The organism is Sphingomonas larreae, assembly GCF_051400595.1.
Taxonomy (GTDB): Bacteria; Pseudomonadota; Alphaproteobacteria; order Sphingomonadales; family Sphingomonadaceae; genus Sphingomonas.
In genome coordinates this window covers 562,649-619,698 of sequence record NZ_JBLFFI010000003.1, presented here as the reverse complement: position 1 = coordinate 619,698, position 57,050 = coordinate 562,649, and the positions used below count along the sequence as shown (strand labels likewise).

Annotated in this window: 52 protein-coding genes (2 of these 52 running past the window's edge); 41 read left to right on the top strand and 11 right to left on the bottom strand. The window is 68.6% G+C overall.

From position 1 onward, the window contains the following. The 30 genes from ACMGDM_RS14480 to ACMGDM_RS14335 all read left to right on the top strand — a co-directional run. Positions 1–100: the final stretch of a hypothetical protein gene (locus ACMGDM_RS14480; RefSeq protein ID WP_436804808.1), read on the top strand. 305 nt of this gene lie to the left of the window's left edge; only the last 100 of its 405 coding nucleotides appear in the window; its start codon lies off the left edge, out of view; its stop codon occupies positions 98–100. Between the two features lie 385 nt (positions 101–485). After that, a complete protein-coding gene (locus tag ACMGDM_RS14475) occupies positions 486–728 on the top strand; it encodes a ribbon-helix-helix protein, CopG family (protein WP_311732365.1) in 243 nt (80 codons plus the stop codon). Continuing rightward, entirely contained in the window at positions 719–1,096 is a 378-nt protein-coding gene (locus ACMGDM_RS14470) for a type II toxin-antitoxin system PemK/MazF family toxin (RefSeq protein WP_436804807.1), read from the top strand. Before ACMGDM_RS14475 ends, ACMGDM_RS14470 begins: the two co-directional genes overlap by 10 nt. Before the next feature lie 23 nt (positions 1,097–1,119). Beyond that, a complete protein-coding gene (locus ACMGDM_RS14465; protein ID WP_436804806.1) occupies positions 1,120–2,028 on the top strand; it encodes a class I fructose-bisphosphate aldolase in 909 nt (302 codons plus the stop codon). 6 nt (positions 2,029–2,034) lie between these two features. Continuing rightward, positions 2,035–2,502, top strand: coding sequence for a hypothetical protein (locus ACMGDM_RS14460; protein ID WP_436804805.1), 468 nt, complete (start codon positions 2,035–2,037; stop codon positions 2,500–2,502). 21 nt (positions 2,503–2,523) lie between these two features. Next, on the top strand, positions 2,524–3,213 hold the full coding sequence (gene thiE, locus ACMGDM_RS14455; RefSeq protein ID WP_436804804.1) for a thiamine phosphate synthase: 690 nt from the start codon (positions 2,524–2,526) through the stop codon (positions 3,211–3,213). A 39-nt stretch (positions 3,214–3,252) separates the two neighbouring features. Beyond that, positions 3,253–4,251 (top strand): L,D-transpeptidase family protein, encoded by a 999-nt coding sequence (locus tag ACMGDM_RS14450; RefSeq protein WP_436804803.1) that lies wholly within the window; start codon positions 3,253–3,255, stop codon positions 4,249–4,251. 7 nt (positions 4,252–4,258) lie between these two features. Beyond that, positions 4,259–4,870, top strand: a complete 612-nt coding sequence (locus ACMGDM_RS14445) for a M23 family metallopeptidase (protein WP_436804802.1) — start codon at positions 4,259–4,261, stop codon at positions 4,868–4,870. Between the two features lie 68 nt (positions 4,871–4,938). Beyond that, complete coding sequence (efp, locus tag ACMGDM_RS14440; protein WP_183943118.1) at positions 4,939–5,502, top strand: elongation factor P; 564 nt, start codon at positions 4,939–4,941, stop codon at positions 5,500–5,502. Positions 5,503–5,767: 265 nt separating this feature from the next. Next, the gene (locus ACMGDM_RS14435) at positions 5,768–6,580 is read left to right on the top strand and encodes an inositol monophosphatase family protein (RefSeq protein WP_436804801.1); all 813 of its coding nucleotides are present in this window, start codon (positions 5,768–5,770) and stop codon (positions 6,578–6,580) included. Between the two features lie 145 nt (positions 6,581–6,725). After that, entirely contained in the window at positions 6,726–7,100 is a 375-nt protein-coding gene (gene ndhC / locus ACMGDM_RS14430) for an NADH-quinone oxidoreductase subunit A (RefSeq protein ID WP_183919549.1), read from the top strand. Further along, positions 7,070–7,660: a NuoB/complex I 20 kDa subunit family protein gene (locus tag ACMGDM_RS14425; RefSeq protein WP_436804800.1), complete on the top strand. Its 591-nt coding sequence runs from the start codon at positions 7,070–7,072 to the stop codon at positions 7,658–7,660. The genes ndhC and ACMGDM_RS14425 overlap by 31 nt, the downstream gene beginning before the upstream one ends. Continuing rightward, the gene (locus ACMGDM_RS14420; protein ID WP_436804799.1) at positions 7,657–8,505 is read left to right on the top strand and encodes an NADH-quinone oxidoreductase subunit C; all 849 of its coding nucleotides are present in this window, start codon (positions 7,657–7,659) and stop codon (positions 8,503–8,505) included. The genes ACMGDM_RS14425 and ACMGDM_RS14420 overlap by 4 nt, the downstream gene beginning before the upstream one ends. After that, positions 8,502–9,782, top strand: a complete 1,281-nt coding sequence (locus ACMGDM_RS14415; RefSeq protein ID WP_436804798.1) for an NADH-quinone oxidoreductase subunit D — start codon at positions 8,502–8,504, stop codon at positions 9,780–9,782. Before ACMGDM_RS14420 ends, ACMGDM_RS14415 begins: the two co-directional genes overlap by 4 nt. Beyond that, on the top strand, positions 9,779–10,009 hold the full coding sequence (locus tag ACMGDM_RS14410) for a hypothetical protein (protein ID WP_436804797.1): 231 nt from the start codon (positions 9,779–9,781) through the stop codon (positions 10,007–10,009). The genes ACMGDM_RS14415 and ACMGDM_RS14410 overlap by 4 nt, the downstream gene beginning before the upstream one ends. Beyond that, on the top strand, positions 10,009–10,680 hold the full coding sequence (locus ACMGDM_RS14405; RefSeq protein ID WP_436804796.1) for a complex I 24 kDa subunit family protein: 672 nt from the start codon (positions 10,009–10,011) through the stop codon (positions 10,678–10,680). Before ACMGDM_RS14410 ends, ACMGDM_RS14405 begins: the two co-directional genes overlap by 1 nt. Further along, on the top strand, positions 10,680–10,913 hold the full coding sequence (locus ACMGDM_RS14400) for a hypothetical protein (RefSeq protein ID WP_436804795.1): 234 nt from the start codon (positions 10,680–10,682) through the stop codon (positions 10,911–10,913). Before ACMGDM_RS14405 ends, ACMGDM_RS14400 begins: the two co-directional genes overlap by 1 nt. Continuing rightward, positions 10,913–12,223: an NADH-quinone oxidoreductase subunit NuoF gene (gene nuoF / locus ACMGDM_RS14395; protein WP_436804794.1), complete on the top strand. Its 1,311-nt coding sequence runs from the start codon at positions 10,913–10,915 to the stop codon at positions 12,221–12,223. Before ACMGDM_RS14400 ends, nuoF begins: the two co-directional genes overlap by 1 nt. Next, complete coding sequence (gene nuoG, locus ACMGDM_RS14390) at positions 12,223–14,217, top strand: NADH-quinone oxidoreductase subunit NuoG (protein ID WP_436804793.1); 1,995 nt, start codon at positions 12,223–12,225, stop codon at positions 14,215–14,217. The genes nuoF and nuoG overlap by 1 nt, the downstream gene beginning before the upstream one ends. Next, the gene (nuoH, locus tag ACMGDM_RS14385) at positions 14,214–15,260 is read left to right on the top strand and encodes an NADH-quinone oxidoreductase subunit NuoH (RefSeq protein WP_436804792.1); all 1,047 of its coding nucleotides are present in this window, start codon (positions 14,214–14,216) and stop codon (positions 15,258–15,260) included. The genes nuoG and nuoH overlap by 4 nt, the downstream gene beginning before the upstream one ends. A gap of 1 nt (position 15,261) precedes the next feature. Next, positions 15,262–15,747: an NADH-quinone oxidoreductase subunit NuoI gene (gene nuoI / locus ACMGDM_RS14380; RefSeq protein ID WP_436804791.1), complete on the top strand. Its 486-nt coding sequence runs from the start codon at positions 15,262–15,264 to the stop codon at positions 15,745–15,747. Positions 15,748–15,858: 111 nt separating this feature from the next. Beyond that, positions 15,859–16,470, top strand: a complete 612-nt coding sequence (locus tag ACMGDM_RS14375; protein WP_436804790.1) for an NADH-quinone oxidoreductase subunit J — start codon at positions 15,859–15,861, stop codon at positions 16,468–16,470. Positions 16,471–16,478: 8 nt separating this feature from the next. Then, the gene (nuoK, locus tag ACMGDM_RS14370) at positions 16,479–16,793 is read left to right on the top strand and encodes an NADH-quinone oxidoreductase subunit NuoK (protein ID WP_436804847.1); all 315 of its coding nucleotides are present in this window, start codon (positions 16,479–16,481) and stop codon (positions 16,791–16,793) included. A gap of 7 nt (positions 16,794–16,800) precedes the next feature. Beyond that, a complete protein-coding gene (nuoL, locus tag ACMGDM_RS14365; RefSeq protein WP_436804789.1) occupies positions 16,801–18,972 on the top strand; it encodes an NADH-quinone oxidoreductase subunit L in 2,172 nt (723 codons plus the stop codon). A gap of 13 nt (positions 18,973–18,985) precedes the next feature. Further along, the gene (locus ACMGDM_RS14360; protein WP_436804788.1) at positions 18,986–20,524 is read left to right on the top strand and encodes an NADH-quinone oxidoreductase subunit M; all 1,539 of its coding nucleotides are present in this window, start codon (positions 18,986–18,988) and stop codon (positions 20,522–20,524) included. Further along, positions 20,524–21,984: an NADH-quinone oxidoreductase subunit NuoN gene (gene nuoN / locus ACMGDM_RS14355; protein ID WP_436804787.1), complete on the top strand. Its 1,461-nt coding sequence runs from the start codon at positions 20,524–20,526 to the stop codon at positions 21,982–21,984. Before ACMGDM_RS14360 ends, nuoN begins: the two co-directional genes overlap by 1 nt. Next, positions 21,951–22,694, top strand: coding sequence for a biotin--[acetyl-CoA-carboxylase] ligase (locus ACMGDM_RS14350; RefSeq protein ID WP_436804846.1), 744 nt, complete (start codon positions 21,951–21,953; stop codon positions 22,692–22,694). Before nuoN ends, ACMGDM_RS14350 begins: the two co-directional genes overlap by 34 nt. A gap of 11 nt (positions 22,695–22,705) precedes the next feature. Further along, positions 22,706–23,494 carry a type III pantothenate kinase gene (locus tag ACMGDM_RS14345; protein ID WP_436804786.1) on the top strand — a complete coding sequence of 263 codons (789 nt, stop codon included), beginning with the start codon at positions 22,706–22,708 and terminating at the stop codon, positions 23,492–23,494. An 86-nt stretch (positions 23,495–23,580) separates the two neighbouring features. After that, complete coding sequence (locus tag ACMGDM_RS14340) at positions 23,581–25,221, top strand: ribonuclease J (protein WP_436804785.1); 1,641 nt, start codon at positions 23,581–23,583, stop codon at positions 25,219–25,221. 10 nt (positions 25,222–25,231) lie between these two features. Next, positions 25,232–25,507, top strand: coding sequence for a DUF1467 family protein (locus ACMGDM_RS14335; RefSeq protein ID WP_436804784.1), 276 nt, complete (start codon positions 25,232–25,234; stop codon positions 25,505–25,507). A 350-nt stretch (positions 25,508–25,857) separates the two neighbouring features. Here the strand turns inward: ACMGDM_RS14335 and ACMGDM_RS14330 are convergent, their stop codons facing one another. Further along, complete coding sequence (locus tag ACMGDM_RS14330) at positions 25,858–26,943, bottom strand: spore coat protein U domain-containing protein (protein WP_436804783.1); 1,086 nt, start codon at positions 26,941–26,943, stop codon at positions 25,858–25,860. Positions 26,944–27,150: 207 nt separating this feature from the next. Then, positions 27,151–29,478 carry a coiled-coil domain-containing protein gene (locus tag ACMGDM_RS14325; RefSeq protein WP_436804782.1) on the bottom strand — a complete coding sequence of 776 codons (2,328 nt, stop codon included), beginning with the start codon at positions 29,476–29,478 and terminating at the stop codon, positions 27,151–27,153. A 130-nt stretch (positions 29,479–29,608) separates the two neighbouring features. Between ACMGDM_RS14325 and ACMGDM_RS14320 the strand changes: the two genes are divergently transcribed. From ACMGDM_RS14320 to ACMGDM_RS14310, 3 genes are read left to right on the top strand one after another with little or no spacing between them, the layout of a single operon-like run. Further along, complete coding sequence (locus ACMGDM_RS14320) at positions 29,609–30,790, top strand: hypothetical protein (RefSeq protein ID WP_436804781.1); 1,182 nt, start codon at positions 29,609–29,611, stop codon at positions 30,788–30,790. Positions 30,791–30,826: 36 nt separating this feature from the next. Beyond that, entirely contained in the window at positions 30,827–31,915 is a 1,089-nt protein-coding gene (locus tag ACMGDM_RS14315; protein WP_436804780.1) for a DUF2336 domain-containing protein, read from the top strand. Continuing rightward, positions 31,912–33,240: a sensor histidine kinase gene (locus ACMGDM_RS14310; RefSeq protein ID WP_436804779.1), complete on the top strand. Its 1,329-nt coding sequence runs from the start codon at positions 31,912–31,914 to the stop codon at positions 33,238–33,240. The genes ACMGDM_RS14315 and ACMGDM_RS14310 overlap by 4 nt, the downstream gene beginning before the upstream one ends. Positions 33,241–33,253: 13 nt before the next feature. Here the strand turns inward: ACMGDM_RS14310 and ACMGDM_RS14305 are convergent, their stop codons facing one another. Both ACMGDM_RS14305 and ACMGDM_RS14300 read right to left on the bottom strand, forming a co-directional pair. Continuing rightward, positions 33,254–33,793, bottom strand: a complete 540-nt coding sequence (locus ACMGDM_RS14305; protein ID WP_436804778.1) for a (2Fe-2S)-binding protein — start codon at positions 33,791–33,793, stop codon at positions 33,254–33,256. After that, positions 33,790–34,134, bottom strand: coding sequence for a PilZ domain-containing protein (locus ACMGDM_RS14300; protein ID WP_436804777.1), 345 nt, complete (start codon positions 34,132–34,134; stop codon positions 33,790–33,792). Before ACMGDM_RS14300 ends, ACMGDM_RS14305 begins: the two co-directional genes overlap by 4 nt. A gap of 161 nt (positions 34,135–34,295) precedes the next feature. On the opposite strand from ACMGDM_RS14300, the gene ACMGDM_RS14295 reads away from it, so the two are divergent. After that, positions 34,296–36,440, top strand: coding sequence for a histidine kinase dimerization/phosphoacceptor domain -containing protein (locus tag ACMGDM_RS14295; protein WP_436804776.1), 2,145 nt, complete (start codon positions 34,296–34,298; stop codon positions 36,438–36,440). 48 nt (positions 36,441–36,488) lie between these two features. Here ACMGDM_RS14295 and ACMGDM_RS14290 read toward each other — a convergent pair whose 3' ends face one another. Genes ACMGDM_RS14290 through ACMGDM_RS14275 form a run of 4 tightly spaced genes read right to left on the bottom strand, consistent with a single transcriptional unit; the run spans position 36,489 to position 39,411 of the window. Further along, positions 36,489–36,938, bottom strand: coding sequence for a YiiD C-terminal domain-containing protein (locus ACMGDM_RS14290; protein WP_436804775.1), 450 nt, complete (start codon positions 36,936–36,938; stop codon positions 36,489–36,491). A 20-nt stretch (positions 36,939–36,958) separates the two neighbouring features. After that, entirely contained in the window at positions 36,959–38,194 is a 1,236-nt protein-coding gene (locus ACMGDM_RS14285; protein ID WP_436804774.1) for a M20 metallopeptidase family protein, read from the bottom strand. Positions 38,195–38,236: 42 nt separating this feature from the next. Then, positions 38,237–38,863 carry a peptidylprolyl isomerase gene (locus ACMGDM_RS14280; RefSeq protein ID WP_436804773.1) on the bottom strand — a complete coding sequence of 209 codons (627 nt, stop codon included), beginning with the start codon at positions 38,861–38,863 and terminating at the stop codon, positions 38,237–38,239. After that, complete coding sequence (locus tag ACMGDM_RS14275; RefSeq protein ID WP_436804772.1) at positions 38,860–39,411, bottom strand: hypothetical protein; 552 nt, start codon at positions 39,409–39,411, stop codon at positions 38,860–38,862. Before ACMGDM_RS14275 ends, ACMGDM_RS14280 begins: the two co-directional genes overlap by 4 nt. A gap of 136 nt (positions 39,412–39,547) precedes the next feature. Here ACMGDM_RS14275 and ACMGDM_RS14270 point away from each other — a divergent pair, with 136 nt between their 5' ends. Beyond that, positions 39,548–39,967, top strand: a complete 420-nt coding sequence (locus ACMGDM_RS14270; protein WP_436804771.1) for a phasin family protein — start codon at positions 39,548–39,550, stop codon at positions 39,965–39,967. Between the two features lie 153 nt (positions 39,968–40,120). Here the strand turns inward: ACMGDM_RS14270 and ACMGDM_RS14265 are convergent, their stop codons facing one another. From ACMGDM_RS14265 to ACMGDM_RS14255, 3 genes are read right to left on the bottom strand one after another with little or no spacing between them, the layout of a single operon-like run. Next, positions 40,121–41,752 (bottom strand): efflux transporter outer membrane subunit, encoded by a 1,632-nt coding sequence (locus ACMGDM_RS14265; RefSeq protein WP_436804770.1) that lies wholly within the window; start codon positions 41,750–41,752, stop codon positions 40,121–40,123. Further along, the gene (locus ACMGDM_RS14260) at positions 41,749–45,078 is read right to left on the bottom strand and encodes an efflux RND transporter permease subunit (protein WP_436804769.1); all 3,330 of its coding nucleotides are present in this window, start codon (positions 45,076–45,078) and stop codon (positions 41,749–41,751) included. The genes ACMGDM_RS14265 and ACMGDM_RS14260 overlap by 4 nt, the downstream gene beginning before the upstream one ends. 6 nt (positions 45,079–45,084) lie before the next feature. Further along, entirely contained in the window at positions 45,085–46,323 is a 1,239-nt protein-coding gene (locus ACMGDM_RS14255; protein ID WP_436804768.1) for an efflux RND transporter periplasmic adaptor subunit, read from the bottom strand. 255 nt (positions 46,324–46,578) lie between these two features. Between ACMGDM_RS14255 and ACMGDM_RS14250 the strand changes: the two genes are divergently transcribed. From ACMGDM_RS14250 to ACMGDM_RS14225, 6 genes are all read left to right on the top strand, one after another. Next, positions 46,579–48,762: an autotransporter assembly complex protein TamA gene (locus ACMGDM_RS14250; protein ID WP_436804767.1), complete on the top strand. Its 2,184-nt coding sequence runs from the start codon at positions 46,579–46,581 to the stop codon at positions 48,760–48,762. Further along, positions 48,762–53,015: a translocation/assembly module TamB domain-containing protein gene (locus tag ACMGDM_RS14245; RefSeq protein WP_436804766.1), complete on the top strand. Its 4,254-nt coding sequence runs from the start codon at positions 48,762–48,764 to the stop codon at positions 53,013–53,015. Before ACMGDM_RS14250 ends, ACMGDM_RS14245 begins: the two co-directional genes overlap by 1 nt. Before the next feature lie 92 nt (positions 53,016–53,107). Further along, entirely contained in the window at positions 53,108–54,622 is a 1,515-nt protein-coding gene (locus ACMGDM_RS14240) for a flavin-containing monooxygenase (RefSeq protein WP_436804765.1), read from the top strand. 119 nt (positions 54,623–54,741) lie between these two features. Beyond that, positions 54,742–55,011, top strand: coding sequence for a hypothetical protein (locus ACMGDM_RS14235; protein WP_436804764.1), 270 nt, complete (start codon positions 54,742–54,744; stop codon positions 55,009–55,011). Between the two features lie 100 nt (positions 55,012–55,111). Next, complete coding sequence (locus ACMGDM_RS14230; protein WP_436804763.1) at positions 55,112–56,413, top strand: EAL domain-containing protein; 1,302 nt, start codon at positions 55,112–55,114, stop codon at positions 56,411–56,413. Beyond that, a protein-coding gene (locus ACMGDM_RS14225) for a sensor histidine kinase (RefSeq protein WP_436804762.1) crosses the window boundary here: on the top strand, positions 56,398–57,050 show its 5' portion. Its footprint extends 1,747 nt past the window's final position; the window shows 653 of its 2,400 coding nt (coding positions 1–653); its start codon is at positions 56,398–56,400; its stop codon lies beyond the right edge, outside the window. Before ACMGDM_RS14230 ends, ACMGDM_RS14225 begins: the two co-directional genes overlap by 16 nt.

The window sequence follows — 57,050 nt, the reverse complement described above, 5'->3', positions numbered from 1 at the left end:
CCTGTCGGCGGCGACCGAGCGGGAGGCGCTGCTCGTGGCGGACCTGCCGGATGTCGCGGCGCTGGTGCGGTATCTCGGAGGAAGGATGGCGGCGCGCTGAAACCCTTCCCGCGAGCGAGGCGGGGAACCGCGCGCCGCAGCCGGGTCGGGGGAGGGGGCTCTCCCCGCAGCGCCGCGCCTGCGGAAGACTCCCTTCGACCAGCCATCGGCTGGCCCCCTCCCGTGCGGGGGAGGATTTCGGCACCAATGGACCGCCAGCGGCAACCCGTTGCGCCCTTACGCATTCTTCCGGGCGCCGATCGCATGTTGAGAAAGTTGAGGCGCTGGCGCAGCACGGCTCAACATTCGAGCCCGGCCGATGCGCGTGCCCGCTAAATTAACCGTGAGAAAGAGCCGCGCGATCCTCGCACGTCGTCGCCGACGTAGGAAAGACGAGGCTTGCCAAGGTAGCGCCGCCACACTATCGTTTAACGCGTTAAACGGAGGTGAGGTTGCTTGGCGTCAGGCTCGACACGGAACTCGAGGAGCGGCTCGCCGCGGTCGCGCGGACGCAGGGGCGTAGCAAGAGCGACATCGCGCGCGAGGCGGTGCGGCGTTATGTCGAGCTGCACGACGAGGCGTTCCGACGCGAGGCGCGGCGCCAGTCGTTGCGCGCGTCGCGGCGGGACACGCAGCAGGATTATGCCTTTTGGGAGACGATCGAGGCGGAGGACTCGGCGTGGCGGTGACGCTGGCGGAACAGTCCGCCGCGCCTGACACCGCGCCCGTGATCACGCACGGCGCGATCGTCGAGCTCGCCGCCCCCGCGGATGCGACCGGCGGCCCGCGCGTCTGCGTCGTCGTCCAGGCGGATCTCTTCAACGAAACGCACGCTACCGTTACGCTCTGCCCGCTCACCGCGGTGGTCGGCGGTGAGTCGCTGTTCCGGGTGGCGATCTCGCCGCAGGAGCATACCGGGCTCACGGTCGAGTGCGAGGTGCAGGTCGACCGGATCACGTCGGTGCGACGTCACCGTATCGTCAAGCTGCTCGGCCACGCCTCGGCGACCCGCATGGAGCAGGTCGACCAGGCGTTGCGCCGCTGGTTAGCGCTTTAAGTACAACTGGATAGGGACGAATTATGACCCCGATCGTGAAGTCCATCCTCGACAAGTACGAGGCCACCAGCCCGGCGATCAAAGCCAATCTCGCGCGCATCCTGATGCACGGCAAGCTCGGCGGCACGGGCAAGCTGATCATCCTGCCGGTCGATCAGGGCTTCGAGCACGGCCCGGCGCGCAGCTTCGCGGTCAACCCGCCGGCGTACGACCCGCACTATCACTATCAGCTCGCGATCGACGCCGGCCTGTCGGCCTATGCCGCGCCGCTCGGCTCGCTCGAGGCGGGGGCGGACACGTTCGCGGGGCGCATCCCGACCATCCTCAAGCTCAACAGCTCGAACAGCTGGGCGACCCGCAACGCGCAGGCGCAGACCGGCAGCGTCGAGGACGCGCTGCGGCTCGGCTGCGCCGCGATCGGCTTCACCATTTATCCTGGCTCGGAGGACATCTTCGAGTCGATGGAGCAGATCCGCGGGCTGCGCGAGGAGGCCGCCGCGGCGGGCCTCGCGACGGTGATCTGGAGCTACCCGCGCGGCGGCAAGCTGAGCAAGGACGGCGAGCTGGCGCTCGACGTCAGCGCCTATGCCGCGCACATGGCGGCGCTGCTCGGCGCGCACATCATCAAGGTCAAGCTGCCGACCGCACATATCGAGCAGCCCGAGGCGCAGAAGGCCTATGAGGGGACCGACTGGTCGAACCAGGCGGACCGGGTTCGCCACGTCGTCCAGTCGAGCTTCGCGGGCCGGCGTATCGTGGTGTTCTCGGGTGGTGCGGCGAAAGGGATCGACGCGGTTTATCAGGACGCGCGCGACATTCTGGCGGGCGGCGGCAACGGCTCGATCATCGGGCGCAACACCTTCCAGCGCGAGCGCGGCGAGGCCTTGGCGATGCTGGAGAAGCTGGTCGCGATCTACAAGGGCGAAGAGTAAGCGCCGATGCGCGCCACCTTCTACTATCACCGCGGAATCGCGCCGATGATGTGGATGTTGGTGGCGCTGATGTCGGTAGAGATGTTGGTTGTCCACGCGCTGCTCGCCTTCTGGTGGCCGCGCGTGGCGCTGACGCTGACACTGGTATCGCTCGGGACGATGGCGTGGTTGATCCACGCGATCCGCTCCTTCCGGCATCTTCCCGTGCTGATCGACGGCGACCTTCTGGTGCTGCGCGTCGGTCGGTTACGTAGCGTGGCCGTGAAGCGCACGCGCGTGGCACGATTGCGCGCGTCTGAGTGGACCCATGCCGAAGTGCGCGCCCGCGACGTGCTCAACCTCGCGCTGATCGCCTTCCCGAATGTCTGGATCGACCTCGCTGAGCCGGTGTCGGTCGGTCGCCGCCGTATCGTCGCAATTGCACATCGCTTCGACGATCCGGCCGCGTTTGCAGCGGCGTTGTCCTTGCGGTGATGGTCCGCTAGTCGCACGCACATGACAGACGACCCGCTCGGCCCGCTTGACCCTGATTTCGCCGTCAACTTTAAGCGCGACGATCGCCGGCCACCGTGCCAGCTCTACCTAATCTCGCCACTGGACGTGACCGGCGCCTTCCCCGACCGGCTCGCGCGCGCGCTCGACGCCGGCCCGGTCGCGGCGTTCCAGTTCCGCGTCAAGCATGTGGACCAGCACCAGGCGGCGCGGCTCGCCGAGCCGCTTCAGGCGATCTGCGCCGAGCGTGACGTCGCCTTCATCGTCAACGACAGCGTCAGCCTCGCCAAGCGGCTCGGTGCCGATGGCGTCCACCTCGGACAGGAGGACGGCGACGCGCGCGAGGCGCGCGCGATCCTCGGCCCCTCGGTCCAGATCGGGGTGACCTGCCACGACAGCCGCCATCTCGCGATGGAAGCCGGCGAGGCGGGCGCCGATTATGTCGCGTTCGGCAGCTTCTATCCCACCACCACCAAGGAGGTGAAGCACCGCGCCGAGCCGGTGATCCTGTCGTGGTGGTCGGCGGTGTTCGAGCTGCCCGCGGTTGCGATCGGCGGCATCACGCCCGCCAACGCCACTCCGCTGATCGATGCGGGTGCCGACTTCATCGCGGTGTCGGGCGCGATATGGGGTGGCGACGAAGCAGCGGCGGTGCGCGCCTTCGCCGATCTGCTGGAGCCGGGACGCGGCTGAGTCGTTACGCCTCTCACACGTTCGTGAGAGGTGGTGCCGATGCGTTTCAAGTCTCTTCTCGCCGGGGTCGCGGCCTTTGCTCCCGTTACGGCCGCCGCGCAGGCGCCTGCAACCCCGCCGCCGATCGACCGCAACATCCTCCACGTCCAGGTGATCCTCGACCATCTCGGCTTCGCGCCCGGCATTCTCGACGGGCGCGGCGGCCAATCGCTCGAGCTCGCGTTGCGCGGGTTTCAGGAGAGCCGGGGGCTGCCGAAGACGGGCAAGCCCGACGCGGCGACGATGCGCGCGCTCTACCCGTACCGCGCGGCGCGTCCGACCGTCACGATCAAGCTGACCCCCGATATGGTGCGCGGTCCGTTCCTCGGCGCGATTCCGCACGACTATAATAAGCAGGCCGAGCTGCCGACGCTCGGTTACCGCTCGCCGATGGAGAAGCTGTCCGAGATGTTCCATACCACCCCTGCGGTGCTGATGGCGCTCAACTCGCCAGCGACGCGGATCGCGCAGGGCGCGACGGTGACCTTCCCCAACGCGCTGCCGACCTCGCGCAATTACCCGGGCGACATCAGGCCGGAGTGGCGCCAGACGCTGACGATGCTCAACGTCGACGCCGCCTCGCCGCAGGGCGACAGCATCGTCGTCGACAAGTCGGAAGGGTCGCTGCGGGTGCTCGACAAGGCGGGCAAGCTGGTGGCGCAATTTCCGGTGACGACCGGCAGCCAGCACGACCCGCTGCCGCTCGGCACGTGGAAGATCCAGGGCAAGGATTATAATCCAAAGTTTCACTACAATCCCGCTTTGTTCTGGGACGCCAAGAAGAACGACCAGAAGGCGATGCTGCCGCCGGGGCCCAATGGCCCGGTCGGCGTGGTGTGGATCGACCTTTCCAAGCCGCACTACGGCATCCACGGCACGCCCGAGCCGTCGACGATCGGGCGCAGCGAGAGCCACGGCTGCATCCGCATGGCGAATTGGGACGTGGCGCGGCTGACGTTGATGCTCGGCAACGGCGCCAAGGCGGTGTTCAAGGCATGAGGCGCGCGTGACGAGACTCGGCTGGGGCATTCTAGCGCTGATCGTCGTCGCGGTCGCGGGGTTCGTGTCGCTGCTCGAGCCGCATCGGCCCGGGCGAGGCGGTGGCGGCGCCGGGGCGCCGTCGCTCGCCGCCGCGCCCGGTGCAGGAGCGCCGACGCCGGTGGCGGCGGTGCCCGGCAAGCTGCTGGTCCCGGTCGCGGGTGTGGAACGCACCGCGCTGCGCTCCTCCTGGGGTGATACGCGCGGAGACGGCACGCGCGAACATCAGGGGCTCGACATCATCGCGCCCGCCGGCACGCCGGTGCTCGCCGCCGCCGCCGGCCGGGTCGAGAAGCTGTTCCAGAGCGGGCTCGGCGGGACGGCGCTTTACCAGCGCTCCGCGGATGGCGCGTGGGAGTTCTATTACGCGCACCTCTCCGGCTATGCGCCCGGTCTGGCCGAGGGGCAGGCGGTGCGCGCCGGGCAGGTGATCGCCTATGTCGGCGACACCGGTGACGCCGGACCGGGCAATTACCACCTGCATTTCGGCGTCAGCCGGATGCCCGCGGGCGCACGCTGGTGGCAGGGCGAGCCGCTCGATCCCTATCCTTTTCTTGCCGTAAGCGCCGCCAGCCGCTAGAGCCGCGCCACCCGGCGCCCCGCTGACCAGCGGCGGTGCCCCAGTTCTGTTGACATAGGCACGGCCCCATGAAGATCAGCGGCGTGGACATCCGTCCCGGCAATATCATCGAGTACGAAGGCGGCATCTGGCGCGCGGTCAAGATCCAGCACACCCAGCCCGGCAAGGGCGGGGCGTATATGCAGGTCGAGCTCAAGAACCTGCGCGACGGCCGCAAGAACAACGTCCGCTTCCGCTCGGCCGAGACGGTGGAGCGCGTGCGGCTCGATACCAAGGACTTCCAGTTCCTGTTCGCCGAGGGCGACGGCCTGGTGTTCATGGACAAGGACACCTACGATCAGGTGACGCTGCCGCGCGACCTGCTCGGCGATGCCGCCGCCTTCCTGCAGGACGGGATGGACGTGGTGATGGAGCTCTACGACGAGGAGCCGATCAGCGTGCAGCTGCCCGACACGATCGAGGCGACGATCGTCGAGGCCGACGCGGTGGTGAAGGGGCAGACCGCCTCGTCGAGCTACAAGCCCGCGATCCTCGACAATGGCGTGCGCGTGATGGTGCCGCCGCACATCAGCAGCGGCACGCGGATCGTCGTCGACGTCTATGAGCAGACCTACGTCCGCCGCGCCGACTGATCCGACAAGCTTTGTCCCTGCAAGGACTGATCTGCGAAACGTCCGAACGCTCCTCCCCATCGTCATCCCGGACCTGTTCCGGGAACCACTCCTTCGCAAAAGCAACGCTTCAGGGGTGCGCGGCACGGTGAATTCCGGAAGAAGTCCGGGATGACGGAGAGAGTGTCGCGAAGACGCCATCTCTGCGGGGACGGAAGTTAGGCTCCACTCTCTCACAGAGTGGGGCGAAGATGGCCCTCCGCCGCGGAGGGAGGAGTATGACGAGATGCCTTCCCATTCCGGCCTGTTCACGGTCATCGAGCGCGCCGCACGCAAGGCCGCGCCGCGGCTGCGGCGCGACTTCAACGAGGTTCAGCACCTCCAGGTGAGCCGCAAGGGCCCCGCCGACTTCGTGAGCCAGGCCGACCAGCGCGCCGAGCGGACGCTGTACGACGAACTCTCCAAGGCGCGCCCCGACTGGGGCTTCGTGATGGAGGAGGGCGGCACGATCGAGGGCGATCCGAGCAAGCCGCGCTTCATCATCGATCCGCTCGACGGCACCAGCAACTTCCTCCACGGCGTGCCGCATTTCTGTATCTCGATCGCGGTCGAGGAGCCGCTCGCCAACGGCAAGCGCGAGATCACGACGGCGCTGGTCTATCAGCCGCTTACCGACGAGAGCTTCTGGGCCGAGAAGGGCCGCGGTGCGTGGCTGCAGGACCAAAGGCTGCGCGTGTCGTCGCGGCGCGATCCGTCCGAGGCGCTGGTGGCGACCGGCATCCCCTTCATGGGTCATGGCGACTTCGTGCAATGGACGCGGATCTTTGGCGCAGTGGCGCCGCAGGTGGCGGGCATCCGCCGGCTCGGCGCCGCGGCGCTCGACCTCGCCTGGGTCGCCGCGGGCCGGTTCGACGCTTATTGGGAGAGCGACCTCAAGCTGTGGGACGTTGCCGCGGGCATGCTGCTGGTGAAGGAGGCGGGCGGCTTCGTCACCGACTTCCGCGGCGGCGATCGCCCGATCGAGCGCAACGAGTTTCTCGCCGCGAACGACGGACTGCATTCCAAGCTCCACAAGATGGTGGCGCAGGCGCTCCGCTGAGCCTTGGGACGGGCGCGCCGCGTATCGGTGCGCCGACAGTTCACCTGCGATTCATTCTCAGCGTTGCCGGCCTTGCCCCCTTTGGGGGAGGGGTCTAGAGCGTCCGCATTCCATTCGCACCTGCGAGAGAGGCGAGAGAGACATAGTGGTCGATCTGTCGCAATATCTGCCGATCCTCCTGTTCCTGGGAGTGGCGCTCCTGCTGTCGAGCGCGTTCGTGTTCCTGCCGATGGCGGTCGCCAAGCTGACCGGCACCGCCAAGCCGACGCCCGAGAAGCTGTCCGAATATGAATGCGGCTTCCCCGCGTTCGAGGACAGCCGCTCGCAGTTCGACGTTCGTTTTTATCTCGTTGCCATCCTGTTCATCATCTTCGATCTCGAGGCGGCGTTCCTATATCCTTGGGCGGTAAGCGTTTTCTCGCTCGGATGGACTGCATGGATCTCGATGATGATCTTCATCGCCGAACTCGCGCTCGGCCTGGTATACGCATGGAAGAAGGGAGCGCTGGAGTGGGAGTAGAAGCGCACTCCGGGCCGATCGGGCTCGTCAACAACCCGGAGCCGGCGGGCGGCATCGTCGCGCCCGATCAGGGCTTCTTCGATGGCCTCAACGGCGAACTCAACGACAAGGGCTTCTTGGTCACCTCGACCGAGGAGCTGTTCCAATGGGCGCGCACCGGCTCGCTCTGGTGGATGACGTTCGGGCTGGCGTGCTGCGCGGTGGAGATGATCCACGTCAACATGCCGCGCTACGACATGGAGCGGTTCGGTGCCGCGCCGCGTGCGTCGCCGCGCCAGTCGGACGTGATGATCGTCGCGGGCACGCTCTGCAACAAGATGGCGCCGGCGCTGCGCCGCGTCTACGACCAGATGTCTGAGCCCAAGTACGTCATCTCGATGGGTTCATGCGCCAACGGCGGCGGCTATTATCACTATAGCTACAGCGTGGTGCGCGGCTGCGATCGGGTCGTGCCGGTCGACATCTACGTGCCCGGCTGCCCCCCGACCGCGGAGGCGCTGCTGTACGGTGTCATGCAGCTCCAGCGAAAGATCCGTCGGTCTGGGAGCATCGAACGGTGAGGGCGCCCGCTCCCGCTTTTGCGGCGAATCTCAACGACGCGACGATCGAGTCCGCGCGCGGCGCGATCGGTGCGGGCTTGCTCGACGCGGTCGCGATCGCGGGCGAGGTGCAGCTGCACGTGACCCGCGAGGCGCTGGTGCCTGCGCTGATCGCGCTGCGCGACACCCCCGGACTCGAATATCAGCAGCTGATGGAGATTGCGGGGGTCGACTATCCGGATCGCGCGGAGCGGTTCGAGGTGGTTTATTGCCTGCTCTCGCTGACGCGCAATCACCGGCTCCACGTCCATGTCGGTGCGACCGAGGACACGCCGGTGCCGTCGGTGACCGAGCTGTGGCCGGTCGCCGGCTGGCTCGAGCGTGAGGTGTACGACATGTTCGGTGTGCTGTTCGCGGGCAACCGCGACCTGCGCCGTATCCTCACCGATTATGGCTTCCGCGGCCATCCGTTCCGCAAGGACTTCCCGCTGAGCGGCTTCGTCGAGATGCGCTATTCGGAGGAGCAGAAGCGCGTCGTGTACGAGCCCGTGAAGCTCGCGCAGGATTTCCGCACCTTCGACTTCATGAGTCCGTGGGAGGGCGCGGAATACGTGCTGCCTGGCGACGAGAAAGCCAAGCTGCCGGAAGCCAAGGGCGCGCCGACGCCGGCGACCGCGACCGAGGTACAGAGGGCCGGCGCGACCGAGACGCCGAAGCAGGCGGCGTCCGCCTCGAGCGAGCCGTACGCCAAGAAGGACGCGACCAGCACCGCCGAGACCGGCGCGGGTCGCAGCGAATCCGCCGGCGCGCCCAAGCCGGCCGACCCCGACGTCGTGCCGACGAAGGGCGGAGGGCAGAACCAATGACCGACATGCTCGTCGAGAAGGACCAGGCGGTCGACCGCGAGGTCGATCCCGCGGTGGAGAAGATCGTCCACGCCACCGACGCCTCGCACCCGAGCGAGGGTGACGTCGCGATCCAGAACTACACGATCAACTTCGGCCCGCAGCACCCTGCGGCGCACGGCGTGCTCCGTCTCGTCATGGAGCTCGACGGCGAGATCGTCGAGCGCATCGATCCGCACGTCGGCCTGCTTCACCGCGGCACCGAGAAGCTGATCGAGTACAAGACCTACGCGCAGGCCATCCCCTACTTTGACCGGCTCGATTACTGTTCGCCGATGTGCATGGAGCATAGCTTTGTGCTGGCGGCGGAGAAGCTGCTCGATCTCGAGGTGCCGCTGCGGGCGCAGTACATTCGTGTGCTGTGTGCAGAGCTGACGCGTATCAAGAATCACATGCTCAATCTGGGCTCGCACATCATGGACGTCGGCGCGATGACGCCGAACCTGTGGCTGTTCGAGATTCGCGAAGATTGCATGAACTTCTACGAGCGGATCTCCGGCGCGCGCATGCACGCCAATTATTTCCGCGTCGGCGGCGTCCACCAGGACGTGCCGCTCAAGGTGCTGACGGACATCGCCGACTGGCTGGACACGCGGCTGCCGCGACTGTTCGAGGACGCGATCAGCCTGGTGGCAGACAATCGCATCTTCAAGCAGCGCAACGTCGACATCGCCACGGTGAGCCGCGAGGACGCGATCCGCTGGGGTTTCTCCGGGCCGATGATCCGCGCCGCGGGCATCCCCTGGGATCTGCGCAAGTCGCAACCCTATGACGTGTACGATCGCATGGACTTCGACGTGCCGGTCGGCACGCGCGGCGACTGCTACGATCGCTTCATGGTGCGCGTCGAGGAGGTCCGCCAGTCGGCGCGGATCATGAAGCAGTGCCTCGCCGAGATGCCCGAGGGGCCGATCGCCTCGGCCGACCGCAAGGTGGTGCCGCCCAAGCGCGCCGAGATGAAGCGCTCGATGGAGGCGCTGATCCACCACTTCAAGCTCTACACCGAGGGCTATCACGTCCCCGCGGGCGAAGTGTATGTCGCGACCGAGAGCCCCAAGGGCGAGTTCGGCGTGTATCTGGTGAGCGACGGCTCGAACAAGCCGTATCGCTGCAAGATCCGCCCGACCGCCTTCTCGCATCTCCAGGCGATGGACTTCATGAGCCGCGGCCACATGCTCGCGGACACTACCGCGATCCTGGGTGCGATGGATATCGTGTTCGGCGAGTGCGACCGGTGACGACGGCGGTCACCAACGAGCTGATCTACGCCGCCTTGCAGAAGATGCAGGGCGACATGGCGGAGCTGAAGTTCGACGTTCGTGACCTGAAGGTGCGGATGACGATGGTCGAGGAGCATCTCGGCAGCTCTCTTATCGCGACGTCGGGCGTCAACATTCGTCCCGATCGTCTCAATGATCGTGTCGAGCGGATCGAGAACCGCCTCGACCTTACGGAACACCGCTGATGGCCGACGCACCTAGTATCCCCGACGAGGCCGAGACCCGCGCGCGCTGGGGCGCGTTCCAATGGAGCGACGACAGCCGCGCGAAACGCGACGCGATCCTCGCGCGCTATCCCAAGGGTCGTGAGCAGTCGGCTTCGATCCCGCTGCTCGATCTCGCGCAGCGCCAGGTCGGCGCCGAGACGCAGACGCAGGGATGGCTGCCCGTGCCCGTCATCGAGTTCGTCGCGCGCGAGATCGGCGTGCCGTACATGCGCGTGTACGAGGTCGCGACCTTCTACACGATGTTCAACCTCGCGCCGGTCGGCCGCTTCCACGTTCAGGTGTGCGGCACCACGCCGTGCATGCTGCGCGGCTCGGACGACGTGCTCGCCGCGTGCAAGAACAAGGGGCTGATCAAGGGCAAGACCACGCCCGACGGCCTGTTCACGCTCACCGAAGTGGAGTGCATGGGCAATTGCGCCTCGGCGCCGATGGTCCAGGTCAACGACGACAATTACGAGGACCTCGACTATGATCGCACCGTCGCGATCATCGAGGCGCTCGCCAACGGCCAGACGCCCAAGCCCGGCACGCAGGAGCCCGGCCGTCACACGGTCGAGCCCAAGGGCGGCCCGACGTCGCTGACCGCGATGGTGACCGAGAACCACGATTATCGTGGGGAGTGGGCGTGATGGGTGAGATCGACATCGCCAGCCATACCTTGGAGCTTCTCAAGCGGCTGAATGGCAAAATGGACTCGTTCGGCCTGGAACTGGGTGACCTGAAGATGCGCATGGCGTCGGTGGAGGACCATCTCTCGGGCCTTACCGTCTCGAACGCCGGGATCACGCATCGGCTGGATCGGATCGAGGGCAGGCTCGACCGGATCGAGCGCCGGATCGACCTGCGGGATGGGAACGCGTGATGCTCGCCGACAAGGACCGCATCTTCACCAACGTCTACGGCTATCAGTCGTGGCGGCTCGACGCTGCCATGGCGCGCGGCGATTGGGACAATACCAAGGCGCTGCTCGAATTGGGGCAGGACAAGATCATCGACGTCATCAAGTCGTCGGGGCTGCGCGGGCGCGGCGGGGCCGGGTTCCCGACCGGCACCAAATGGTCGTTCATGCCCAAGGAGCCCAAGCCCGACCGGCCGAACTTCCTGGTGATCAACGCCGACGAGTCCGAGCCGGGCTCGTGCAAGGACCGCGAGATCATCCGCCACGATCCGCACAAGCTGATCGAGGGGGCGCTGGTGGCTGGCTTCGCGATGCGCGCGCGTGCGGCGTACATCTACATTCGCGGCGAATATATCCGCGAGGCCGAGACGCTCTTCGCCGCGGTCGCCGAGGCCTATGACAAGGGGCTGGTGGGCAAGAACGCCTGCGGCTCGGGCTATGACTTCGACGTCTTCGTTCACCGCGGCGCCGGCGCCTATATCTGCGGCGAAGAGACCGCGATGCTCGAGAGCCTCGAGGGCAAGAAGGGCCAGCCGCGGCTCAAGCCGCCGTTCCCGGCGGGTGCCGGCCTGTACGGCTGCCCGACGACGGTGAACAACGTCGAATCGATTGCGGTGGCGCCGACGATCCTGCGTCGCGGCGCGGCGTGGTTCTCCAGCTTTGGCGCGGAGAACAACCGCGGCACCAAGCTCTTCCAGATCTCGGGCCATGTGAACACGCCGTGCGTGGTCGAGGAGGCGATGAGCATCCCGTTCCGCGAGCTGATCGAGAAGCATTGCGGCGGCATCCGCGGCGGCTGGGACAATCTGCTCGCAGTGATCCCGGGCGGCTCGTCGGTGCCACTGGTGCCTGCCAAGGACATCATGGACGCGCCGATGGACTTCGACGGCCTCAAGGCGGTCGGTTCCGGGCTCGGCACCGCCGCGGTGATCGTGATGGACAAGTCGACCGACGTGGTTCGCGCGATCAGCCGGCTGTCCTACTTCTACAAGCACGAGAGCTGCGGCCAGTGCACGCCATGCCGCGAGGGCACCGGCTGGATGTGGCGCGTGATGGAGCGGCTGCGCACCGGCGACGCCGATATCTCCGAGATCGACATGCTCCAGCAGGTCACCAAGCAGGTCGAGGGCCACTCGATCTGCGCTTTGGGCGACGCCGCGGCCTGGCCGATCCAGGGGCTGATCCGCCACTTCCGCCCCGAGTTGGAGCGTCGCATCAACGAGCGCAACGGAAACGGGGGCGACCTGGCCCCGATGCAGGAAGCTGCCGAGTAATGCCAAAGGTCAAAGTCGACGGAGTCGAGATCGAGGTGCCGCAGGGCGCCACCGTGCTGCAGGCGTGCGAGCTCGCCGGCAAGGAGATCCCGCGCTTCTGCTATCACGAGCGGCTGTCGATCGCGGGCAATTGCCGCATGTGCCTCGTCGAGGTGAAGCCCGGGCCGCCCAAGCCGCAGGCGTCGTGCGCGCTGCCGGCTGCGGAGAACCAGGAGATCTTCACCACTACCCCGATGGTGAAGCATGCCCGCGAGGGCATCATGGAATTCCTGCTGATCAATCACCCGCTCGATTGCCCGATTTGCGATCAGGGCGGCGAGTGCGACCTGCAGGACCAGTCGGTCGCTTATGGCCGCGGTCACTCGCGCTATGCCGAGAACAAGCGCGCGGTGACCGAGAAGTATATGGGTCCGATCGTCAAGACGATCATGACCCGTTGCATCCAGTGCACGCGCTGCGTCCGCTTCGCGGAGGAGGTCGCCGGCGTGGAGGAGATCGGTGCGATTTATCGCGGCGAGAACATGCAGATCACCTCCTATCTCGAGGAGGCGGTGTCGAGCGAGCTGTCGGGCAATGTCGTCGACCTGTGCCCGGTCGGCGCGCTGACCAGCAAGCCCTATGCCTTCGAGGCGCGGCCGTGGGAGCTGCGCAAGACGCTGACGATCGACGTGATGGACGCGGTCGGCACCAACATCCGGCTCGACAGCCGCGGTCGCCAGGTGCTGCGCTGCGTGCCGCGCGTCAACGACGAGGTCAACGAGGAGTGGGCGACCGACAAGACGCGCCACGCCGTCGACGGCCTGGTGCGCAAGCGGCTCGATCGCCCCTATGTACGGCGCGACGGCAAGCTCCACCCGGTGACGTGGGACGAGGCGTTCGCGGCGATCGCCGCCGTCGATCACGGCGGCTCGGTCGCGGCGGTCGCGGGCGATCTGGTCGACTGCGAGACGATGTTCGCGGCCAAGGCGCTGCTCAAGGAGCTCGGCTCGTCGCTGCTCGAGGGGCGGCAGACGGGGATGGACTATGACGCCTCCAGCCTCGCCGCGGTGAACTTCAACACCACGATCGCGGGCACCGAAGAGGCGGACGCGATCCTGCTGGTGGGCACCAACCTGCGCTGGGAAGCGCCGCTGGTGAACACGCGCATTCGCAAGGCGATAAAGAAGGGCGCCAAGGTCTTCGCGATCGGCCCCGAGGCCGAGCTGACCTACAAGGTCGAGTGGCTCGGCGCCGACCTCGCAGTGCTCGGCAACCTGCCGGAGCGGGTCACCGAGGCGTTCGCCGGGGCGGCCAAGCCGATGGTGATCGTCGGCGGCGCGGCGCTCAGGGGCGCGCACGGCGCGGCGCTCGGGCTGGTCGACAAGCTGGGCCTCGTCAAAGATGGCTGGAACGGCTTCAACGTCGTCCACATGGCCGCGAGCCGGATGGGCGGTCTGATGCTCGGTTATGCGCAGAAGGCCGGGATCTCCGCGCTGTACGACGCCAAGCTGAGCTTCTTCCTCGGCGCCGACGAGTGCGACCACGCGCGTTTCACCGGCTTGAAGGTCTATGTCGGCCATCACGGCGACCGCGGGGCGCACCACGCCGACGTGATCCTGCCGGCGGCGAGCTATGCCGAGAAGTCGGGCACCTACGTCAACCTCGAGGGGCGCGTGCAGCGCGGCGAGCGCGCGGTGTTCCCGCCGGGGGACGCGCGCGAGGACTGGACGATCTTCCGCGCGCTCAGCGAGAAGCTCGGCAGCACGCTGGCGTTCGACACGATCGACGAGCTGCGCGCCGCGATGGCGCTCGACTGCCCCGAGCTGGCGACGCTGGGTCTCAAGACCTTCGCGTGGAACCCGCCGGCGCTCGGCGGCACCGCCGAAGGCGTGCTCGACGGCTATCCGATCAAGGACTTCTACCTCACCAACGCGATTTGCCGCGCGTCGCCGACGATGCAGCGCTGCTCGGCCGAACTGGTCCATGGTGAAAGTTTCGCGGAGGCGGCGGAGTGACCAGCTTCTTCAATACGACGGTGGGCCTGCCTTATGGCTGGGCCTGGTTCCTGGCGACGATCGTGGGCATCCTCGCGATTGCGCTGCCGCTGATGCTGTCGGTGGCGATGATCATCTACGCCGATCGCAAGATCTGGGCGGCGATGGCGCTGCGTCGCGGCCCGAACGTGGTCGGCCCGTTCGGTCTGCTCCAGTCGTTCGCCGATGGCCTCAAGGTGTTCCTGCAGGAGACGATCGTCCCCTCGGCGGCGAACCGGGGGCTGTTCCTGCTCGCGCCGATCATCACCTTCACGGTGGCGCTGATCGTCTGGGCGGTGGTGCCGTTCCAGCCGAGCGTGGTGCTCGCCGACATCAACGTCGGCCTGCTCTACGTGCTCGCCGCGTCCTCGCTGGGCGTGTACGGCATCATTCTCGCGGGCTGGTCGTCCAACTCGAAATATCCGTTCTTCTCGGCGATCCGCGCCGCGGCGCAGATGGTGAGCTACGAGGTCGCGATCGGCTTCGTGCTGATCTCGGTGGTGATGTGGGCAGGGACGTTCAACCTGACCGGCATCGTCGAGGCGCAAAAGGGCCTGTACGGCTTCATCAACGGCTTCGGGTTCAACCCTTTGCTGTTCCCGATGAGCGTGGTGTTCCTGATCTCGTCGCTGGCGGAGACGCAGCGCGCGCCGTTCGACCTCACCGAGGCGGAGAGCGAGCTCGTCGCGGGCTACCAGACCGAATATAGCTCGATGGCGTTCGCGCTCTACTGGCTTGGCGAATATGCCAACGTGCTGCTGATGTGCACGCTCAACGCGACGTTGTTCTGGGGCGGTTACCTGCCGCCGTTCGACTGGGCGCCGCTGTACGCGGTGCCGGGAATTATCTGGCTGTTCATCAAGATCCTCGCCTTCTTCTTCGTGTTCTCGTGGATCAAGGCGACGGTGCCGCGCTACCGCTACGACCAGCTGATGCGGCTGGGCTGGAAGGTGTTCCTGCCGCTGTCGCTGTTCTGGGTGTTCCTGGTGTCGGGCGTGCTGATGTTCATGCGCGTGGGAGTTTGAAATGGGTATCGCGCAGACGATCAAGGCGTTCACGCTCTACGAGTTCGTGAAGGCGCACGCGCTGACGCTGAAGTATTTCTTCAAGCCGAAGGCGACGATCAACTATCCGTTCGAGAAGAACCCGCTCTCCCCGCGTTTCCGCGGCGAGCACGTGCTGCGCCGCTATCCCAATGGCGAGGAGCGCTGCATCGCGTGCAAGCTGTGCGAGGCGGTGTGCCCGGCGCAGGCGATCACGATCGAGGCCGAGCCGCGTGACGACGGCAGCCGCCGCACCACGCGCTACGACATCGACATGACCAAGTGCATCTACTGCGGGCTGTGCCAGGAGGCCTGCCCGGTGGACGCGATTGTCGAGGGACCGAACCTCGAATTCGCCACCGAGACGCGCGAGGAGCTGATCTACGACAAGGCCAAGCTGCTCGACAATGGCGACCGTTGGGAGCGCGCGATCGCGGCGAACCTTGCCGCCGACGCGCCGTACCGGTAGGCGCTCGCGTGAATTCAGGGGTCGACATGATTCTGACGGACACCACCGCGGCTACGGCCGCGGTTTTCTCGACCGCGCGCCGCCGCGGCGCCGACGTGGGGGCAGCGTGAGATGATCCAGGCCATCGCCTTCTATCTCTTCGCGCTCGTCGTGCTGGTCTCGGGCGCAATGACGATCTCGTCGCGCAACCCGGTCCACTCGGTGCTGTGGCTGATCCTCGCCTTCTTCAACGCGGCCGGGCTGATGGTGCTGGTCGGCGCCGAGTTCATCGCGATGCTGCTGGTGATCGTCTACGTCGGCGCGGTCGCGGTGCTGTTCCTGTTCGTCGTCATGATGCTCGACATCGACTTTGCCGAGCTGCGCGCCGGGTTCGTGCGCTATTTCGGCATCGGGCTGGTGCTGGCCGTGGCGCTGGTGGCGGAGATCCTGATCGGCGTCGGCGCGTGGAGCGCGGGCGGAATCGACCTCGCGCGGCGCGCGGCGCCGACCGTCGCTGCCAAGGCGAACATCGTCCAGATCGGCGAGCTGCTGTACACCCGCTACCTCTTCATCTTCGAGGGGGCCGGGCTGGTGCTGCTGGTGGCGATGATCGGCGCGATCGTGCTGACCCACCGCGAGCGTTCGGGCTCGCGCTACCAGAACATCGCGCGACAGAACGCGCGGCGGCCGCAGGATGCGACTCGCAACATGCGGCCGGAGATCGGCCAGGGGGTACAGCTGTGAGCGGAGCCATGTCGGGCGGGGTGAGCCTGATCCACTATCTGGTGGTGGCGGCGCTGCTGTTCACCATGGGGGTGCTGGGCATCTTCCTGAACCGCAAGAACATCATCGTCATCCTGATGGCGATCGAGCTGATCCTGCTGGCGGTGAACATCAATCTCGTCGCCTTCTCGGCGGCGCTCAACGATCTGGTCGGCCAGGTCTTCGCGATGTTCGTGCTGACCGTCGCGGCCGGCGAGGCCGCGATCGGGCTCGCCATCCTCGTGATCTTCTTCCGCGGCCGCGGTTCGATCTCGGTCGATGATCCCAGCCGGATGAAGGGGTAATCCGCCCGTGACGTCGATCCTCTTCATCGTCTTCGTGCCGCTGGTCGCGGCTGTCGTCGCCGGCTTCGTCAACAAGTCGTTTGGCGCGACGCTGCCCAAGGCGATCACCACCGGCGGGCTGTTCCTCGCGAGCGCGCTGTCGTGGCCGATCTTCATCGGCTTTCTCACCGGCGCCAACGCGGCGACGGTGACACCGGTGCTGCACTTCATCCACTCAGGCACGTTCGACGTGTCCTGGGCGCTGCGCGTCGACGCGCTCACCGCGGTGATGCTGGTGGTGATCACCAGCGTCTCGGCGCTCGTCCATCTGTATAGCTGGGGCTATATGGCGGAAGACCCGGACCAGCCGCGCTTCTTCGCCTATCTGTCGCTGTTCACCTTCGCGATGCTGATGCTCGTGACCGCGGACAACCTCATCCAGATGTTCTTCGGCTGGGAGGGCGTGGGCCTCGCGAGCTATCTGCTGATCGGCTTCTGGTTCCGCAAGCCGAGCGCCAATGCCGCAGCGATCAAGGCCTTCGTCGTCAACCGCGTCGGCGACCTCGGCTTCATGCTCGGCATCTTCGGCACCTATCTCGTCTTCAACACCGTCTCGATCCCGGCGATCCTCGCCGCGGCACCGTCGATGGCGGGCTCGACGATCGGCTTCCTGTGGTTCCGCGCCGATACGATGACGGTGCTGTGCCTGCTGCTGTTCGTCGGCGCGATGGGCAAGTCGGCGCAGCTCGGCCTCCACACCTGGCTGCCCGACGCGATGGAGGGCCCGACCCCGGTGTCGGCGCTGATCCACGCCGCGACGATGGTGACCGCGGGCGTGTTCATGGTGTGCCGCCTGTCGCCGATGTTCGAGACCTCGCCGACCGCGATGGGTTTCGTGACCTTCATCGGCGCCGCAACTTGCCTGTTTGCCGCAACTGTCGGCACGACGCAGACGGACATCAAGCGCGTGATCGCTTATTCGACCTGCTCGCAGCTGGGTTACATGTTCTTCGCCGCGGGCGTCGGCGCTTATGGCGCGGCAATGTTCCACCTCTTCACGCACGCCTTCTTCAAGGCGTTGCTGTTCCTGGGCGCTGGCTCGGTGATCCACGCGATGCACCACGAGCAGGACATGCGCTATTACGGCGGGCTACGGAAGGCGATCCCGATCACCTTCTGGGGCATGCTGCTGGGCACGCTGGCGATCACCGGTGTGGGGATCTACGGCGTGGGAGGCTTCGCGGGCTACCATTCGAAGGACGCGATCATCGAGGTTGCCTGGGCGGCCGGCTCGCCGGTGGCATCGATGGTGGGCGTGTTCGCCGCGCTGCTGACGAGCTTCTACTCGTGGCGCCTGATGTTCCTCACCTTCTGGGGTGAGCCGCGCTGGGCCGCCTCGGAGCATATCCAGCACGCGCTCCACGACGCGCACGGCCACGACCACGCGCATGACGCGCATCACGATCATGCGCACGATGCGCACGCTCATGACGGCCACGAGGCGCATGCGGCAGAGCATGGCAGCGCGCATGCGCACGGTCACGACGACGCGCACCATCCCGATCCCGCGGGCGAGGATTCGGGCCACGCGCCGGCTGTGGAGTCACGCGGGTTCAACGAGATCCCCAAAGGAACCGGGGGCTATCACCCGCACGAGAGCCCGCTGCCGATGCTGATCCCGCTGATCGTGCTGTCGATCGGCGCGGTCGCCGCGGGCTTCGTCTTCCATCACTGGTTCATCGACCCGGAGTCGGCGGGCGGCTTCTGGAAGGGCGCGCTCTACTTCAACGAGCATCTCATGCATGCGATGCACCAGGTGCCGCTGCTGGTGCAGCTGGCCGCGACGATCGTGATGCTCAGCGGGTTCGTGATCGCCTACCTGACGTACATCCGCTCGCCCGAGCTGCCGGCGAAGTTCGCCGACACCTTCCAGCCGCTCTACCAGTTCCTGCTGCGGAAATGGTATTTCGACGAGCTGTACCACTTCCTGTTCGTCCGCCCCGCGTTCGCGATCGGGCGCCTGCTGTGGCACCGCGGCGACGAGGGGACGATCGACCGGTTCGGGCCGAACGGCTCGGCCTGGGTGGTGCAGGTCGGCAGCCGCGTCGCCGGCCGCCTGCAGACCGGCTATGTCTATACCTACGCGTTCGTCATGCTGATCGGGCTCACCGCCGCGATCACCTGGGCGATCGCGGGCTGAGGGGCTCCATCACGTGTCGTTCCCGATCCTCTCGCTGATGCTCGCGATCCCGGCCGCCGCGGCGGTCGCGTGCCTCTTCCTCTCCGCCTCGACGGCGCGCTGGACCGCGCTGGCGGCGACGCTGGCGAACCTCGCGCTCGGCGTCGTGCTGTGGCTGTCCTATGACATCGGTGGCGCGCAGTGGCAGTTCGTCGAGTACGCCCCGCTGTTCGGCCGCTTCGGCTGGGCGCTCGGTATCGACGGCTATGCGCTGCTGCTGATCGTGCTGTCGGTGTTCCTGATGCCGATCTGCATCGGCGCCAGCTGGCAGGCGATCGAGAAGCGCGTGCCGGAATATATGAGCGCGTTCCTGTTCACCGAGGTGCTGATGATCGGCACGTTCGCGGCGCAGGACCTGTTCCTCTTCTACATCTTCTTCGAGGCCGGCCTGATCCCGATGTTCCTGATCATCGGCATCTGGGGCGGCGCGAACCGGATCTACGCCTCGTACAAGTTCTTCCTGTACACGTTGCTCGGCTCGCTGCTGATGTTCATCGCGATGCTCTATATGAGCATCACCGCGGGAACGACGAGCATTCCGGCGCTGATGAACTACGACTTCCCGCCGCAGGTGCAGACCTGGCTGTGGCTCGCCTTCTTCGCTTCCTTCGCGGTGAAGATGCCGATGTGGCCGGTCCACACCTGGCTGCCGGACGCGCACGTCCAGGCGCCGACCGCGGGCTCGGTGATCCTGGCGGGCGTGCTGCTCAAGCTCGGCGGCTACGGCTTCCTGCGCTTCAGCCTGCCGATGTTCCCCGAGGCCTCGGCGCAGCTGGTGTGGCTGGTGTTCGGGCTGAGCGCGGTGGCGGTGATCTACACCAGCCTGGTCGCGCTGGTGCAGTCCGACATGAAGAAGCTGATTGCTTATTCCTCGGTCGCGCATATGGCGATCGTGACGATCGGCCTGTTCGCGTTCAACGCGCAGGGGATCGAGGGTGCGATGATGGTGATGCTGGGCCACGGCCTGGTGTCGGGCGCCTTGTTCCTGTGCGTCGGCGTGATCTACGACCGGCTCCACACCCGCGAGATCAGCCGCTACGGCGGTCTGGCGATCAACATGCCGCGCTACGCCTTGCTGTTCCTGCTCTTCACCATGGCCTCGATCGGTCTGCCGGGGACGAGCAACTTCGTCGGCGAGATCCTCAGCCTGATGGGCACCTATCAGGTGTCGACCACGGTCGCGCTGCTGTGCACCACCGGGATCATCCTCGGCGCAGCGTACATGCTGTACCTGTACCGTCGCGTCGTGTTCGGCGAGATCAAGTCGGAGGAGGTTCGCGCCATGTCCGACCTCAGTCCGCGCGAGCTGTGGCTGCTCGCCCCGATCGCCGCTGCGGTGCTGTGGATGGGCGTCTATCCGGAGAGCTTCCTCGCGCCGATGCGCAAGGACACGCAGATCCTGCTCGCGCGGATCGATCGCGCGCGGCCGGCGGGTGATTCGCTGCCGACCAAGGGGACGGGGATCGTGCCCGCCGCTCATGCCGACACTCACGCGCAAGGGAGCGCGCACTAATGGATTATGCCGCGAACCTCGCGATGACGCTGCCCGAGCTCGTGCTCGCGCTCGGCGGCATCGCGCTGATGCTGGTCGCCGCCTGGGGCGGGCCGAACTCGACCAAGGCGGTGTCCTGGGCCGCGGTGGCGGTGCTCGCCGGCGCGCTGATCGCGCTGACCGGACCGGCCTCCTCGGGCGGCTCCGCTTTCTACGGCCTTTACCGGGCTGATAGCTTCGCCGCTTTCTCCAAGGTGCTGATCTACGTCGCCGCCGCCATCGGCATCATCATGGCGCCGGGCTTCTTCGAGCGGACCGCGGGCGACAATTTGCGCCCTGAATATCCCGTGCTGATCCTGCTGTCCGCGGCGGGCATGGGGATGATGGTCTCGGCCGCCGACCTGCTGACGCTGTACGTCGGGCTCGAACTGCTGAGCCTGGCCAGCTACGTGCTCGCCAGCTTCATGCGGCAGGACGCGCGCTCGGCCGAGGCGGGGCTGAAATATTTCGTGCTCGGCGCGTTGGCGAGCGGCATCCTGCTCTACGGCATCAGCCTGGTCTATGGCTTCACCGGTTCGACCTTGTTCGACGAGATCGCGGGTGCCTATGCCGCCGCGCCGCTGACCGGCGACGCCAAATCGGTCGGGTTGCTGTTCGGGCTGGTGTTCGTGTTCGCTGGCATCGCCTTCAAGATCTCGGCGGTGCCCTTCCACATGTGGACGCCGGACGTGTACGAAGGCGCGCCGACGCCGGTGACCGCCTATTTCGCCTCCGCCCCTAAGGTGGCCGCGGTGGCACTGGGTGTGCGCGTCGCGGTCGAGGCGATGGGGCCGGCCGAGGAACAGTGGCGTCAGATCGTGATCTTCGCCGCGCTCGCCTCGATCCTGCTCGGCGCGGTCGCCGCGATTGGCCAGCAGAACATCAAGCGCCTGCTCGCTTACTCGTCGATCAACAACGTCGGATTCGCGCTGATCGGTCTCGCCGCGGGCACACAGGAGGGTGTCGCCTCGGTGCTGACCTATATGGCGATCTACATCGCGATGACGCTCGGCAGTTTCCTGGTCGTGCTGCAAATGCGCGACGCGGACGGCCAGCCGATCGAGACGATCGCCAGCCTCGCCGGCCTGTCGCGCACGCGGCCGGGCCTGGCGGCGGCGCTGGCGATCTTCATGTTCTCGCTCGCCGGCATCCCGCCGCTGTTCGGCTTCTACGCCAAGTTCGCGGTATTCTACGCCGCGGTGCAGGCCGGGCTGTTCCCGCTGGCGGTGGTCGGCGTCGTGTTCAGCGTGATCGGCGCTTATTACTACCTGCGCCTGGTCAAGACGATGTACTTCGACGAGCCGGTCGGCGTGTTCGGCGAGGGTGACCGGCTCGAGGGTGGACTGATCGCCGCCGCGGCGGTGATCGTGTCGCCGCTCGGCTATCTCGCCATCCCCGCGCTGTCGGCCTGGACGCTGGCGGCGGCCGCGAGCCTGTTCTGACGCGCACGCTCCACGTACCCGAGACCGGCTCGACCAACGCCGACCTGCGCTCCTTCGCGCGCGACGGCTATGGTGAGCACGGGCTCTGGCTCCGCGCCGACCGCCAGACCGCGGGGCGCGGGCGCGAGAGCAGGACGTGGGTCTCGCCGGCCGGGAACCTCTACGCCAGCACGCTCGTCCGCCTCGCCGCGGCTGACCCGCCCGCGCCGACGCTCGCGCTGGTCGCGGCGGTGGCGCTGGAGGAAACGGTGCGCGCGACGTTGCGCGACGCCGACGCGCTGCTGATCAAATGGCCGAACGACCTGCTGCTGGGCGGGGCAAAGCTCTCGGGCATCCTGCTCGAACGGGTCGAGGACTGGGTGGTCATCGGCTTTGGTGTCAACGTCACGCACCACCCGGATCTCGCCGATCGTGCCACCACCAGCCTCTGCGCCGCCGGCGCGGCGGTCGAGGCGGCGACGCTGCAGGGCGAGCTCGCAGAGGCGCTCGCGCGCTGGTTGGGACGCTGGCGGGAGGAGGGGCTCGCCCCCGTCGTCGAGCGCTGGCGCGAGCGCGCCCATCCGCCAGGCACCGAGCTGCGCGCGCGCCTGCCCGACGGGAGCGAGTGGATCGGGCGCTACGAGACGCTCGACCCCAGCGGCGCGCTCGTCCTTCGCTTGGCGGACGGCAGCGCGCGTGTCATGCACGCGGGCGACATATTCCTGCTGTGAGAGAGGGTGCGATGCTGCTCGCGGTTGACGCCGGCAACACCAACGTGGTCTTCGCGCTGGTCGACCCCGCCACCCGCGCGATCCGCGCGCGCTGGCGCATCGCCACCGACCCGCGCCGCACCGCCGACGAATATGCGGTGTGGCTGAGCCAGTTGCTCGCACTCGAGGGCTATAGCCGCGACGACGTCGCTGCGGTGATCGTCTCCACCGTGGTGCCGCGCGCGCTCCACAATCTCGAAGTGCTCGCCGCGAAGTATTTCCGCACCGACGCGCTGATCGCGGGGCGCGCGCCGCTCGACTGGGGCATCGCGATCGACGTCGACGAGCCGAGGAGCCTCGGCGCCGACCGCGCGGTCAACACGATCGCGGCGCACGCACTCCACGCCGGCGACCTGATCGTGATCGACTTCGGCACCGCGACGACCTTCGATCATTCCGACTATACCGGCGCCTACAAGGGCGGGATCATCGCGCCCGGCATCAACCTGTCGCTCGACGCGCTGGTGATGGCGGCGGCCAAGCTGCCGCGGATCGCGATCGAAGCGCCTGCTACTGACAGCGTGATCGGGCGCAACACCGTCGACCAGATGAACATCGGCATCTATTGGGGCTATATCGCGATCATCGAGGGCTTGGTGGCGCGGATGCGGCGCGAGATCGCTCGTCCCGTCAAAGTGATCGCTACCGGCGGCCTCGCCACGTTGTTCGAGCGCCACACCGACGTGTTCGACGCGATCGAGCCCGATCTCACGATCCAAGGGCTGGCGATCATGTACGAACGCGCCCATATATCCAAGTGAACGCTTCGCCGGCGCGCAGTCCGGCCCTCTCTCTCCCTCCCGCTTCACCGGCGCATGCGGCGCCCGCGGGATGCTAAAGGACTTCGATGACCCCCAGTAACAAGGAACTGCTCTTCTGCGCCCTCGGCGGCTCGGGCGAGATCGGAATGAACGTCACGCTCTACGGTCATGCTGGCAAGTGGCTGATGGTCGATTGCGGCGTCACCTTCGCTGACTCGCATTATCCCGGGATCGACGTGATCCTGCCCGATCTGCGCTTTATCGAGGAGCGGCTTGAGTCGCTCGTCGGGATCGTGCTGACGCACGGGCACGAGGACCATATCGGTTCGCTGCCCTATCTCGCCGAGGATCTCGGCGTGCCGATCTACGCCACGCCGTTCACCGCTGGGCTGGTGCGCGGCAAGCTGGAAGAGGAGCGGATCGAGGACCGCGTCAAGATCCGGCTGGTGCAGGCGCGCAAGCCGTTCAAGGTCGGGCCATTCTCGGTCGAGGTCGTTCCGCTGTCGCACTCCATTCCCGAGGCCAACGCGCTGCTGATCGACACGCCCGCCGGGCGCGTCTTCCACACCGGTGACTGGAAGCTCGATCCCACGCCGGTGATCGGCAAACCCTCCACCCCCGAGGAACTCGCCGACATCGGCCAGCAGGGCATCGATGTGCTCGTGTGCGACTCGACCAACGTCTTCAACAGCGAGGCGTCGGGCAGCGAGGCGAGTGTGCGCCAGGGGCTGGCGGAAAGCGTCGCGCGCGCGCGCGGCCGCGTCGTGGTGACCACCTTCGCGTCGAACGCGGCGCGGCTGCACACGTTGGCGGAGGTCGCCAAGGAGACCGGTCGCAAATTGTGCGTCACCGGCCGCTCGCTCGACCGGATCATCCGCGTCGCCAAGGCGACCGGTTATCTCAAAGACTTCCCGGAGACGATCGACGTCGACGCGGCGATGCGGATGCCGCGCAACAAGGTGCTGATCATCGCCACCGGCGGCCAGGGCGAGCCGCGTGCCGCGCTGGCGCGAATCGCCGACGGCTCGCACCCGGTCCGTCTCGACATGGGCGACATGGTGATCTTTTCCGCCAAGCAGATCCCCGGCAACGAGGTGGCGGTCGGTCGCATCCAGAACCAGCTCGCCGCCAAGGGCGTCGAGATGGTCACCGAGAAGCAGGCGCATGTCCACGTCTCCGGCCACCCGGGGCGGCCTGAGCTGGCCAAGATGTACGGTTGGCTCCGTCCCGCGGCGCTGCTGCCGGTGCACGGCGAGATGCGGCATCTGATGGAGCATGCACGCTACGCGCAGACGCAGGGCATTCGCGACGCGCTGGTCCAGACGAACGGCGATCTGGTCCGGCTCGCGCCGGGCGCCCCGCGCAAGATCGGCGACGTGCCGGTCGGTCGGCTCGTGCTCGACGGCGACGTGATCCTGCCGGCGGATGGCGGGACGATCAACGATCGCCGTCGCATCGCGGTCAACGGCCAGGTCTCGGTCGGCATCGCGGTCGACCGCAACGGCCGCGCCGGCGGCACGCCCGAGGTGCGCATCCAGGGCGTGCCGGTCGAGGAGGAGCGCGAGCCGTTCCTGCTTGAGGCGGCCGAGGCCGCAGCCGAAGCGATGAAGGGCCGCGTGCGGGATCGCGAGCGGCTGCGCGAAGACGTGCGGCTGGCGGTGCGCAAGGTGGCGACGCGCTGGACCGGCAAGAAGCCGGTGATCGACGTGGTCATCGTCCAGGTCTGAGGAGGAGCGGATGCGCTGGACGTCGCTGCTGGCGATCTACATCCTGTTCTGGGCGTTCTCGGTATTCCTGGTACTGCCCTTCGGGGTTCGTACGTCGGCCGAGGTCGGTGCCGAGCACGTCCCAGGCACCGCCGAGAGCGCACCGCACAGCTTCTCGCTCAAGCGCGTGGTGGTGCGCACCACCCTGGTGGCGACGTTCCTGTTCGTGCTGTTCGTCGCCAATTACGAGTTCGGCTGGGTGACCGCGGGGATGGTCGACGTCGTGGATGCCGGCAACGCAGTCTAGCGGGGCGGGCGTGCACGGCTAGCGCACGTGCCCGCCGGGTCCTTGCGCACGAGCGGCGAGGCGCTCGTGCATAAGCCGCGACTGGTGCAGGCCTGGACAGCTCGTCTCGGCGACACGTGTTGCGAGATCCTGCGTTTACGCGCCATGCCCGTCGTCCCGGACTTGGTCCCGGAGCCGTGCTGCGGCGCTCCGGGACATCGTTGTTTCTGCGTAGGCGTGGATCCCGGAACAAGTCGGGATGACGGTACTGCTTCGCATTGATCGCCCGAGCCGCGGCCTCGCCGGTCCGAACTCGTCACCTTAACTTGAAGGCGAGCTACGTCGAAGAGCCTGCACTGCCCGCCATGCCGCTAGCGCACCGAATAAGGGATCGAGACGCTGATCGACGATCCGGCCGCCATGCTCGCCTTGGGCCTGATCCGCACGCTCGTCACCGCGGCCTGGCTCGCCGCATCGCCGGGGACGGGGGCATAGGTCCAGGTGAGACCATTGTCGTTCGAGAAGTCGATCTGGTCGGTTGTACTGCCGGGCGCGACATAAGTGATGGTGACGCCTGACGGCGGAGACCCTTCTGTGGCCTGCACCACCGCGCCGCTGCCCGTGCCGTCGCCGTCGAGCGCGATCGCCAGCCGGGGAGCCGGGGCGACCACCAGCGTGGTCGCGTCGACTTCGGTGGCCACCAGGTCCGGGTTGGTCAACGTCATGATCATGCGCCGCTTGCTGCCGGGGATCGCCTTAGGCGACGAGGTGCGGTTGACCGGGTCCCAGGTCACGGCGCCGAGCGCTAGCGTCACTGTCGGCGGCCGGGGCGCAACGTAGAGCGTGATCGCGATCGTCACTGTCTTGCTGCCGCTGTCGGTGGCGCCGATTGCGCAGAGGCTGCCCACCGCGACGCCGTTGCAGAAGTTCCAGTCCCAGCGGATTGCGAGCGTGCCGGTATAGGTCCCTGCGGGCGGGGCGGTGCCGGCAGCGAGCTTGAAGAATAACGGCACGTTGGCGCCCTGGCTGCCCACCGTCAGCAGGGTGACCAGGCCACTCTTCATGTAATAAGTGGTCGCGCCGGGCTTGATCTCGTAGTTGTTGCTGGCGTTGGCATAGAGCTGATAGCTTAGCGTGTCTGCCGGGTTGGCGGTTGAGCTGAGCCTGAGCGTGGCGCCGGACGCGATCGTCGCGCTCAGATAGTTCGCGCTGAGCAGCGTGAGCACCGTCAGCGTGCTGCATTCGAAGCCTGACCCGGTCTGCGCGTAAGGCACCGCTCCCGCCTTGATCGCGGCGGGAGAGTAGCTGCCGACCGTCACATTGGCGTTCGCGGGCATGGTGCAGGCGACGGCAGGGAACGAGGCGAACACGGCCACGACGGCAACGAGGCGACAGAGCTGTCGCAGCAGCGGGTAAGCGATGATCCGGACGGGCGGCGCGCGCATGATGAGCTTCACGCCACACGCTGGTTAATTCGACGTTATGGAGCAGGCAGGCCGGAGCGCGCTTAGACCGAAGTCGAAGCGGCGCGGTCACGCTCGCCACTTGGGCCGCTCGACCTCCATCATCACGCCCGGACCGGCGGCAGGACGGATGTGCGGCCAGTCACGCCGCGCGCTACGGCTTGCCGTGACGAACAGGCGGCCGTTCGGCCGCCGCCCGCCTCACCGCAGCCGTTCGATCGCCTGCGCCAGCGCCACGTACAATTTGCCCATGTCCGACGACAGCAGCGTCACGCCCAGCGGCGAGCCGTCGCGCTGCGCCAGGATGGTGCGCAGCATCGCCTCGAAGTCGTGGATATAGCGGTTGACCTGTTCGCGGAACGCGCCGTCCTCGTCGTACAGCCGTGCCACGTCGCGCTGTTCGCCGCCGTCGAGCAGCCGCACCGCACGACGCGTGAACACGCCGCGGTCGCCCTTGAGATAGGCGGCCCAGGCGCTGTCCGAGATCTCGGGCGCGAAGGTGCGGGTGAGATCGATCGAGGCCGAGTTGAGCGACTCGATCAGCAGCGAGGCGCGGCGCGCGAAGCTGTCGCGCTCGGTCTCTTCGCCCGCGGCGCGCGCTTCCTCCAGCCGCTGATCGATCAGCGCGATCGTCGCCTCGATCGCGTCGAGCTGCTGCTGGAGCCGCTCGCCAGCGCGGTTGGTCGCCGCGACCGCCGCCTCGGCGACCTGCGCGACCTGGCGGACCTGCCCGGTTACGCCGCTCTCGACCGCGCGACCGAGCGCGGCCGCGCCGGCACTCTCGAGCGCGTCCGCGGCCTCCGGGATTACCCGCGCGATCGCCTCGCGCGCATGATCCGCCGCAGCCGATGCGGTCTCGCGCACGCGCAGCAGCGCCTCCACCAGCCGCGGCGCGGCCTGTTCGGTGAGATCGTCGATCTGGCGCGATGCGCCGTCCACCGCCTCGCCGATCTCGTCGGCCTGGCTGCGCCCGCGCGCGAGCCCGTCGTTGAGCCGGCTGGTGAGCGACTCGACGGTCTGGCGCTGCTCCGCGACGACCTGCGCCACCGCCTCGATCGCATCGTGCGTGCTCTCCGCCGCGGTGACCAGCGCGAGCAGCTCGGGCTTGGCCGCGGTGATCACTTGCTTGGTTGAGGCGACGCGGCTCTCGAGCCGCGAGATCGCCTCGGGCATGGTCTCGTCCATCTCGCGCGCCGCTGCGTCGAGCGCGACGAGCAGGTGCTCGGTGGTGGAGATCGTATGCTGCGTCGAGGCATGACCGGCGTCCATGGCGCGCGCGAGCGCTTCGGCGGAGGCGTGGAGCGCGCTCACCGACGCGGCGAGCTGCTGGGTGCGCTCGCTGCCGTCGCGATGGAGCGCAACAAAGCGCTGGTCGACCCGCAGGATGGCGTCGTCGAGCGAGTCGAACAGCTGGCGCCCGGCGCCCTGCTGCGCGTCGAGCCGCGCCGCAATCCGCTCGATCACGACCTCGATCAGCCCGATCCGCTCGGCCAGCGCCTCGGCGCTCTCGCGCGCGGCATGGTCGAGCGCGGTCTGGTTGGTGCTGACCATCGCCAGCATCGCATCGCCCTGCGCCGCAATCGCCTTGCGCGACTCGTCGATTGCCCGCGCGGTACGGTCGAGCAGTGCATCCACCGCCCCCGCCGCAGCGGAGGTGACCGCCTCGAGCCGCGCGCCGGCGGTGTGGCTGGTCGACTCCATGCGCTGCATGTAAGCCGCGAGCTTCTCGGCGGCGCCCCCGGCGATCGCCTCGGCGTCGCGCCCGCGCGCGACCAGCGCGGCGACCTGCGCGTCGAGCCCGGCGCTATGCTCATAAGCCACCAGCCCGGCCTGATCGATCGTCTCCGTCAGCGCACGGGTCTCGTCGGCCGCGCGGGGCAGCGCGGCAAGCAGCGCGTCGAGCCGCTCGTGCGCGCCATTCGCGGTAGCCGACAAGGCGCCGGTCTGCGCGTCCACGCGCTGCACCTCGGCGGAAAGCGTTCCCGCGATGTCGGCCAGACGCGCGGTGGCGGCATCACCCAGCGCGGTGAGCAGCCGCACCTGCTCGGCGAGCTGGGCGCGCTGTTCCTCGATCGTGGTGCCGAGCACCGCTACCGTGCTCTCCAGCGCCACCGCCTCGCCGCGCAACGCGCGCGCGGTCGCGCCGAACCGCTGCGCCTCCGCGGTGCTGGTGCGCAGCGTCGCGAGCCAGATGACTCCCGCGAGGGCAGGCACGGTGGCGAGCGCGGCACCGAACTGCGCCACCGCGAGCGGCGTCATCGCGCCGAGCGAATCGCGCGCGATCCACAGCAGTGCGATCACCCACAGGGCCGCGATCGCCAGTGCGATCCAGCCGAGCACCGGGCGCGGCCCCGTCAGCGCGGGTCGATCAGCGGCGTCGTCAGAGAAGAACGGATCGGTCACGGCGGGGGCAGGCTCCAGGCGCGGCGGGGTGGCGGGATCGGGCCAGCTCTCGGGCCAATGGTCCGGCCAGCGCGCGCCTGATCCGGCTGCGCGTGCGTCGGTCTGTGATGTCGGCCCCCCGTTCATCCGATCCATCTAACACGTTTGCCCGTCTCGGGAAGCCGTCTCGGAGAGGTGCGATGGCTCGGTCGGGCGCGGCGCTGCGCCGCGTCACGGATATTGCCGCGGTGCATCGCACCGCTTAACAGCTGGGCGTATGCTGGCCGGGCTCCTGTTCGCGATCCATGAAGCAGAGGACCGCCCGGGCACGCTCGCGGCGACGCTGCCGTTCGCGGCGGCGTCGTTGATCGAATATCAGGCGCGGCTGTTGGCGGCGTGTGATGCCGCGCAGATCGTCGTGGTGGTATCGCGCGAGACCCCCGAGCTGCTGGGCGCGCTCGCGCGGATCGCACGCCGCGGGCTCGCGGTGGATGTGGTGCGCACCGCCGGCGAGGCGCTGGCGAAGCTGCACCCGCTCGCGCGCGTGGTGATGCTGGCGGACGGGCTGGTCACCACCGAGGGTGTGATCCACGCACTCGCGGGCGAAGGGGGCGATGCGCTCCTCGTGGTCCCGGGAGCACAGGCATCGCCTCTGTTCGAACGGGTCGGCGCGGGCGCGGCCTGGGCCGGCGTGGCGCGGCTCGACGCGCGCCGCATTGCCGAGGCGGCGCGCCTGCCCGACGATTACGACCTGCAGTCGACGCTGCTGCGCGCCGCCGACCAGGCGGGCGCACGCCATATCTCGCTTCGGCTCGACGACATGGAGCTCGGCCACGGTATCGAACGCCGCGCCAGCGCGCTGGAGGAGCGCGGTCGCGCGGTGCTGTCAGCGTCGATGGCGGTTCGCCCGAGCTGGTTCGAGCGGCTGGTGCTGCGCCCGCTCGCGCGGGCGGTCATTCCCGTGATCGCACGGCGCGCGATCGGGACGGGGGCGTGCACCGCGGCGGCAGCGGCGTCGGCACTGGTGGGTTGCGGCGCCATCGCGCTTGGCGCGGCGGTGCCGGGCATGATCGTCGCGGTGGCAGCGGTGCTGCTCGCCGAGATCGCGGGTGCGCTGGCCTTGTTTCGCGACGAGCCCGCGCTGCTTCGGGGCAGCCGCGCGCTGATCATCGCGGTGCCCGCGCTCGCTGCGCTGCTGCTGGCGCAGCTGGTCGATCACGAGGCAGCGACCACCACCGCGCGATTGCTCGCGCTCGGCGCATTGATCGCTGCCGGCGTGGGGGAGCGCGCCGCTGGAGCGGCGCCGCGCCGGGCGTGGTGGGGCACGCCGCCCGGCTATCTGGCGCTGCTCGCGCTCACGACACTGATCGGCTGGCCGACGCTCGGGCTCGCGCTCGTCGCCGCTTATGCTGCACTGACGCTGGCGGCCGCGGTCGAATGGCTGCGGCGTGTGACTTAGAGCGTGGTTAAGGATCGTTCGGCTAGGGGTGGGGAGATGCCGGCTTCTTCCTCTCAGGCGATCGATTCGGATCTGGCGGCGCGAGTCGCGGCGCAAGCGGCTGCGGCCGACAGGCGAGCCGGCGCGCGTCTGGGTGCCGCCATCGCGGACGTGTTCGTCGCAGAGCGCGACCGACTGGACGAGCGCACGCGCGCTGCGGTCAATCGGCTAGCCGAGACCACCGTCGCGGCGATCGAACGCGACATCGCCGGTCACGCGGCGCGCCTGCTCGAGGCGCGGGGAGCGCCTGACGCGGCAGCGCTGCTGGCGATGAACCGCGCGGTGACGCTGCCGCGTCTGGTCGACTCGGGGTTGCTGCGCGATGCCGAAGTGATGGGCGAGCTGATCGCACAGGCGCGGGTCGAGCTGATTGACGAAGCGCTGGCCGCGCAGCGCGCGCCCGGCAGCACCGCAGCGTTGCTCGCGACGCTGGCGGAGAGCGCCGATGGGGTCGTGCGCGGCCGTGCGGTGACCTATCTGGTGGCGGACAGCCGACGCCGGCTCGCGCCAGCCGAGCGCCGGGCCGAACTGCCGCCGATGTTGCACGAGCGGCTCGCCTGGTGGATCGCCGCGGCGCTGCGCGAGCGGCTGGGGCATGGCGTCCCGCCGGAGGTCGATCGCGCGCTCTCCGAGGCGAGCCAGCGCAGCATCGCCGCGCATGACGATGCTGAGCGTGTCGAGGTCGCCGCCACGCACCTCGCCGCCGCCATCGATCCGGTGGCGAGCGCGCTGCCGCAGTTGCTCCTCGATACGCTGATCGAGGCACGCACCACGCTGTTCGTCGCGGTGCTCGCGCACGCGCTCGGGATCGAGCCGATCGAAGCCCGCGGGCTGACGCTCGACAGCGACAGCGATCGGCTCTGGCTGGCGTTACGCGCGCTCGGGCTCGAGCGTCACCTGATTGCGCGCATCGGCTTCGTACTGTGCGAGGCCGATCGCGGGCGCGACGTCGAGGCCCTGGCCGACTCGCTCGATCGGATCGCTCAGCTCACGCCCGAGACCGCCGCCCGCGCCGTGGCGCCGCTCACGCTTCATCGCGACTTCCGCGCCGCGGTTCGGGCGCTCGCGCGCAGCCCGCGCGCGTGAACGCGCTGACCACGCTGCACGCCGCGGTCGACCGCCACGACCGGCTGGCGCATGCCGATGACGGCTTCGCCGCGCTCAACGCGCGCGCGGGCGGTCGCCACGGCGCGCTGCTCGCGATCCCGCAGGTGGCGGTGCTGGTACGGCTCGCGCGACGGCTCCACATCCTCGTGTCGCGCGCGGTCACGATCGCCGATGGCGAGCGCGACCTAGACTGCTGGGTCAAGGCGATGCCGGAGGAGCATGGCGTCGCGCTCACCGTCGCGCTGCTGCGCGAACGGCCTGCGGGAACGGCGCGCGGCGGCGTGACGACGTTGGACGAGGTGACCGCGCCCGCGGATGCGGACTGGACATGGGCGGTGGATGCCGAGCTGCGCGTGACTTACGTGTCGCTCGGCGCGGCAGCGCGCCACGGGCTCGACCCCGCCACCGCCTTGGGACGCCCGCTCAGCCGGATGTTCGTGCTCGAGCCTGACGGCGACGGCGTCATGCCGCTGCTTGATGCGCTTACCGAACGGCGTGACTTCACCGACCAGCCCGCGCGGTTGCAGGGCGGCCCGCGCGTCACGTTGGCTGGGCACGTCCGCCTCGACGCGGGGGGCGGGTTCGCCGGTTTCGTGGGTGGCGTCTCCGCGATGACGGCGGTCGCGTCGCCGCAGATCCGGCCGTTCGATCATCAGCTCGACTCGCTGCTGCGCGGTGCGCTGACCCGCATCATCGCCAATGCAGACGGCATCAGCGCGGCGGGGGACGGTCCGCTCGACAGCCATTACGCCGATTATGCCACGGATATCGCAAGCGCGGGGCGGCATCTGCTCGGGCTGATCGACGATCTGGTTGATCTCGAGGCGATCGAACGGGACGACTTCACGACGGAGCGCGTGCCGGTGGATCTCGCCGACGTGGCACGGCGCGCCGCGGCGCTGCTCTCGGCCCGCGCCGACGCGGCGCAGGTGACGATCGATCGCACGGGCTGCGGGGAGCCGATCCGCGCCTTGGGCGAGTTCCGGCGGCTGCTGCAGATCGCGGTCAATCTGATCGCCAATGCGGTGCGCTACGCCCCTGCCGAAAGCGTGGTGGTGCTCGCGGTCCGGCGGGAGGGCGCGCGCGCGCTGCTCACCGTGGCGGACGCGGGGCCGGGCATCAGGGTGGCCGATCAGGCGCGGATCTTCGACAAGTTCGAGCGGGTCGATCCGGCCGAGCCGGGTGGCAGCGGGCTCGGGCTATATATTGCGCGCCGGCTCGCCGAGGCCATGAGTGGCACGCTCGTCGTCGATAGTGCGCCGGGGGAGGGCGCCCGCTTCACGCTGGCACTGCCGGCGGCGTGAAGCGTCGCGGCGCTCAGCGGCGCGGATCGAGCGCGGGTACCTGACGCGCGGCGGAGGCCGGCTCGATCCCCGGCCGCGCGCCGATCGGCAATCGCTCCTCGCCGCGCAGTGCCCGTCCCGCGCGCTGGATCGCGGCGGTGAGCCGCGGATAGATGCCGCAGCGGCAGATGTTGGTGATCGCCGCCGCCACTGCGGCGTCCGACGGCATCGGGTCGCGCCGCAGCAGCACCGCGGCCGCCATCACCACGCCGGGGATGCAGAAGCCGCATTGCGAGACGTTCTCTGCCAGAAGGGCGAGCTGGACCGGGTGGGTACGATCGCGCGACAGGCCCTCGATGGTGGTGACGAAGGTTCCTTCCGCCGCGGCGAGCGTCACCTGGCACGCGCGCACCGCGCGCCCGTCGACGTCGACGGTGCACGCACCGCAGCTGCCGGTGCCGCAGCCATATTTCGTCCCGGTCAGGTTGGACGCATCGCGCAGCGCCCAGAGCAACGGCGTCTCCGGCGGGAGGCGATACTCAACAGCCTCGTTGTTGACCGTCAGCCGGGTCATCCGCGCTCGCGATAGGCGTCGCGGATGTGCTGCATCCATCCGGCACTCGGCTGCGCACCGGAGGCGCGGGTCCGCGGCTGCCGCGCTGCGGCGAGATCGACCTGCGCCTCGAAGTGCAGCCCGGCCAATGTCGGCTTGGCCCACATCACCCGCGCGACCAGCTGCACCAGAGAGCCCATCGTAACCCGCACCTCGTCCCCGGGCGCAAGGTTCCCGGCATTGTCGACGCACGCGCCGGTGACGGACAGGTTGCGAACGCGGCATTCCACCGCGGCAGTGCCGGTATCGACCAGCGCGTACAGGATCACGCTGCTGCGCGGTTGGCGGGGAGGAGTCGACATGATGTTGGTCTAGGTCAGCTATCCGAACGACACGTTACCCGATCCCACCGACCGGCGGCGGGAGCAAGCCCCTTGCGACGACTGTCTCACGATCGGGCAGAAAGTATCCGGAATAGCGCCGCATCAGTTGCCTAGGTGGGGAATACTGCCATAAGCACGCGATGGCAGGTCCTACCGCGCAACGCGATTCCGCTCCGGCGGAGACGTTCAACCTGACGGCCTGCGACCGCGAGCCGATCCACGTTCCGGGGGCGGTCCAGCCGCATGGGCTGCTGCTCGTCGCCGACGCATCCTCGCTCGAAGTCGTCGCCGGTGCCGGCGCGATCGAGCCGCTGTTCGGCGATAACTGGCTTGGCGCACACCTCGGTACGCTGCTCGCGCAGGACGTCGCGCTGCTCGCCGAGGCGGTTCCGGCCGGTCCGGGCGGGACGATCCTCGCCGTGCCGACCTGCGGACACGATGTCGCCTTGCACCGCACCGGCCCGTGGCTGCTGGCGGAACTCGAGCCGAGCGGTGAGGCGGTGGGCGGCAGCGTCGCGGAGACGCTCGGCTGGCTCGACGCGATGGCGGCGGGGTTCGAGCGGACCAGCAGCTTCAGCGCGCTATGCGAGCGCGCCGCGGTGGCGTTCCGCGCCCTCACCGGCTTTGATCGCGTGATGGTCTATCGCTTTCTCGACGACGAATCGGGCTGTGTGGTTGCCGAGGACCGCGCCCCCGATCTCGACACCTTCCTCCATCATCATTTTCCTGCGAGCGACATCCCCCGCCAGGCACGCGCGCTCTATGTTCGCAACCGCACGCGGGTCATCCCCGACATCGATTACGTCGCGGCACCGTTGCGGCCGAACGGATTCGAGCTGACCGATCTCAGCGATGTGGCGATCCGCAGCGTCTCGCCGATCCACATCGAATATCTCCGCAACATGGGAGTACGCGCCTCGGCGTCGATTTCGATCGTCAAGGACGGGCTGCTGTGGGGGCTGGTCGCCTGCCATCACGGGTCATCGCGGATGATGCCGCGAGCGACACGCGCCGCCGCCGCAGTGCTGGCGGGGGCGCTGGCGCGCCAGCTTCGCGCCAAGGAAGAGGCGGAGGCCTACCGCGAGCGGCTGGCGTTGCGCGGCGAGGAGGATGCGCTCCGCGCGCTGCTGCTCACCAGCGACTCGCCGCTCGGCGTCATCCAGGAGCGCGCCGAGGACCTGCGCCAGGCATTCGGCGCGGATGGGCTGGCGCTGGTATGCGGCGGGCGCGCGATCACCGCGGGAGTCGCTCCCAACGGGGCCGGTCTCGTGGCGCTGGCGCGCTGGCTCGCGACCCGTGATGACGTGGCGCCGCTCGCCACCCGCGAACTGGGCAAGGACTGGAGTGAGGCAGCCTGTGTGGCGCCGATCGCCGGGGTGCTCGGCATTGCGCTCGGGGACGAGGACGCGCTGTTGTGGTTGCGCGCCGAGCGCATTGAGGAAATCGAATGGGCCGGCAACCCGCACAAGGCGGTTCCGCACGATCCGCAGGCGACTTTACGCCCGCGTGCCTCGTTCGAATCGTGGCGTGAACAGGTGCGCGGGCGGGCACGGCGATGGTCGCTCGAGCAGGTCGACGGCGCCGCGCGCCTGCGCCGCCTGCTCGCCGAGGCACGTGCCGCGACCGAGCTGCGCCGGCTCAACCGCGAGCTCGAGCGTACCGGCGCGGAGAAGGACTCACTGCTCGCGCAGAAAGACCTGCTGATGCGCGAGGTAGACCATCGCGTGCAGAACAGTCTTCAGCTGGTCTCGTCCTTCCTGGCGATCCAGGCGCGCGACGCCGGCGCGGGGGCGGTGGCCGATCAGTTGCTCGAGGCGCGGTCGCGACTGTCGGCGGTCGCGCTGGTCCATCGCCGGCTCTATCGCGACGATCAGATCGAGGTGATCGACCTCAGCCGCTACATCGGCGAGCTGATGCAGGATCTGCGCGCATCGCTGGGTGACGAGTGGAGCCGCCACCTGACGCTAGATCTCGCGCCCGTGCTGATCCCGACCGACCGGGCGGTGAGCGTCGGCCTGATCGCGGCCGAGCTGGTGATCAACGCGACCAAATACGCCTATCCGAGCGCGCGCGGCGGGCCGATCGACGTGGTGCTTGAGCGGCACGGTCACCTGTTCCGGCTGATCGTGGCGGATCGCGGCGCCGGCAAGATCGCGGGGGAGGGAAGCGGCTTCGGCAGCCGGATGATGACCGCGGTGGTGCAGCGGATCGGCGGCACGGTCGAGTTTCAGCCCAATGATCCGGGTACACGCGCGCTGCTGACCGCACCGATCGAGGGTGACTGAGCCCGGCGCGGTTTCCGAACCGACGGCGAGCGCGGGTCCGTTCCTCGCTCAGGGCGCTCGTAGCAACGCGACGAAGCGCCCGTTCAGCTGCGCGACCCTGTCGCCCTCGACCATGACATCGGCCTGCACCTCTACCCGCGCGCGGGAGCGGCGCCGCAGCGTGTCGACGAAGGCGGGCCAGCGGTTCGGCACGGTCAGAACGGCACGCGCGCAAAATGCACCAGTGACCGGTTTGTCATAGCGCATCTGGTTCGATTGGATGACGATCTCGCCGTGCAGGGCTTCTTCGCGGAGGCGGACATGCACGAGCGACCAGGCGGCGAGGATCGCGACGGCCGAGAGGCTGCCGCCGAAGGCAGTGCGCTTGTGGTTGATATTGGGCGCGAGCGGCGCGGTGAGGACGACAGAGTCGGGGCTGATTGCGCTCACCGCCACCTCCATCGCCGATGCCAGCGGGATCTGCTCGTGAAGATAGCGCTCGAGCTCGCCGGCCTGCATCGTGTTGACGCTCGAGCGCCTCAATCGAAGCCACGCTCGAGGAAGCGCTCCGCCAGCGCACAATGCATCGCAACGCCCTGGGCGAACACCTGCTCGTCGATCGTCATCCGCGGGTTGTGAAGCGGTGGGTTGGTCTCCGGCGTCGTTCCCGGCGTGGCGGCACCGATGAAGGCGATCGCGCCCGGCAGCTCGCGCAGCACATAGCTGAAGTCCTCGCCGCCCATGATCGGCGCCGGCATCGTCGCCCAGGCCTGATCGCCGCCGAGCTCGCGCGCGAGGTCGCACATCAGGCGCGTCGCGCGCGGGTCGTTGATCGTGACCGGATAACCCTCGTCGATCCATGAATCCGCGGTGCAGCCGTGCGCAGCGGCGACACCTTGTGCGACCTGGTGGAAGGCGGCCCGCATCGCCTCGCGCGTGCGCGGCGAGAGCGTGCGCAACGTTCCTGCCAGCGCCACCTCGTCGGGGATGATGTTGTGCGACGCACCGGCGTGGATCTGGGTAATCGTCAGCACCGCCGGATCCGCCACGGGAACGCGCCGCGCGACGTGCTGCTGCAATGCGGTGACGATCGCGCAGGCGACCGGGATCGGGTCGATCGCGTCGTGCGGCATCGCGGCATGGCCGCCGGCGCCGCGTACCGTCGCGCGTACCGTGTCGGTGGAGGCGAGCAGCGCGCCTTCGCGTCCGACGAAGACACCGGCGGGAGCGTTGGGCAGAACGTGGAGCGCGAAGGCGGCGTCGGGGCGTGCATGATCAAGCAGGCCGTCCGCGATCATCTCACGCGCGCCGTGATGCCCTTCCTCGCCGGGCTGGAACATGAACACCACTGTGCCGGCAAGCTGGTCACGCCGTGCCGCCAGCGCCTTGACCGCGCCGACCAGCATCGCGGTATGCGCGTCATGACCGCAGGCGTGCATCGTGCCGGGCAGCGTCGAGGCGAAGGGGAGGCCGGTCTCCTCGGTGATCGGCAGGGCGTCCATGTCGCCGCGGAGCAGCACGGTGCGCGCGTTCGAGCCCGCGCCGGGCTCGCCGCGTCCACCCCGCAGGATGGCGACGAAGCCAGTGGTGCGCGTACTGTCGCGGATTTCGAGCGGCAGCCCGGCGAGCGCGGCCTTGGCCTTGGCGGTGGTGAGCGGACAATGCAGCCCCATCTCCGGCTCGGCATGGATCGCGCGGCGCAGCGCAATCACGTCGGCCAGCTGCGCCGTGCCGAGCGCGTTCCAGTCGGTAGGCGAGGCAAGCGGTGCGGTCATCCGGGAACTCCTTCTCGCGCCCTTGTAGCCGGCGCCGCCGGCCTAGTCGACGCGCCGCGCGCTGGTGATCGTGATGACCGGGGCGAGCATCTGGCCCTTCATCACGCCCTCGCCGAGCGTAGGGGAGGTAGGCGCGGCCAGGATGCGGCGAACCACGTCCATTCCCTCCAGCACGCGGCCGAAGGCGGCAAACCCCGGATTGTCCGCGGTGGCGTCCATCGAGGTGAGGTCGCCGACGGTGATGAAGAAGTCGCCCGCCGCGGTGCCCGGCGCCGCCATCGCCATCGACAGCGTCCCGTCGCGATGGCTGAGCTTGGTCAGCGTCGTCGGCTCGTGCTTGATCGGTGGCAGCGTGCGCTTGGGATCGTTGCGCGTGCCGAACTGCGCGAGGCCATAGCCCTCCGCGACGCGGACGGCGCGGTAGAAGCCGATGCCGTCGAGCTTGTGCTGGTCGACATAGCGCAGGAAGTTGGCGGCAGTGACCGGCGCCGCTTTGGGGTCGACACCGACGACGATGTCCCCGGCCGCAGTGGCGAGGCGTACGCGAATGAGCGTCGCCGCCTCGGGCGCTGGCGCTGCGGACTCCGCCGGCACGGTGGCAGGGGGCGACGCCCCGGCGGGCGCAGTGCCCTGAATCGCCAGCAGCAGCGCGAGCGCGGCGGCGATCACGCGGCCACCCGCGGCGCATGCGCGATCATCACCTGCAGCGAGCTCGCCTTGGTGCCGCTCAGCTGGAGCACGTAACGCCCGGGTTCGAGCTGAAAGTCGACCATCTTGCGAATGCCGCTGCATGACGGTCCATGACCATGCGCGCTCGCCGCCAGCGCGCGCCCGGCCTGCACCACGTCGATCCAGGCGGCATCGCCGAGCGCGACGCGATAAGTGCCCGGCCGCGACACCTGGAACAGCGCCAGCCCCGCGGTATCGCCCTCATCCGGCGTCTTCGGCGAAGCCACCGCGGGGGTGACGCGTTCCGCCGGCGCGAGCCGAAGGTCCGCACCACGCCCGATCACGATCACGGGAGCGCTGCGCGTGCTGGTGCCCGCCGCCAGCGCGGCGCGATGCGACCAGCCGCTCATCCCGGTGGGCAGCGGCGCGCGGGTTGGGGTGCAGCGTTGCCCGACCGGCTGATCGGACCCGGTCGTGGCCACCGGCACCGTCGCAGGCGCCTGGACGGCCGCAGCGAGCAGCGGGATAAGCAGCGAAACAGTGGACATCGTCGGCTCCATGACCGAACCTCTTTACGCCGTGGGCGCCCGCGCATCCAGCCCGGGACGCCATCGCAGGCAAATGGACGGCTCGAAACGGGGCGTCGCCGCGGTGCGCGGAAGCGGTCGGCAGAGGAGAGAGACGATGAGCGACGACACGCCCGGCCACGAAGCCAGCGATCCCGCCGCCGGCATGGCGGATCAGGCGCGCCGCGGCGCCGAGCAGCTCCGCGACGCCTTCAACGAGCATGTCGTCGACCCCGCGCGACGGGCTGGAGAGGCGATGCGCGCCTCGGGCGAGCGTATCGCGCAGAACGGCTCGGCGCTGGGCACCACGATCATCGATCAGGCGGAGGCGAATGCGCGCGAGGCGTTCGCGGCGCTGCGCTCCGCTGCGGGCGCGCGCGACCTGACCGAGGTGATGCGCATCCAGGGTGACTATCTTCGCGCGCAGGGCCAGCGATCGATGGAGCAGGCGCGCGAGATCGGCCAGCTGATCATGCAGTTCGGCCGCGAGGCGATCCATCCCGCAGGGCGCGGTGAGGAGCCTGAGCAGGGCCAGTAGGCGAGCAGAGCCCGGTGGGCCGCACGCTTCCAAGGGGTCATCCTCAGCGCGCGTCAGGATCCACTGTCCCGCCGGGATCGCGCCATGGGGACGTGCGGCACGGCGGGTCCTGACACGCGTTCAGGATGGCGGAGCCGCGGCGAGAGCGTGTCGCTACCGCGCCGCCGTCGGTGCGCGCACGCCGGCCGCATCGGCGTCGCTGCCTGTCGCGGTCACCGGCCCTTGCGGCGTCGCGTCCAGCAGCGAGTCGCCGCCGAGCGTTCGATACAGCGTCACCAGATTGGCCGCGCGGGTAAACTGGGTCTGCACCAGGATCTGCTGCGCTGAGTAAAGTTGGCGTTGCGCGTCGAGCGACGACAGGAAGGTGTCGATGCCGCCGCGATAGCGCGCGTTGGTGAGGTTGAGCGTATCCTGCGCCGCCTCGTAGAAGCGCCGGTTGGCGGCGAGCTGCTCGGTGATCGTACCGCGCCGCGCCAAGGCGTCGGATACCTCGCGGAAGGCGCTCTGGATCGTCTGCTCGTAGCTCGCCAGCGCGGCGTCGCGCTGGGCGACGCTGAACGCCACCCCGGCGCGCCCCGCACCGGCGCGGAAGATCGGGTAGCTGGCGTTCGGCGCCACCGAATAGTTGAACGAGCCGCTGTTGAAGAGCGTCCGCAGCGCGGTGCTGGCAAAGCCCACCAGGCCGGTCAGCGAGATGCGGGGGAAGAGCTCGGCGCGCGCCGCGCCGATCTCGGCGTTGTAGGCGCGCAGCGTATATTCCGCCTGCACCACGTCCGGCCGGCGCAGCAGCACGCCTGAGTCGAGCCCGGCGGGCAATTCGCCGATCGTGGCCGCCGCCTGTTCGATCGAGCTGGGGAGCAGCGCCGGGTCGACCGGCGCGCCGACGAGCAGCTCGAGCGCGTTGACGTCCTGCGCCAGTGCGGTGCGCTGTTGCGCAAGATCGGCCTCGGCGGTGGCGAGGATCTGCTGCGCCTGGCGCAGGTCGGTGCGCGGCGCCACGCCGCCGCGACGACGCGCATCGGTGAGGCGCACGCTGGCACGCGCCGCCTCGGCGGTCTGCTCGGACACGGTCAGCAGGCTGCGGTCGGCAGCGTAGGTGAGCCAGGCGTTGGCGATATCGCCCACCAGCGTCAGCCGCGTCGCGCGCGCCGCCGCCTCCTGCGCGAAGTAGCGCGAGAGCGCGGCGCTGGTCAGCGAGCGGACCCGCCCGAACAGGTCGATCTCGAACGCGGTGACGCCGAGCTGCGCCTGGAAGGTGCTGCGCGCGGAGGAGACGGTGGTCGTCCCGGCCCCGCTGCCGACGCCACCCGTCCCGGCGCCACCCGTCCCGGTACCACCCGTTCCGACGCCGCCCGTTCCAGCACCAACCGTGCCGCCGGCGCCGGTGCCGCTGCCGCCGCCCGCGCCGCCGCTGTTGGTCCCGGTGACCACGCCGCTGCTGCCGCTGTCGCGGTAGCTGTACGCGCCGGTGGCGTTGACCTGCGGGAACAGGTCGGCGCGCTGGATGCGGTATTGCGCGCGCGTCGCCTCGATGTTCGCCACCGCCACGCGCAGGTCGCGATTGTTGGCGAGTGCGCGGTCGATGATGGTCTGCAACCGCGCGTCACGGAAGATGTCGCGGTAGGTAACGCTGGGCAGCGTCGCCTCCGACTGGCGGAGATAGGCGTCCCCGACCGGCCAGGAGGTGGGCACCGGCGCTGCCGGGCGGACGTAGGTCGGCGCGAGCGAGCAGCCGGCCAGCGCGGTGCCCGCGGCAAGCGCGGTGAACGCAGGGGGGCGGATCATCGGGCGGGCTCCGGCGCGGGCAGCGCGGGGTGATCGATCGGGCGGGGCAGCTGCGGCGGGCGCTCGCCACCGGGCGCGCCACCGCCGCCATGGCCGTCACCGCCGCCGCCCCCGGTGCCGCCACCGTCCTCGCCCTCGTCCGGGCTCGGGTCGGCGCCGCGGCGCAGACCTTTAAGGCCGTCGCGAAAACCCCGGCGCACCAGCACGAAGAAGAGCGGAATGTAGAAGATCGCCAGCACCGTCGCAGTCAGCATCCCGCCGATCACCGAGGTGCCGATCGCGATCCGGCTGTTGGCGCCCGCACCGGTCGAGATCGCCAGCGGCAGCACGCCGAAGATGAAGGCGAGACTGGTCATGATGATCGGGCGCAGGCGGATGCGCGCGGCGGAGAGCGCGGCGTCGATCACGCGCTTGCCCTTCTTCTCCTCCTGCTCGGCGAACTCGATCATGAGGATCGCGTTCTTGGCCGCCAGTCCCATCGTCGTCAGCAGGCCGATCTGGAGGTAGACGTCGTTGACCAGCCCGCGCAGCGTGGTGAACAGGATCGCGCCGACCAGGCCGAGCGGGATCACCAGCAGCACCGCGAAGGGAATCGACCAGCTCTCGTAGAGCGCGGCCAGGCACAGGAAGACGACCAGGATCGACAAGCCGTAGAGCAGGGGCGCCTGACCCGAGGACAGCCGCTCCTGATAGGACAGGCCCGCCCAAGCGACGCTGGTCCCCGGAATCTGGCCGGCGAGCTCCTGAATGCGCATCATCGCGTCGCCCGAGCTCTTGCCCGCCGCGGCCGAGCCCTGGAATTCGAACGAAGGCACGCCGTTGAAGCGCGACAGGATCACCGGCGCCTGGCTCCAGCCGATCCGCGCGAAGGCGGAGAAGGGCACCATCTGCCCGTTGCTGCCGCGCACGAACCACTGGTTGAGGTCGGTCGGCGCAGCGCGATATGGCGCGTCGCCCTGGACGAACACGCGCTTGACCCGCCCGCGGTCGACGAAGTCGTTGACGTAGCGCCCGCCCCAGGCCGTCGACAGCGTCGTGTTGACGTCCGCCTGGCTCAGCCCGAAGGCGGCGAGCTTCTGCTGATCGATCTCGACCTTGAGCGTGCCGACATCGGGCAGCTCGGTAAGGCGCACCGCGGTCAGCGCCGGGTCGGCATTGGCTCTCGCGAGCAGCTGATCCTTGGCTTCGTTGAACTTCTCCGCGGTCATGCCGCTGGTGTTCTGCAGCTCCATGGTGAAGCCGTTCGACTGGCCGAGGCCGCGGATCGCGGGAGGCACCAAGGCGAACACGCGCGCATCGCGCAATCCGCGGAACGCCGCCGAAGCGCGCGCCACGATCGCGTCGGCAGTGTTCTCCTTGCCCTTGCGATCGTCCCAGGGCGTCAGGTTCACGAAGCCCTGTCCGGTATTCTGTCCGCTGACGCCGCCGCCGCCGCCGCCGCTGACGGTGAACATCGTGGTGACGTTCTTGCCCTCGCTGCCGGCGAGATAGTCCTCGACGCGATGCTGCACCTCCTCGGTGCGCGCGCGCGTGGCGCCGGCGGGCAGCTGGAACTGGACGATCGCGCTGCCCTGGTCCTCGGTCGGCAGGAAGCCGGTAGGCAACCGCAGGAAGAGGATCGCGAGCAGCGCCACGGTGGCGAGATAGACCAGCAGGAAGAGCCATTTGCGGTCGATCACGCGGCGCACGCCGGCGACGTAGCGCGCCACGCCACGGTCGAACGTGTCGTTGAAGCGGTCGCGCGCGCGCTCGAGGAAGTGCGCAACCTTGGGAAACTTGCGCCCCAACCAGCTCTGCTCGATCGGGTCGCCGTTCTCGTCGTGGCTCTGCTTGAGCAGGGTCGCGGTGAGCGCGGGCGAGAGGATCACCGCGACCAGCACCGAAAGCACCATCGCCGACACGATCGTCAGCGAGAACTGGCGATAGATCACGCCGGTCGAGCCGCCGAAGAAGGCCATCGGCATGAACACCGCGGAGAGCACCAGCGCGATCGCGACCAGCGCGACGGTGATCTCCTTCATCGACTCGATCGTCGCCTCGCGCGGCGTCATGCCGGGATTCTCGTCCATGAGGCGCTCGACGTTCTCGACCACGACGATCGCGTCGTCGACCAGCAGGCCGATCGCGAGGACGAGCCCGAACAGCGTCAGCGTGTTGATCGAAAAGCCCGCGACATAGAAGACCGCGAACGTCCCCAGCAGCACCACCGGCACGGCGATCGCCGGCACCAGCGTCGCGCGCCAGCTCTGGAGAAAGACGAACATGACGATGACGACAAGGATGATCGCCTCGATCAGCGTCTTCACCACCTCCTCGATCGACAGCTTGATGAAGTCGGTGGTGTCGTTGGCGAAGGCGTATTCGAGGCCGGGCGGGAAGCCCTTCGCGGCGGCGGCGACCTGCGCCTTGACCAGCTCGGCGGTCTTGAGCGCGTCGGCGCCCGGCGCCAACAGCACCGCGATGCCCGCGCCGGGGTGGCGGTTGACGCGGCTGAACGCGTTGTAGCTCTCCGCGCCCAGCTCGATCCGCGCCACGTCGGCGAGCCGAACCGTGGCGCCGCTGCTCTGCGTCTTGAGAATGATGTTGGCGAACTCGGCGGGCGACTGCAGCCGCGACTGCGCGGTGACGATCGCATTGAGCATCTGCGTCGATGGCGACGGCTGACCACCGATCTCGCCCGCGGCCACCTCGGTGTTCTGGTTCTGGATTGCGGTGACGACGTCGCCCGGCATCAACTGGTAGCTGTTGAGCCGCTCGGGATCGAGCCACACGCGCATCGCATATTGCGAGCCGAACACGTTGGTGTCGCCCACACCCTGGATGCGCCCGAGCGGATCCTGGAGATTGGAGACGAGATAGTCCGACACGTCCTGGTTGGTCAGCTTGTCGGTGACGTCATAGACGCCGACGATCAGCAGGAAGTCCGGGTTGGACTTGCGCACCACGAGGCCCTGCTGCTGCACCTGCTGCGGCAACCGGCTGAGCGACTGCTGGACCTGATTCTGCACCTGGACCTGGGCGATGTCCGGATCGGTGCCCTTGTTGAACGTCGCGGTGATCGTCACCGAGCCGCGGCTCGACGAGCTCGACTGAAAGTAGAGCAAACCGTCAATACCGGTGAGCTGCTGCTCGATCACCTGGGTAACGCTGTTCTGCAGCGTCTGCGCGTTGGCGCCGGGGAAGGTCGCACGGATCGAGACCTGCGGCGGCGCGACGTCGGGATATTGCGCGATCGGCAGCGATAGGATCGCGCCGACGCCCGCCAGCATCACGATGATGGCGAGCACCCAGGCGAAGATCGGGCGATCGATGAAGATACGCGACATGTCGGATCAGCCAGCCTTGCCCTTGGCCGATGACATCTTCTCCATCTGCTCGGGCGAGGGCGCCTGCACCTTCTGCGGCGTGTCCGCCGGCACCGGTTGCAGCGGTGTCTTGGGCTTCACGTTGGCGAGCCCCTGCGTAATCACCTTGTCACCCGCGGTCAGCCCGCTGGTGACGACCCAATAGGCGCCCTGCGTGCGATCGGCGGTGACGGTGCGCTGCTCCGCGCGGTTGTTCGCGCCCACCACATAGAGGGTGGCGTTGCCCTTGGGATCGCGCGTGATCGCCGTCTGCGGGACGAGGAAGGCATTCTGCTGTATCGACTGGGAGAATTCTGCGCGCACGAACATGCCCGGCAGCAGCAGGCCATTCGGATTGGGGAAGCGCGCGCGCAGCGTCACCGTGCCGGTGCTGGGTTCGACCACCACCTCGGCGAATTCGACGGTGCCCTTGATGCCATAATCGCTGCCGTCCTCCAGCTTGAGCGTGACCTCGGCGCGCGCCGGCACCGCACCGCCCGAGGCCAGGCTGCGCCGCAGCGCGAGCAGGTTGGTGCTCGATTGCTGGATGTCGACGAAGATCGGGTCGAGCTGCTGGATCGTCGCCAGAGGATCCGTCTGGGTGGCGCTGACCAGCGCGCCGACGGTGAAGAGTGATCGGCCGATCCGCCCCGAGATCGGCGCGGGCACGGTGGTGAAGCGCAGGTTGACCCGCGCGGTATCGAGTTGCGCGCGATTCACCGCGATCGTTGCCGCCGCCTGGCGCTGGGTCGCGACCGCATCGGTATAATCCTGCGCGCTGATCGCCTCCATGTCGGCGAGCGGCTTGTAGCGCTCCGCACGCGTCTTGGCGGCTTCGAAGGTCGCCTGCGCGTTGTCGACATTGGCGTTCGCCTGGTTGGCCGCGGCTCGATAGAGCGAGGGATCGATCTGGTAGAGCGGTTGCCCGCGCCGGACGATCGCGCCCTCGGTGAAGAAGCGGCGCTGGATCACGCCCGAGACCTGCGGGCGCACCTCGGAGCTCTGATAGGCCACCGTGCGGCCGGGCAATTCGCTGACGGTCGGCACCGACGTCGGCTGGACGACGACATAGCCGACCGTGACCGGCCCCGACTGACCCGGCGCGTCGCCCTTCTGCTTGCCCTGAGGCTTGTCGCCGTCGCCGCCGCCGCAGGCGGCGAGCGCGAGCAGCGCCGACGCCGCCGCGCCGCCGATGACCTGGCGGCCCGGCCGTACCTCGATACGCATTCCTAATCTTATCCCCGCGAGAGACTTCGGGCTGCCCCGGCGCCTAACCGCAATTTGTCGCAAATGTTTCGCAAGGGGGCGAGTATTTTTCGAGCGACCGGCCCGGATTGGTGAAGCGGTTGGTTTTCACGCGTCGGCGCGATGAAACCGATACCGTGCTGGCTCGTTGGATCGCGACGGGGGCTCAGCGAAATGTCGCATGCCTCACCTAAAGGGGCGTGGTAATTGTCTTTCTCTGTTCGTCGCTCGCGCCTGATGTTCGCCACCGCGACGCTGGCGCTCGGTTGTGCCGCGGCGCACGCGCAGATGCAGAAGCCCGGCACCGCCCCGGCGCAGGGACCTGACTCGCCCAAGCCGAGCGACGCGGCGCCGGCCGCCGACTCCGCGCCGATCGTACCGGAGACCGAGTTCGACGCGGCCCTGCCGCCGCTCTCGGGTGATCTGAACGCTCCGCTCGAGCCGATGAAAGCCGCGCCCACCACCTCGCCGCCCGCGGACGCGGCGCAAGCACCCGCCCAGGCCGCGGCGCAACAGCCGATCACCCCCGGCGAATTGCCGCCGGCGCCGCCGCAGGATCCGCAACTTACGCAGCCGCTCGAGCCGCTCGCCACGTTCAACACCGCCCCGCTGCAGGCGGTCGCCGATCCGGCGCGCACGGACCAGCCCGACGTGCGCTATGCCAGCGAGGTGCAGGGGCTTGATCCGCTCGGCCTCACCGATGAGTTCAACTCGCTGTCCGCGCTCAAGCAAGGTGGCGGCAAGGCGGACAATGCCACCCAGGTGTCGGCCCGCGCGCGCGAGGACGAGCAGCTCGCGCTCCGGCTGATGAAGTCGCTCGGCTATTATGACGGCACCGCTGCCTCGACGGTCGAAACGGTGGGGGGCACGCCGGCGCGACTGCGTGCGCTCGTCACCGCCACACCGGGGCAGCAATATAAGCTCGGCAGCGTGACGGTGAAGGCCGCGGCGACCACGCCGCCCGATCTCGTCCGGCGCGAGCTGCCGCTCAAGGTGGGTGACCCGATCGAGGCGGCGCGCGTGCAGGGCGCCGAAGCCAATGTCAGCCTGCGCCTGCCGCAGCAGGGCTATCCCTTCGTGAAAGTCGGCGAGCGCGACGTGCTGCTGGACGAGCAGACCGGCACCGGCGACTATACTCTGCCGGTCGAGACCGGACCGCGCTCCTCCTTCGGCGCGTTGCGGACCGAGGGCGATCCGGTGTTCGACCTCAAGCACCTCAACGTCTTTCCGCGCTTCGACCAGGGCCAGCTCTACGACGCGCGTCTTACCGACGATCTGCGCGAGGCGCTGGTCGCGACCGGCCTGTTCAACGGCATCGGGGTCGAGCCGGTGCGTACCGGCGTCACCGCGGCAGACGGTACTGAACAGGTCGATCTGCTGGTGCGGCAGACGCGCGGGCCGGCGAAGAGCCTGTCCGGGTCGGTCGGCTTCAACACCGGCGAGGGCGTGAAGGCCGAGGCCAATTTCACCAACCGCAACAAGTTTCCACCCGAAGGCGCGCTGATCCTCGGCGTGATCGCGGGAACGCAGCAGCAGGGACTCTCCGCCGGCTTGCGCCGCATGAACGCGGGAAAACGCGACCGCACGGTCAGCCTGCTCGCCAGCGCCAATCACTCCAGCTACGACGCGTTCGACGCCTTCACCGGCTCGATCGCGGGGCGCATCAGCTATGATTCGACGCCGATCTGGCAGAAGCGCTTCACCTACGCCTACGGCTTCGAACTGGTCGGCACGAACGAGAGCGTGTTCGACTTCGCCGACTTCAAGCGCGAGCGGCGTACTTATGGCGTGGTTGCGCTGCCGGGGCAGGTGCTGTTCGACACGTCGGACGATCTGCTCAACCCCACGCGCGGTTACCGCCTCAAGCTCAATCTCAGCCCCGAGGTGTCCGTCTCGGGTCAGACCAAGCCCTATGCGCGCTCGCTGATCGAGGGGACCGTCTATTATCCGGTGAGCGACCGCTTGGTGATCGCGGGACGCGCGCGCGCCGGCAGCATCGTCGGCATCGCGCGCGACGACATCGCGCCGTCTCGGCGCTATTACGGCGGCGGTGGCGGGTCGGTGCGCGGCTATGGCTTCCAGCGGCTCGGGCCGCTTGAGCCCGACGCGGCGCTCACGCCGAACGAAGAGGGTAACATCGATCGCGCCGATCTGCGCCCGCTGGGTGGTCGCAGCATCAACGAGTTCGCGCTCGAGGCGCGCTATCGCTTCGGCAATTTCGGCATCGTGCCGTTCGTCGACGCGGGCAACGCCTATGAGAGCAGCCTGCCCAAGGGCAGCGACCTGCGCATCGGCGCCGGCATCGGCGGCCGTTTCTATACCAATTTCGGACCGCTGCGGGTCGACGTGGCGACGCCGCTCAACCCGCGCGAGGGGGATAGCAAGATCGCGCTCTATATCTCGATCGGGCAGGCGTTCTGATGGCCGAGGATACGCTCCCGACCGCCACCGGCGACACCGTCGTGGTGCGTCGCCCGTTGTGGCAGCGCGTGCTCAAGTGGCTTGGTATCGCGGTTGCGGGTCTGGCGCTGCTGGTGCTGGCCATTGTCTTCGGCATCAACACCGATCCGGGGCGTCGCTTCGTTGCCGACAGGATCGGCGGCTACACCACGGCATCGGGGCTCAACATCGCGGTTGGGCGGATCGACGGCTCGCTCTACGGCCAGCTGCGGCTCAGCGATGTGCGCGTGAGCGACGCCAAGGGTGTGTTCCTGACCTCGCCGCGGCTCGACCTCGACTGGCGCCCGTTCGCCTTCATCAACAATCACGTCGATGTGCGCAGCGTCTCGGCCGAGCTCATCACGCTGCGGCGCAATCCCGAACTCAAGCCGACGCCGACCAAGCCCGAGGACGAGAACGCGCCGCTGCTGCCTGACCTCGACATCGACATCAACCGGCTCCACGTCGGCCGCTTTGTGATGGAGCCGCCGGTCGCCGGCGCGCGCCACGTCGCACGCTTCGATGGCCAGGCGCATATCGCCGACCGGCGCGCGCAGCTCGTGGTCGACGCTGCGACGTTGCGCGCCCCCGGCGTGGCAGGCGGTGACGTCGCGCGCGTCAGGCTGGACGCGGTGCCCGACGACAACAAGCTCGACCTCGACGTGCGCCTGAGCGCTCCCGCCAATGGGGCGGTGGCGCAGCTCGCCGGGCTCAAGGCGCCGCTTACCGCGACGATCGGCGGCCGTGGCAGCTGGGCGTCGTGGCAGGGGCGGTTGCTGGCGAATTTGGGCGGGGGCGAGCTTGCCAATCTCGCGATCTCCGCGCGTGACGGTCATATCGAGGTACGCGGCCCGACCCGACCCGGCCTCTACATCGAAGGGCCGGTCGAGCGGTTGACCGCTCCCTCGCTCGACGTCGCCGCCGATGTTACGCTCGCCGAACGCCGCGCCGACACGCGGATCAAGCTGACGTCGCGCGCGCTCGCGGTCGACGCCGGCGGCGTGGTCGACCTCGCCAACAGTCGCTTCGGCAATTTCGCAGTCGACGCCAAGCTGCTGACGCCCGGGGCGATCATGCCCGGTGTGAGCGGTCGCGACGTGCTCGCACGCGTGGTGCTCAACGGCGCCTTCGCGACCCCGACCGTCGACTATAAGATCCGCGCCGCCGCGCTCGGATTCCAGCAGACCTCGGTGCAGGATCTGTATGCCGAGGGGCTGGCGCGCGTGAACAGCGATCGCATCCTGGTGCCGGTCCACGCACGCGCGCGCCGCATCGCCGGGCTCAATCCGGCGCTTGGCGGGCTGACCACCAACGCCCGCATCGACGGCGATATCGCGATCGCGATGCCCAACATCCTGTCGGACAACCTCCGCATCCGCTCGGACACGATCGGCGCCACCGCGATCATCGCCGCCAATATGAAGACCGGCCGGTACACCGGCGGACTGCAAGGGCGCGTCAACAACTTCCGGGTCGACAGCGTCGGTATTCTCAACATCCAGACCAACGCCGATCTCGTGCCCGCGCCGAACGGCGGCTTCGGCATCACCGGCCGGGTCGCCGTGCAGACCAAGCAGTTGTTCAACGCGGGCGTGCGCAACTTCCTCGGCGGCAACGCGGTGATGAGCACGCGCTTCGGCTATTCGCCGACCGGCATGGTGACGTTCCAGAGCCTGTCGCTCAACGCACCGCAGTTCCGCGTCACGCGCGGACAGGGACGGTTCGATCCGGCAAGCGGAGCGCTGCTGGTCGACGCCGACGCCTATTCGACTCAATATGGTCCGCTCTACGCGCGCGTCACCGGTTCCTCCACCGCGCCCGTGGTGCGGCTGCGCGCGCCGCGACCCGGCGTCGGAGTCGGGCTCGCCAACCTGGACGCGCGCGTGGTCGGTCGCGGCGGCGCCTATCAGGTCAATGCGAGCGGCGGCACGAATTACGGCGCCTTTACCGCGGATGTGCTGGTGACCCCGGGCGCGCAGCTCGCGGTCGATATTCGCCGCGTGCTGTTCGCCGGGATCGACTTCGCCGGCCGCGTCGTCCAGACCGCCGCCGGTCCCTTCGCGGGCCAGGTGCGCTTCGCCGGCAACGGGCTCAACGGCAATGTCGCGCTCGGCGCGCAGGGCAAGTATCAGCGCGCCAGCGTCAATGCGCGCGCGGCGGGCGCGACGATCCCGGGCATGACCGGCTTCAGCATCGGCCGCGCCCTCATCACCGCGGATGCGGTGCTGTACGACAAGCCGCAGATTGTCGCCGACGCACAGGTCGCCAATCTCCGCTACGGCGCGACCCTGCTCCAGACCGGGCGCGTAAAGGTGAATTATCGCGACGGGGCGGGCAGCGCGCAGGCGCTGTTCAACGGCTCCAACGGCGTGCCCTTCCGCCTGGCGGTGAACTCGCGGCTGTCGCCCAGCCTCTACCTTGTCGCGCTGAGCGGCGCGGCCAACAACGTGGCGTTCCGCACCGCGCAGCCGGCGCGGATCGTGCCCGCCGCCGGCGGCTACCGGCTCGAGCCGGCGCGGCTCGACTTCGACAAGGGCTCGATGCGCCTCGCCGGGCGCTTCGGCGGCGGGGCGACCCAGGCGCAGATGCGGCTCGACCGGCTCGATCTGTCGCTGATCAGCGCGCTGGTGCCCAACCTCGCGTTGGGCGGCCAGGCCACCGGCAGCCTCGACTATGTCCAGAACGCCGGCGAGGCCTTCCCGCGCGCTGACGCCCGGCTCAATGTCACCAACTTCACGCGATCGAGCCTGGTCGCGGTATCCGAGCCGGTCGACATTGTCTTCCAGGGCCGGTTGTCGAGCGCGGCGGGCGAGGGGCGCGCGCTCATCAAGCGTGCGGGCACCCCGATCGGCCGTCTGGTGGCGACGCTCACCCCGGCGGGCAGCGGCAGCTGGTCGACCCGGTTGATGCAGGGGCCGCTCGGCGGCGGGATCCGCTACAACGGACCGGCCGGCGTGCTGTTCAGCTTCGCCGGGCTCGCGCAGCAGCAGCTCAGCGGCCCGATCGCGATCGCGGCGGACTTGGCCGGCACCGTCACCGCGCCACGTGTCAACGGGCTGATCCGTGCGGACAACCTCACCTATGACAATGAGACCTATGGCACGCGGCTGAGCAACATGCGGGTCGCCGCGCGCTTCAACAACGACCGGCTCGAGCTCCAGCAGCTCCAGGCGCGCGCGGGGCAGGGGACGGTGCAGGCGTCGGGCAATGTCGGACTCGCCGCGGCGCAGGGCTTCCCGCTCGATGTTCGCGTCGCGATGCGCGACGCGCAGCTGGCGCGCTCCGACGCGCTCGGCGCCACCGCCAGCGGCGACATTCGCATCCAGAACAGCGCCAGCGGGGGTCTGATCAGCGGCCAGATCAACGTGCCCAACGCGCGGTACGAGATCATCCGCCAGGGTGCGGCCGAAGTGCCCGAACTCACCGGCGTCCGGAAGAAGAGCGAGGTTCGCGCGCAGCAGGCCGCCGCGGCTGCCGCACAGGCGGCGGGTCAGGCGGCCGCGCCGGCGACCCCGCCGGGCCTGTTCAAGCTCGACCTGCGCGTCCGCGCCGACAACCAGCTCTACGTCTCGGGCATGGGGCTGGAGAGCGAGTGGCAGATGGACATGCGGATCGGCGGCACCTCCGCGGCGCCGGTGATCAATGGCGGGCTCGATCTGGTGCGCGGCACCTACTCGTTCGCGGGCAAGCGCTTCGATGTCGAGCGCGGGCAGGTGCGCTTCCGCGGCGGCGCGCTGACCGATCCGGACATCAACATCCTGGCGACCACCACGAACGACAATGTGACGTTTAATATCGCGATCACCGGGACCGGGCAGCGTCCGCAGATCGCGTTCACCTCGACGCCGTCGCTGCCCCAGGACGAGGTGCTGAGCCGCCTGCTGTTCGGCACAAACCCGGAGAATCTCTCGGCCACCGAGGCGATCCAGCTGGCGAGCGCGCTCAACTCGCTGCGCGGCTCGGGCGGCGGGCTCAACCCGCTCGGCAAGCTGCGGTCGGCGACCGGGTTCGACCGGCTGCGCATCCTGGGGGCGGACGAGGCGACCGGCCGCGGCTCGGCACTGGCCGCGGGCAAGTACCTCACCGACGACATCTATATCGAGATCGTCACCGACGCCCGTGGCTTCACCGCGACCCAGCTGACGATCGCACTGACGCGCGCGATCAGCGTGCTGTCGCAAGCCGGGTCGTTCGGCGGCTCGAACGTCCAGCTGCGCTACTCGAGGGACTTCTAGCGGAAGCGGGCTCCGGCGCAGGCCGGAGCCCGCGCCTGTCGAGATGACGCGGGAAGCGTGACGATCGGCGTCGCTGCTCCTATCTGTTTCGAATGTCAGACACGCATGCGGTGGAGCAGGTCGACGTGGTCGTCGTCGGCGCGGGCCTGTCGGGCATCGGCGCGGCATGTCACTTGCGCCGTCACTGTCCCGATCTCCGCGTCCTGATCCTTGAGGCACGCCACGCGATCGGCGGCACCTGGGACCTGTTCCGTTACCCCGGTGTGCGCTCCGATTCGGACATGCACACGCTCGGTTATGCCTTTCGTCCGTGGCGCGATGGCGCGGCGATCGCCGATGGTGCCGCCATCCTCCGCTATATTGAGCACACGGCGCACGAGGCGGGGGTCGCTGAGGGCATCCGGTTCGGCCATCGCGTCACCGCCGCGGACTGGTCGAGCGCCGGATCGGTCTGGACGCTTACCGTCAACCGCGACGGTGCTGCGCCGCTGACGATCCGCTGTGGCTGGCTCCACGCCTGTTCGGGCTATTACGCCTATGATCGGGCGTACCGGCCGCCATTCGCGGGTGAGGCGAGCTTCGCGGGCGACATCGTTCATCCGCAATTCTGGCCGGCCGATCTCGACTATGCCGGCAAGCGGGTCGCGGTGATCGGCAGCGGTGCCACCGCGGTCACTTTGGTGCCGGCGATGGCGCGGACTGCCGCGCATGTCACGATGGTGCAGCGCTCACCCGGCTATGTCGTGGCCCGACCCGCGCGTGATCGCGTCGCGGCCTGGCTCGGTGCCGCGCTGCCGGAACGCGCTGCTTACACCGCGACTCGGTGGAAGAACGTGTTGCTCGGGCAATTCTTCTTTCGGCTGGCGCGGCGGCGCCCGCGTGTGGTGGCGCGGCGGCTAATCGCGCTCGTGCGCCAGGAACTCGGCGAGGAGTATGACGTCGCCACCCACTTCACGCCCGCTTACGACCCCTGGGACCAGCGGCTCTGCCTCGTACCAGATGGCGATCTGTTCGCCGCGATCCGCTCGGGTCGCGCCAGCATCGTCACCGGCACGATCGCCCGCTTCGATCCGGGTGGCATCGCGCTCTCGGACGGCACTCGGATCGCGGCGGACGTCATCGTCACCGCTACGGGGCTGGAGATCCTGTTGTTCGGCGGCCTGAAGCTGACCTGTGACGGCCACGCGATCGATCCGGCGGCGTCGCTGCAGTACAAGGGGATGATGCTGTCGGATGTGCCGAACTTCAGCTTCGCCTTCGGCTATACGAACGCGTCGTGGACGCTGAAGGCTGACCTTGTCGCCGCGCATCTCTGTCGCTTGTTGCGGGCGATGCGACGGCGCGGCATGTCGCAGGCGACTCCGCGGGTGCCGCAGGTGGGCATCGTGGCCACGCCATTCGCGGATCTCACATCAAGCTATATCAAACGGGCGCTGCCGTCGCTGCCCCGTCAGGGCGATCGCCGACCATGGCGGCTCGATCAGAATTATGTGCGCGACCTGATCGCGTTACAGTTCGGATCGGTGACCAGAGCGCTGGAATTTCGTGCGGCTGCCACACGCCCGACCGACGGGCAGCGCGCAGGCTCGGCAGGCGCGGGCGAGTAACTGTCTCGGCTCGGCATCGCAGCGACAGTAACGCGCAATGCCGAGCCGGGGATGTGCTTACCAGGGCTTGATCGTCGTACCGACGAAGCCGAGCAGCGCGAGAACGAACGCGAGCATCGATGGTCTCCGATTACCAGGGCTTGATGGTGGTGCCGACAAAGCCGACCAGCGCGAGAATGAAAGCGATCATCGGTTGTCTCCGATTACCAGGGCTTGATGGTGGTGCCGACGAAGCCGACCAGCGCGAGAACGAAAGCGATCATCAGATCTTCTCCGATTACCAGGGCTTGATGGTGGTGCCGACGAAACCGATCAGCGCGAGAACGAATGCGAACATGAGCCTTCTCCCTTTTTCTTGCTCACCCCCCCGAAGGGTAACGCGCAGGTAACGGTTTTTTCACCACGTCTCAATGTGCTTAATCATTCGTTAGACCAAAGTGGGACATGATTAAGTGGTTCTTTAAGGTCGCGGCCTAGGATGGCGGCGCGATGGATGTTCCACTTCCCCGAGCGCCCGAGCCGGCGCGTGACGATGCGCAACGCGACAGCGTCGCGGCGGCAGGTGCTCACCGGCAACGAGTCCAGCTGCTCGTCCGCTTGCGCGATTACGGCACGCTGCGGCGTGCGATCGGGGTCACCGCGGCCGGCTCGTTCACCGCGACCGTTGCCGCGCGGCTCGCGAACACGCTGCCGCTAGCGCACGTCGCCACGATGGGGCAGGATATCATTCGCGTGGACGGCGTCGGCGGGCGCGACGAGGTGGAGCATGTGGCTGCGGGAGTGCGAGCATTCTTCGATCCGGCAGCGTCCGCGTGCGACGCCGCCGCGGCACAGGGGTGGGCGATCGGCAGCGCCATCGCTGCCGCGAAGGACGATGACGTGACGCTCGCAGAAGCCGCGGAGACGGCGCTGGCGCAGGCGCTGGCCGATGCGCCGCTGGAGCCGCCGCCCGTGGCGCACACATGGACCGACGATCGCGCCACCGAGCTAAGCCGCGCGCTCGCGGAAGATGAGCTGGAACTCTTTTACCAGCCCAAGCTCCACGTCCGACAACAGGTGATCAAGAGCGCTGAGGCGCTGATCCGCTGGCGGCATCCGCAGCGCGGGCTCGTCCCTCCGGCCGATTTCATCCCCGCGGCCGAGGAGAGCGGACACGTCGGGCCGCTGACGCTCTGGACGGTTCGGCGCGCGATCCAGGATCAGCGCCGGCTTCGTCGGCTCGGCCATGACGTGCGCATCTTCATCAACATCTCGGGCCAAATGCTGGCGGACACCGCTTTCGCCGAAGCGGTCTGCGGCTATGTCGCCGCGGCGCCCGACGCGCAGCTTGGTTTCGAGATCACCGAGACCTCGGTGATCCGCGATCCCGCGGGCGCGATCGCCAACCTGCACCGCTTCGACGCGATCGGCGTAACCATTTCGATCGACGATTACGGCGCCGGCCTGTCCAGCCTAGCCTATCTCAAGCAATTGCCCGCCCGCGAGCTGAAGATCGACAAGCTTTTCATCACCGGCATCACCAGCTCGCACCGCGACCCGCTGATCGTGCGCTCCACGATCGATCTTGCCCACGCGCTCGACATGGAAGTGGTGGCGGAGGGCGTGGAGACGCACGCCGCGCTCGCGCTGCTGTCGGTGATGGGGTGCGACATGGTGCAGGGTTTTGTGCTGAGCCGTCCGGTCGAGCTCGAGACGCTGGCCGGCTTCCTCGCCGAGGAACGACACCATCGCGCCTCGGCGGACACGCGCGCCTCGTTCACCCGGCTGAGCGCGACGTGGAAACGCGCCTGACGCGATGGCGCGCGCTGGGGTGCGCGCTGGCGCTGGCAGCCGCATCGCTGCCCGCACACGCGGCTCCCGCTGCGGATACGCTCGAAGCGCAGGTGCGCCAACAGATGCTGGTCGATCCGCGCGGCGCGATCACGCTGGTGGAACGCGCACGCACGCCGGTGCACGCACGCTCGACGCGGTCGGCCCGGGCGCATGCCGCCATGCTCGATTGGCTCGAAGCGGAGGCGCTGACGCGGATCGGTGAGCCGGACCGTGCGCTTCGGCTGCTCGCCAATGCGCAGAACCAAATCCGGATCGCGGATCCCCAGTCGCACCTGGCGGCCGACATCCTGCTCTCGCAGGGGAGTGCGCTCACCGACGCGGGACGGATCACCGAGGCGCTCACCGCCTTGCAGCGCGCCCACGACCGCTTCGTCACGCTCGAGGATCAGCGCAGCCAGGCCAAGGCGCTGACGCTGATCGCGCTGCTGTACCGCAGCGCGGGCGACTATGCGACCGCACTCCGGTATTTCTCGCTGGCGTCGGAGCGCTTCGACGAGGATCCGGGGCTGACGGTCGCGATCGAGAATGGTCGCGGTCAGGCGCTCACCGCGCTCGGCCGCTTCGGGGAGGCCGAGCGCGCGTTCCGACGCACGCT

What these genes read in the sequence shown, in the direction of transcription:
- ACMGDM_RS14465 (WP_436804806.1), top strand. Translation starts at nt 1,120, where the DNA reads ATGACCCCGATCGTGAAGTCCATCCTCGACAAGTACGAGGCCACCAGC.
- ACMGDM_RS14460 (WP_436804805.1), top strand. Translation starts at nt 2,035, where the DNA reads ATGCGCGCCACCTTCTACTATCACCGCGGAATCGCGCCGATGATGTGG.
- thiE (WP_436804804.1), top strand. Translation starts at nt 2,524, where the DNA reads ATGACAGACGACCCGCTCGGCCCGCTTGACCCTGATTTCGCCGTCAAC.
- ACMGDM_RS14450 (WP_436804803.1), top strand. Translation starts at nt 3,253, where the DNA reads ATGCGTTTCAAGTCTCTTCTCGCCGGGGTCGCGGCCTTTGCTCCCGTT.
- efp (WP_183943118.1), top strand. Translation starts at nt 4,939, where the DNA reads ATGAAGATCAGCGGCGTGGACATCCGTCCCGGCAATATCATCGAGTAC.
- ACMGDM_RS14435 (WP_436804801.1), top strand. Translation starts at nt 5,768, where the DNA reads ATGCCTTCCCATTCCGGCCTGTTCACGGTCATCGAGCGCGCCGCACGC.
- ACMGDM_RS14425 (WP_436804800.1), top strand. Translation starts at nt 7,070, where the DNA reads ATGGAAGAAGGGAGCGCTGGAGTGGGAGTAGAAGCGCACTCCGGGCCG.
- ACMGDM_RS14415 (WP_436804798.1), top strand. Translation starts at nt 8,502, where the DNA reads ATGACCGACATGCTCGTCGAGAAGGACCAGGCGGTCGACCGCGAGGTC.
- ACMGDM_RS14405 (WP_436804796.1), top strand. Translation starts at nt 10,009, where the DNA reads ATGGCCGACGCACCTAGTATCCCCGACGAGGCCGAGACCCGCGCGCGC.
- ACMGDM_RS14400 (WP_436804795.1), top strand. Translation starts at nt 10,680, where the DNA reads ATGGGTGAGATCGACATCGCCAGCCATACCTTGGAGCTTCTCAAGCGG.
- nuoF (WP_436804794.1), top strand. Translation starts at nt 10,913, where the DNA reads ATGCTCGCCGACAAGGACCGCATCTTCACCAACGTCTACGGCTATCAG.
- nuoG (WP_436804793.1), top strand. Translation starts at nt 12,223, where the DNA reads ATGCCAAAGGTCAAAGTCGACGGAGTCGAGATCGAGGTGCCGCAGGGC.
- nuoI (WP_436804791.1), top strand. Translation starts at nt 15,262, where the DNA reads ATGGGTATCGCGCAGACGATCAAGGCGTTCACGCTCTACGAGTTCGTG.
- ACMGDM_RS14375 (WP_436804790.1), top strand. Translation starts at nt 15,859, where the DNA reads ATGATCCAGGCCATCGCCTTCTATCTCTTCGCGCTCGTCGTGCTGGTC.
- nuoK (WP_436804847.1), top strand. Translation starts at nt 16,479, where the DNA reads ATGTCGGGCGGGGTGAGCCTGATCCACTATCTGGTGGTGGCGGCGCTG.
- nuoN (WP_436804787.1), top strand. Translation starts at nt 20,524, where the DNA reads ATGGATTATGCCGCGAACCTCGCGATGACGCTGCCCGAGCTCGTGCTC.
- ACMGDM_RS14345 (WP_436804786.1), top strand. Translation starts at nt 22,706, where the DNA reads ATGCTGCTCGCGGTTGACGCCGGCAACACCAACGTGGTCTTCGCGCTG.
- ACMGDM_RS14340 (WP_436804785.1), top strand. Translation starts at nt 23,581, where the DNA reads ATGACCCCCAGTAACAAGGAACTGCTCTTCTGCGCCCTCGGCGGCTCG.
- ACMGDM_RS14335 (WP_436804784.1), top strand. Translation starts at nt 25,232, where the DNA reads ATGCGCTGGACGTCGCTGCTGGCGATCTACATCCTGTTCTGGGCGTTC.
- ACMGDM_RS14325 (WP_436804782.1), bottom strand. Translation starts at nt 29,478, where the DNA reads ATGAACGGGGGGCCGACATCACAGACCGACGCACGCGCAGCCGGATCA.
- ACMGDM_RS14320 (WP_436804781.1), top strand. Translation starts at nt 29,609, where the DNA reads ATGCTGGCCGGGCTCCTGTTCGCGATCCATGAAGCAGAGGACCGCCCG.
- ACMGDM_RS14315 (WP_436804780.1), top strand. Translation starts at nt 30,827, where the DNA reads ATGCCGGCTTCTTCCTCTCAGGCGATCGATTCGGATCTGGCGGCGCGA.
- ACMGDM_RS14305 (WP_436804778.1), bottom strand. Translation starts at nt 33,793, where the DNA reads ATGACCCGGCTGACGGTCAACAACGAGGCTGTTGAGTATCGCCTCCCG.
- ACMGDM_RS14300 (WP_436804777.1), bottom strand. Translation starts at nt 34,134, where the DNA reads ATGTCGACTCCTCCCCGCCAACCGCGCAGCAGCGTGATCCTGTACGCG.
- ACMGDM_RS14295 (WP_436804776.1), top strand. Translation starts at nt 34,296, where the DNA reads ATGGCAGGTCCTACCGCGCAACGCGATTCCGCTCCGGCGGAGACGTTC.
- ACMGDM_RS14290 (WP_436804775.1), bottom strand. Translation starts at nt 36,938, where the DNA reads ATGCAGGCCGGCGAGCTCGAGCGCTATCTTCACGAGCAGATCCCGCTG.
- ACMGDM_RS14285 (WP_436804774.1), bottom strand. Translation starts at nt 38,194, where the DNA reads ATGACCGCACCGCTTGCCTCGCCTACCGACTGGAACGCGCTCGGCACG.
- ACMGDM_RS14275 (WP_436804772.1), bottom strand. Translation starts at nt 39,411, where the DNA reads ATGTCCACTGTTTCGCTGCTTATCCCGCTGCTCGCTGCGGCCGTCCAG.
- ACMGDM_RS14270 (WP_436804771.1), top strand. Translation starts at nt 39,548, where the DNA reads ATGAGCGACGACACGCCCGGCCACGAAGCCAGCGATCCCGCCGCCGGC.
- ACMGDM_RS14265 (WP_436804770.1), bottom strand. Translation starts at nt 41,752, where the DNA reads ATGATCCGCCCCCCTGCGTTCACCGCGCTTGCCGCGGGCACCGCGCTG.
- ACMGDM_RS14260 (WP_436804769.1), bottom strand. Translation starts at nt 45,078, where the DNA reads ATGTCGCGTATCTTCATCGATCGCCCGATCTTCGCCTGGGTGCTCGCC.
- ACMGDM_RS14255 (WP_436804768.1), bottom strand. Translation starts at nt 46,323, where the DNA reads ATGCGTATCGAGGTACGGCCGGGCCGCCAGGTCATCGGCGGCGCGGCG.
- ACMGDM_RS14250 (WP_436804767.1), top strand. Translation starts at nt 46,579, where the DNA reads ATGTTCGCCACCGCGACGCTGGCGCTCGGTTGTGCCGCGGCGCACGCG.
- ACMGDM_RS14245 (WP_436804766.1), top strand. Translation starts at nt 48,762, where the DNA reads ATGGCCGAGGATACGCTCCCGACCGCCACCGGCGACACCGTCGTGGTG.
- ACMGDM_RS14240 (WP_436804765.1), top strand. Translation starts at nt 53,108, where the DNA reads ATGTCAGACACGCATGCGGTGGAGCAGGTCGACGTGGTCGTCGTCGGC.
- ACMGDM_RS14235 (WP_436804764.1), top strand. Translation starts at nt 54,742, where the DNA reads ATGGTCTCCGATTACCAGGGCTTGATGGTGGTGCCGACAAAGCCGACC.
- ACMGDM_RS14230 (WP_436804763.1), top strand. Translation starts at nt 55,112, where the DNA reads ATGGATGTTCCACTTCCCCGAGCGCCCGAGCCGGCGCGTGACGATGCG.